Source organism: Dolichospermum sp. UHCC 0406, assembly GCF_009712025.1.
In the GTDB taxonomy this organism is placed as follows: Bacteria; Cyanobacteriota; Cyanobacteriia; order Cyanobacteriales; family Nostocaceae; genus Dolichospermum; species Dolichospermum lemmermannii.
This window is the reverse complement of sequence record NZ_VILA01000006.1, coordinates 107,510-164,320: the sequence shown is the minus strand read 5'-3', so window position 1 is coordinate 164,320 and position 56,811 is coordinate 107,510. Positions and strand designations below refer to the sequence as shown.

Annotated in this window: 66 protein-coding genes, 3 tRNA genes and 2 pseudogenes (2 of these 71 only partly in view); 35 read left to right on the top strand and 36 right to left on the bottom strand. The window is 37.5% G+C overall.

The window, feature by feature from the left end:
- On the top strand, positions 1-207 hold the end of the coding sequence (locus FJR09_RS06920) for a Uma2 family endonuclease (RefSeq protein WP_015081318.1). Its footprint begins 369 nt before the window's first position; the window shows 207 of its 576 coding nt (coding positions 370-576); its start codon lies off the left edge, out of view; the stop codon is at positions 205-207.
- Between the two features lie 105 nt (positions 208-312).
- Here FJR09_RS06920 and FJR09_RS06915 read toward each other — a convergent pair whose 3' ends face one another.
- The 10 genes from FJR09_RS06915 to FJR09_RS06870 form a co-directional block, all read right to left on the bottom strand.
- On the bottom strand, positions 313-906 hold the full coding sequence (locus FJR09_RS06915) for a peptidylprolyl isomerase (protein WP_371416433.1): 594 nt from the start codon (positions 904-906) through the stop codon (positions 313-315).
- 89 nt (positions 907-995) lie between these two features.
- Positions 996-1,574 carry a hypothetical protein gene (locus FJR09_RS06910; RefSeq protein ID WP_015081320.1) on the bottom strand — a complete coding sequence of 193 codons (579 nt, stop codon included), beginning with the start codon at positions 1,572-1,574 and terminating at the stop codon, positions 996-998.
- Between the two features lie 61 nt (positions 1,575-1,635).
- Positions 1,636-2,214: a Uma2 family endonuclease gene (locus tag FJR09_RS06905; RefSeq protein WP_015081321.1), complete on the bottom strand. Its 579-nt coding sequence runs from the start codon at positions 2,212-2,214 to the stop codon at positions 1,636-1,638.
- Positions 2,215-2,267: 53 nt separating this feature from the next.
- Positions 2,268-3,044 carry a hypothetical protein gene (locus FJR09_RS06900; protein WP_168653633.1) on the bottom strand — a complete coding sequence of 259 codons (777 nt, stop codon included), beginning with the start codon at positions 3,042-3,044 and terminating at the stop codon, positions 2,268-2,270.
- Positions 3,037-4,170 (bottom strand): AAA family ATPase, encoded by a 1,134-nt coding sequence (locus FJR09_RS06895; RefSeq protein WP_168653632.1) that lies wholly within the window; start codon positions 4,168-4,170, stop codon positions 3,037-3,039. The genes FJR09_RS06900 and FJR09_RS06895 overlap by 8 nt, the downstream gene beginning before the upstream one ends.
- Positions 4,171-4,319: 149 nt before the next feature.
- A complete protein-coding gene (locus FJR09_RS06890) occupies positions 4,320-4,952 on the bottom strand; it encodes a hypothetical protein (RefSeq protein WP_168653631.1) in 633 nt (210 codons plus the stop codon).
- Positions 4,953-5,232: 280 nt separating this feature from the next.
- Positions 5,233-5,508, bottom strand: coding sequence for a hypothetical protein (locus FJR09_RS06885; RefSeq protein WP_168653630.1), 276 nt, complete (start codon positions 5,506-5,508; stop codon positions 5,233-5,235).
- 59 nt (positions 5,509-5,567) lie between these two features.
- Positions 5,568-5,831, bottom strand: a complete 264-nt coding sequence (locus FJR09_RS06880) for a type II toxin-antitoxin system HicB family antitoxin (protein ID WP_148762499.1) — start codon at positions 5,829-5,831, stop codon at positions 5,568-5,570.
- Positions 5,821-6,072 carry a type II toxin-antitoxin system HicA family toxin gene (locus FJR09_RS06875; protein WP_168653629.1) on the bottom strand — a complete coding sequence of 84 codons (252 nt, stop codon included), beginning with the start codon at positions 6,070-6,072 and terminating at the stop codon, positions 5,821-5,823. Before FJR09_RS06875 ends, FJR09_RS06880 begins: the two co-directional genes overlap by 11 nt.
- Before the next feature lie 99 nt (positions 6,073-6,171).
- On the bottom strand, positions 6,172-7,473 hold the full coding sequence (locus FJR09_RS06870; RefSeq protein WP_168653628.1) for a site-specific integrase: 1,302 nt from the start codon (positions 7,471-7,473) through the stop codon (positions 6,172-6,174).
- Between the two features lie 159 nt (positions 7,474-7,632).
- On the opposite strand from FJR09_RS06870, the pseudogene FJR09_RS26115 reads away from it, so the two are divergent.
- The 15 genes and pseudogenes from FJR09_RS26115 to FJR09_RS06795 all read left to right on the top strand — a co-directional run.
- A pseudogene (locus FJR09_RS26115) lies at positions 7,633-7,785 on the top strand (nitrogenase molybdenum-iron protein alpha chain); the annotation flags it as partial.
- 162 nt (positions 7,786-7,947) lie between these two features.
- The gene (nifK, locus tag FJR09_RS06860) at positions 7,948-9,483 is read left to right on the top strand and encodes a nitrogenase molybdenum-iron protein subunit beta (RefSeq protein WP_015081327.1); all 1,536 of its coding nucleotides are present in this window, start codon (positions 7,948-7,950) and stop codon (positions 9,481-9,483) included.
- 575 nt (positions 9,484-10,058) lie between these two features.
- Positions 10,059-11,426: a nitrogenase iron-molybdenum cofactor biosynthesis protein NifE gene (gene nifE / locus FJR09_RS06855; protein WP_168653627.1), complete on the top strand. Its 1,368-nt coding sequence runs from the start codon at positions 10,059-10,061 to the stop codon at positions 11,424-11,426.
- A gap of 196 nt (positions 11,427-11,622) precedes the next feature.
- Positions 11,623-12,951, top strand: a complete 1,329-nt coding sequence (gene nifN, locus FJR09_RS06850; protein WP_168653650.1) for a nitrogenase iron-molybdenum cofactor biosynthesis protein NifN — start codon at positions 11,623-11,625, stop codon at positions 12,949-12,951.
- 156 nt (positions 12,952-13,107) lie between these two features.
- Positions 13,108-13,527 (top strand): nitrogen fixation protein NifX, encoded by a 420-nt coding sequence (gene nifX / locus FJR09_RS06845; RefSeq protein WP_015081330.1) that lies wholly within the window; start codon positions 13,108-13,110, stop codon positions 13,525-13,527.
- Positions 13,524-14,000, top strand: coding sequence for a NifX-associated nitrogen fixation protein (locus tag FJR09_RS06840; protein WP_015081331.1), 477 nt, complete (start codon positions 13,524-13,526; stop codon positions 13,998-14,000). Before nifX ends, FJR09_RS06840 begins: the two co-directional genes overlap by 4 nt.
- Positions 14,001-14,093: 93 nt before the next feature.
- Complete coding sequence (locus FJR09_RS06835; protein WP_015081332.1) at positions 14,094-14,294, top strand: CCE_0567 family metalloprotein; 201 nt, start codon at positions 14,094-14,096, stop codon at positions 14,292-14,294.
- The gene (nifW, locus tag FJR09_RS06830) at positions 14,291-14,608 is read left to right on the top strand and encodes a nitrogenase-stabilizing/protective protein NifW (RefSeq protein WP_015081333.1); all 318 of its coding nucleotides are present in this window, start codon (positions 14,291-14,293) and stop codon (positions 14,606-14,608) included. Before FJR09_RS06835 ends, nifW begins: the two co-directional genes overlap by 4 nt.
- Before the next feature lie 10 nt (positions 14,609-14,618).
- Complete coding sequence (locus tag FJR09_RS06825; protein ID WP_148762483.1) at positions 14,619-15,401, top strand: HesA/MoeB/ThiF family protein; 783 nt, start codon at positions 14,619-14,621, stop codon at positions 15,399-15,401.
- 62 nt (positions 15,402-15,463) lie between these two features.
- Positions 15,464-15,832, top strand: a complete 369-nt coding sequence (locus tag FJR09_RS06820) for an iron-sulfur cluster assembly accessory protein (RefSeq protein WP_015081335.1) — start codon at positions 15,464-15,466, stop codon at positions 15,830-15,832.
- Between the two features lie 105 nt (positions 15,833-15,937).
- Positions 15,938-16,237: a 2Fe-2S iron-sulfur cluster-binding protein gene (locus FJR09_RS06815; protein ID WP_015081336.1), complete on the top strand. Its 300-nt coding sequence runs from the start codon at positions 15,938-15,940 to the stop codon at positions 16,235-16,237.
- Positions 16,238-16,348: 111 nt separating this feature from the next.
- Complete coding sequence (locus tag FJR09_RS06810; protein WP_041458531.1) at positions 16,349-16,600, top strand: ferrous iron transport protein A; 252 nt, start codon at positions 16,349-16,351, stop codon at positions 16,598-16,600.
- A gap of 316 nt (positions 16,601-16,916) precedes the next feature.
- Positions 16,917-17,147: a DUF433 domain-containing protein gene (locus tag FJR09_RS06805; protein WP_015081338.1), complete on the top strand. Its 231-nt coding sequence runs from the start codon at positions 16,917-16,919 to the stop codon at positions 17,145-17,147.
- A 38-nt stretch (positions 17,148-17,185) separates the two neighbouring features.
- Entirely contained in the window at positions 17,186-17,455 is a 270-nt protein-coding gene (locus tag FJR09_RS06800) for a hypothetical protein (protein WP_168654047.1), read from the top strand.
- A complete protein-coding gene (locus tag FJR09_RS06795) occupies positions 17,445-17,816 on the top strand; it encodes a type II toxin-antitoxin system VapC family toxin (RefSeq protein ID WP_168654046.1) in 372 nt (123 codons plus the stop codon). The genes FJR09_RS06800 and FJR09_RS06795 overlap by 11 nt, the downstream gene beginning before the upstream one ends.
- 105 nt (positions 17,817-17,921) lie before the next feature.
- Here FJR09_RS06795 and FJR09_RS06790 read toward each other — a convergent pair whose 3' ends face one another.
- Both FJR09_RS06790 and FJR09_RS06785 read right to left on the bottom strand, forming a co-directional pair.
- Positions 17,922-18,329, bottom strand: a complete 408-nt coding sequence (locus tag FJR09_RS06790) for a hypothetical protein (protein WP_168652978.1) — start codon at positions 18,327-18,329, stop codon at positions 17,922-17,924.
- Between the two features lie 99 nt (positions 18,330-18,428).
- On the bottom strand, positions 18,429-19,769 hold the full coding sequence (locus tag FJR09_RS06785) for a glycoside hydrolase family protein (protein ID WP_168652979.1): 1,341 nt from the start codon (positions 19,767-19,769) through the stop codon (positions 18,429-18,431).
- A 264-nt stretch (positions 19,770-20,033) separates the two neighbouring features.
- Between FJR09_RS06785 and FJR09_RS06780 the strand changes: the two genes are divergently transcribed.
- From FJR09_RS06780 to FJR09_RS06770, 3 genes are all read left to right on the top strand, one after another.
- Positions 20,034-20,543 carry a hypothetical protein gene (locus tag FJR09_RS06780; RefSeq protein WP_015081342.1) on the top strand — a complete coding sequence of 170 codons (510 nt, stop codon included), beginning with the start codon at positions 20,034-20,036 and terminating at the stop codon, positions 20,541-20,543.
- 217 nt (positions 20,544-20,760) lie between these two features.
- Positions 20,761-22,950, top strand: a complete 2,190-nt coding sequence (locus FJR09_RS06775) for a transglycosylase SLT domain-containing protein (protein ID WP_168652980.1) — start codon at positions 20,761-20,763, stop codon at positions 22,948-22,950.
- 5 nt (positions 22,951-22,955) lie between these two features.
- Positions 22,956-23,540 carry a Uma2 family endonuclease gene (locus tag FJR09_RS06770; RefSeq protein WP_015081344.1) on the top strand — a complete coding sequence of 195 codons (585 nt, stop codon included), beginning with the start codon at positions 22,956-22,958 and terminating at the stop codon, positions 23,538-23,540.
- Positions 23,541-23,695: 155 nt separating this feature from the next.
- Here the strand turns inward: FJR09_RS06770 and FJR09_RS06765 are convergent, their stop codons facing one another.
- The 4 genes from FJR09_RS06765 to FJR09_RS06750 all read right to left on the bottom strand — a co-directional run bounded on the left by FJR09_RS06765 (position 23,696) and on the right by FJR09_RS06750 (position 27,669).
- Positions 23,696-24,475 carry an ion transporter gene (locus tag FJR09_RS06765; protein WP_168650787.1) on the bottom strand — a complete coding sequence of 260 codons (780 nt, stop codon included), beginning with the start codon at positions 24,473-24,475 and terminating at the stop codon, positions 23,696-23,698.
- 67 nt (positions 24,476-24,542) lie between these two features.
- The gene (locus FJR09_RS06760; RefSeq protein WP_371416395.1) at positions 24,543-25,007 is read right to left on the bottom strand and encodes a hypothetical protein; all 465 of its coding nucleotides are present in this window, start codon (positions 25,005-25,007) and stop codon (positions 24,543-24,545) included.
- 163 nt (positions 25,008-25,170) lie between these two features.
- A complete protein-coding gene (locus FJR09_RS06755; RefSeq protein WP_168650789.1) occupies positions 25,171-27,276 on the bottom strand; it encodes a pentapeptide repeat-containing protein in 2,106 nt (701 codons plus the stop codon).
- A 60-nt stretch (positions 27,277-27,336) separates the two neighbouring features.
- Complete coding sequence (locus tag FJR09_RS06750; protein ID WP_015081348.1) at positions 27,337-27,669, bottom strand: hypothetical protein; 333 nt, start codon at positions 27,667-27,669, stop codon at positions 27,337-27,339.
- A 954-nt stretch (positions 27,670-28,623) separates the two neighbouring features.
- Here FJR09_RS06750 and FJR09_RS06745 point away from each other — a divergent pair.
- Positions 28,624-30,171, top strand: coding sequence for a protein kinase (locus tag FJR09_RS06745; RefSeq protein ID WP_168650791.1), 1,548 nt, complete (start codon positions 28,624-28,626; stop codon positions 30,169-30,171).
- Between the two features lie 16 nt (positions 30,172-30,187).
- On the opposite strand, the gene FJR09_RS06740 is transcribed toward FJR09_RS06745, so the two are convergent.
- The 3 genes from FJR09_RS06740 to yidD all read right to left on the bottom strand — a co-directional run bounded on the left by FJR09_RS06740 (position 30,188) and on the right by yidD (position 32,050).
- Positions 30,188-30,272, bottom strand: a tRNA-Ser gene (locus FJR09_RS06740).
- 648 nt (positions 30,273-30,920) lie between these two features.
- Positions 30,921-31,616 carry a M15 family metallopeptidase gene (locus FJR09_RS06735; protein WP_168651294.1) on the bottom strand — a complete coding sequence of 232 codons (696 nt, stop codon included), beginning with the start codon at positions 31,614-31,616 and terminating at the stop codon, positions 30,921-30,923.
- Between the two features lie 188 nt (positions 31,617-31,804).
- Positions 31,805-32,050, bottom strand: coding sequence for a membrane protein insertion efficiency factor YidD (yidD, locus tag FJR09_RS06730; RefSeq protein WP_168652658.1), 246 nt, complete (start codon positions 32,048-32,050; stop codon positions 31,805-31,807).
- A gap of 51 nt (positions 32,051-32,101) precedes the next feature.
- Here yidD and FJR09_RS06725 point away from each other — a divergent pair, with 51 nt between their 5' ends.
- From FJR09_RS06725 to FJR09_RS06705, 5 genes are all read left to right on the top strand, one after another.
- The gene (locus FJR09_RS06725; protein ID WP_015081354.1) at positions 32,102-32,809 is read left to right on the top strand and encodes a diacylglycerol/polyprenol kinase family protein; all 708 of its coding nucleotides are present in this window, start codon (positions 32,102-32,104) and stop codon (positions 32,807-32,809) included.
- 334 nt (positions 32,810-33,143) lie between these two features.
- A complete protein-coding gene (locus FJR09_RS06720) occupies positions 33,144-33,515 on the top strand; it encodes a CTB family bacteriocin (protein WP_168652659.1) in 372 nt (123 codons plus the stop codon).
- Positions 33,516-34,020: 505 nt separating this feature from the next.
- Positions 34,021-35,529, top strand: coding sequence for an HlyD family efflux transporter periplasmic adaptor subunit (locus FJR09_RS06715; protein ID WP_168652660.1), 1,509 nt, complete (start codon positions 34,021-34,023; stop codon positions 35,527-35,529).
- Between the two features lie 123 nt (positions 35,530-35,652).
- Entirely contained in the window at positions 35,653-37,821 is a 2,169-nt protein-coding gene (locus FJR09_RS06710; protein WP_168652661.1) for a peptidase domain-containing ABC transporter, read from the top strand.
- Between the two features lie 248 nt (positions 37,822-38,069).
- Positions 38,070-38,357 carry a hypothetical protein gene (locus FJR09_RS06705; RefSeq protein WP_015081358.1) on the top strand — a complete coding sequence of 96 codons (288 nt, stop codon included), beginning with the start codon at positions 38,070-38,072 and terminating at the stop codon, positions 38,355-38,357.
- 408 nt (positions 38,358-38,765) lie between these two features.
- On the opposite strand, the gene FJR09_RS06700 is transcribed toward FJR09_RS06705, so the two are convergent.
- On the bottom strand, positions 38,766-38,933 hold the full coding sequence (locus FJR09_RS06700; RefSeq protein WP_158310552.1) for a hypothetical protein: 168 nt from the start codon (positions 38,931-38,933) through the stop codon (positions 38,766-38,768).
- 386 nt (positions 38,934-39,319) lie between these two features.
- Between FJR09_RS06700 and FJR09_RS06695 the strand changes: the two genes are divergently transcribed.
- The 5 genes from FJR09_RS06695 to FJR09_RS06675 all read left to right on the top strand — a co-directional run bounded on the left by FJR09_RS06695 (position 39,320) and on the right by FJR09_RS06675 (position 41,542).
- Entirely contained in the window at positions 39,320-39,583 is a 264-nt protein-coding gene (locus tag FJR09_RS06695) for a hypothetical protein (RefSeq protein WP_015081359.1), read from the top strand.
- A 337-nt stretch (positions 39,584-39,920) separates the two neighbouring features.
- Positions 39,921-40,106, top strand: a complete 186-nt coding sequence (locus FJR09_RS06690; RefSeq protein WP_041458128.1) for a hypothetical protein — start codon at positions 39,921-39,923, stop codon at positions 40,104-40,106.
- A gap of 306 nt (positions 40,107-40,412) precedes the next feature.
- Positions 40,413-40,622, top strand: a complete 210-nt coding sequence (locus FJR09_RS06685) for a hypothetical protein (protein WP_015081361.1) — start codon at positions 40,413-40,415, stop codon at positions 40,620-40,622.
- 361 nt (positions 40,623-40,983) lie between these two features.
- Entirely contained in the window at positions 40,984-41,142 is a 159-nt protein-coding gene (locus tag FJR09_RS06680; RefSeq protein ID WP_015081362.1) for a hypothetical protein, read from the top strand.
- Positions 41,143-41,368: 226 nt separating this feature from the next.
- Positions 41,369-41,542 carry a hypothetical protein gene (locus tag FJR09_RS06675; protein WP_015081363.1) on the top strand — a complete coding sequence of 58 codons (174 nt, stop codon included), beginning with the start codon at positions 41,369-41,371 and terminating at the stop codon, positions 41,540-41,542.
- Between the two features lie 141 nt (positions 41,543-41,683).
- On the opposite strand, the gene FJR09_RS06670 is transcribed toward FJR09_RS06675, so the two are convergent.
- Complete coding sequence (locus FJR09_RS06670) at positions 41,684-42,580, bottom strand: alpha/beta fold hydrolase (RefSeq protein WP_015081364.1); 897 nt, start codon at positions 42,578-42,580, stop codon at positions 41,684-41,686.
- Positions 42,581-42,600: 20 nt separating this feature from the next.
- On the opposite strand from FJR09_RS06670, the gene FJR09_RS06665 reads away from it, so the two are divergent.
- The 3 genes from FJR09_RS06665 (at position 42,601) to frr (ending at position 44,342) form a co-directional block, all read left to right on the top strand.
- The gene (locus FJR09_RS06665; protein ID WP_041458129.1) at positions 42,601-42,855 is read left to right on the top strand and encodes a redoxin domain-containing protein; all 255 of its coding nucleotides are present in this window, start codon (positions 42,601-42,603) and stop codon (positions 42,853-42,855) included.
- 223 nt (positions 42,856-43,078) lie between these two features.
- Positions 43,079-43,807, top strand: coding sequence for a UMP kinase (pyrH, locus tag FJR09_RS06660; protein ID WP_015081365.1), 729 nt, complete (start codon positions 43,079-43,081; stop codon positions 43,805-43,807).
- Entirely contained in the window at positions 43,794-44,342 is a 549-nt protein-coding gene (frr, locus tag FJR09_RS06655; protein ID WP_015081366.1) for a ribosome recycling factor, read from the top strand. The genes pyrH and frr overlap by 14 nt, the downstream gene beginning before the upstream one ends.
- Positions 44,343-44,602: 260 nt before the next feature.
- On the opposite strand, the gene FJR09_RS06650 is transcribed toward frr, so the two are convergent.
- From FJR09_RS06650 to FJR09_RS06585, 15 genes and pseudogenes are all read right to left on the bottom strand, one after another.
- Entirely contained in the window at positions 44,603-44,833 is a 231-nt protein-coding gene (locus tag FJR09_RS06650) for a type II toxin-antitoxin system HicB family antitoxin (protein ID WP_015081367.1), read from the bottom strand.
- A 188-nt stretch (positions 44,834-45,021) separates the two neighbouring features.
- A complete protein-coding gene (locus FJR09_RS06645) occupies positions 45,022-45,240 on the bottom strand; it encodes a hypothetical protein (protein ID WP_015081369.1) in 219 nt (72 codons plus the stop codon).
- Positions 45,241-45,246: 6 nt separating this feature from the next.
- Complete coding sequence (locus FJR09_RS06640; RefSeq protein WP_015081370.1) at positions 45,247-45,699, bottom strand: type II toxin-antitoxin system VapC family toxin; 453 nt, start codon at positions 45,697-45,699, stop codon at positions 45,247-45,249.
- Positions 45,699-45,971: a hypothetical protein gene (locus FJR09_RS06635; RefSeq protein ID WP_015081371.1), complete on the bottom strand. Its 273-nt coding sequence runs from the start codon at positions 45,969-45,971 to the stop codon at positions 45,699-45,701. The genes FJR09_RS06640 and FJR09_RS06635 overlap by 1 nt, the downstream gene beginning before the upstream one ends.
- 282 nt (positions 45,972-46,253) lie before the next feature.
- The gene (locus tag FJR09_RS25785) at positions 46,254-46,388 is read right to left on the bottom strand and encodes a hypothetical protein (protein ID WP_015081372.1); all 135 of its coding nucleotides are present in this window, start codon (positions 46,386-46,388) and stop codon (positions 46,254-46,256) included.
- A gap of 141 nt (positions 46,389-46,529) precedes the next feature.
- Positions 46,530-47,456 carry a Bpu10I family restriction endonuclease gene (locus FJR09_RS06630; RefSeq protein WP_015081373.1) on the bottom strand — a complete coding sequence of 309 codons (927 nt, stop codon included), beginning with the start codon at positions 47,454-47,456 and terminating at the stop codon, positions 46,530-46,532.
- 17 nt (positions 47,457-47,473) lie between these two features.
- Positions 47,474-48,757 carry a DNA methyltransferase gene (locus FJR09_RS06625; protein WP_148279079.1) on the bottom strand — a complete coding sequence of 428 codons (1,284 nt, stop codon included), beginning with the start codon at positions 48,755-48,757 and terminating at the stop codon, positions 47,474-47,476.
- Between the two features lie 151 nt (positions 48,758-48,908).
- Positions 48,909-49,259, bottom strand: coding sequence for a DUF1257 domain-containing protein (locus FJR09_RS06620; protein WP_015081375.1), 351 nt, complete (start codon positions 49,257-49,259; stop codon positions 48,909-48,911).
- A gap of 142 nt (positions 49,260-49,401) precedes the next feature.
- Complete coding sequence (locus FJR09_RS06615; RefSeq protein WP_015081376.1) at positions 49,402-50,913, bottom strand: AAA family ATPase; 1,512 nt, start codon at positions 50,911-50,913, stop codon at positions 49,402-49,404.
- Between the two features lie 90 nt (positions 50,914-51,003).
- Positions 51,004-51,351 (bottom strand): hypothetical protein, encoded by a 348-nt coding sequence (locus FJR09_RS06610; protein ID WP_015081377.1) that lies wholly within the window; start codon positions 51,349-51,351, stop codon positions 51,004-51,006.
- Positions 51,352-51,647: 296 nt separating this feature from the next.
- A pseudogene (locus FJR09_RS06605) lies at positions 51,648-52,299 on the bottom strand (transposase family protein).
- A gap of 1,101 nt (positions 52,300-53,400) precedes the next feature.
- Positions 53,401-53,472: transfer RNA gene (locus tag FJR09_RS06600), tRNA-Thr, on the bottom strand.
- An 83-nt stretch (positions 53,473-53,555) separates the two neighbouring features.
- Positions 53,556-53,638, bottom strand: a tRNA-Tyr gene (locus FJR09_RS06595).
- A gap of 165 nt (positions 53,639-53,803) precedes the next feature.
- Complete coding sequence (locus FJR09_RS06590; protein ID WP_168651042.1) at positions 53,804-54,580, bottom strand: DUF6816 family protein; 777 nt, start codon at positions 54,578-54,580, stop codon at positions 53,804-53,806.
- 76 nt (positions 54,581-54,656) lie between these two features.
- On the bottom strand, positions 54,657-55,064 hold the full coding sequence (locus FJR09_RS06585; RefSeq protein ID WP_148760854.1) for a ChuX/HutX family heme-like substrate-binding protein: 408 nt from the start codon (positions 55,062-55,064) through the stop codon (positions 54,657-54,659).
- A gap of 273 nt (positions 55,065-55,337) precedes the next feature.
- Here FJR09_RS06585 and FJR09_RS06580 point away from each other — a divergent pair, with 273 nt between their 5' ends.
- Entirely contained in the window at positions 55,338-56,384 is a 1,047-nt protein-coding gene (locus FJR09_RS06580) for an AAA family ATPase (RefSeq protein WP_168651043.1), read from the top strand.
- 7 nt (positions 56,385-56,391) lie between these two features.
- On the top strand, positions 56,392-56,811 hold the 5' portion of the coding sequence (locus FJR09_RS06575) for a hypothetical protein (RefSeq protein WP_015081381.1). The gene runs 513 nt beyond the window's last position; only the first 420 of its 933 coding nucleotides appear in the window; its start codon is at positions 56,392-56,394; its stop codon lies off the right edge, out of view.

The window sequence follows — 56,811 nt, the reverse complement described above, 5'->3', positions numbered from 1 at the left end:
ATTCTCAACTTGATCAAATTAGGTGCTGTGATGGGAATTTTAATTGATCCTGATGAGGAAACTGTTACAGTTTATCGTCATCAAGGTGAACCAACTATTTTAAATAATGGCGATATTTTAACTTTACCAGAACTTTTTCCCGGTTGGGAATTAGCCGTTTCTGAATTATGGCCTCCTATTTTTACTGAAGAAGAAACTCAAAGTTAGTTTGTTTGATCGGATTAGTTTTTCTGTGGAGTTCTTGCATGGGAAACAGGGGATTTTGCCTGAAGATAGCGGTGTGCGGAGAAACCTCCGCACTAATCCTTGAGTTTATTCGTTGATAGTCACTTTGATCATTTTAACAGGTGTTTTGGGGCGATCGCCTGATCCTGTGGGAGTAGTTTCAATGGCTTTTAATACATCCATCCCTTCAGTAACTCGACCGAAAACAGGATGCTTAGATTGACCAGGTGTAAACCAATCCAGATAGTGATTGTGGACAGTGTTGATGAAAAACTGGCAACTGCCACTATTAGGTCTTCCCGTATTAGCCATAGATAGAGTTCCTGGTTCGTTAGAAAGTTTCCCGTCTTCAGGATGCTCATCTTGAATACACCCATCAGGACCATTACCAGTTCCTGCACGAGGAGAGCTAGGATCTTTGCTGTAGGGACAACCAAACTGCACCATGAAATTTTTAATTACACGGTGGAAATGCAGACCATCATAAAACCCACTTTTGGCCAATTTGATGAAATTTCCCGCCGTTATGGGCATAACATCGGTGAATAGCTCAAGAGTAATCGTACCAAGGGAAGTTTCTAGAGTTGCGGTGGGATTTGCCATGAATATTGAATTACTAATCTTTGTAGTGGGTTGGTTTGTCGCTTCTAGTTTACCTAAAATATTGAAAATAATGTTCACCAAAATCCGCAATTAACCCAAATCCGCATTACCTACTGTCAAATCAACAACCTCCACTCGTATCAAGCTGAGGTTGTTTTTTCGGCATTCTAATCAGGAAAAGCTAAACCAGTTCTCGGATCTCTGATATATAATCCTAGTGTCAAACTCCGCATGACTTCATCCCAAATCGGTATTAATTGCTCTGCTTGATCTGCCCAATAATCAAAGGTAATTAAACATTGAATATTTGAACCCAAACCCACACAAGTCCGAGAAAAAGCTTCTCTGGGTTCAGTTTGAGTGTCAATAAATTTAATTTGACACCACATAATCCGGGCTGTTTGTCGCTTAACAGTAATTACTTCTCCTCTTTCAATCACATCACGGCTATCATCTTCCATGATTTTCTTCAAAGTGTGTTTAAGGGGAAACAGTGTCCAGTCATTCGGGGGTAAATGATTGTAAGATACCTCTAAACAACAATCATCATCAGGTGGTTTTTTGTCCATGAACTTGAAAGATTTTTCTTGTGGTTCAAATACCCAATTTTGGGGAACATTGAAGCGAACCGCACCCCTCCCAGCTACAAAAATTTTATAATCATCAGGTCCTTCCCAGCGATGATCTGGGCTTAATTCTAGGGTTTCTTTAATCCATTGAAGATTGCTTTTTTTCCGCTTTGTCATAATTTTAATAAGGGATTAAATTTTAGGTGACATTAATCTGATTTATTTGGGAAATGTGATTTTATGTTTCTGTTTCCAATCCTACACCATCATAAAGCATTTCTATGGGAAATTCAAATGCAATACTTGAGAAGGTGATTATGTCTCCTATTGTATATTGATAATAAAGCCATAATCTTCCTTCTCCTCGACAATAACGTTCAACGGAGATTTTTTCAGAATCAATCAAGATATATTCTTGTAAACTGGGTATTGTTAAATAATATCTAAATTTTTCCCCTCTATCTCTACCGCTTGTACCAGGAGAAAGAACTTCAATAATTAATTTAGGATTTTGGATAAATTTACGGGCATTGATGTCTTCAGGGTGACAACTGACAATAAGATCAGGATAGAAGTATGGGCTTTTAGGGGTAACTTGCACTTTCACATCTGACACATTGACTCGACAACCACTAGGACGAAGATGAGAATATAGAGGTCTGTAAAGATTTAGAGCAATATCATTATGGGGGATTGTACCACCAGTCATGGCAAAAACTTCACCGTTGATGTATTCATAGCGAATATCCTGGTCAAGTTCCCATGGGAGATATTCCTCAATGGTCATTTTTGCTGGTTGTTGGGGAATGGCTATCATATCATGATTTTTTCAAGTTTGTTTTGATTATAGCAACTGACAAAAAATAGTTCTTAATCAGACACAATAATTGCAGCTAATCGTTCCTCGACTTCACAGATATAATCTGTCAAACCTGTATGAACTCCTCTTTCTCGTAGATGTTTTAATTTTGTCTTTTCCCAACATAGCTTTTCCCGTTCCATATCGTTTCCTGTAAGTTGTTCAACTACTACTTTTACATTTCTGATTCGTTCAGGTTCTTTCTCTGAAGTAGCACGTAATCTGTGAGACTCTATGGAAGGATCAAAACTCAATTTATTTTTAATTTCTTCTATAATTTGTTTCTCTTGTTGATTAGATGGAATAAAGCCATTTAAAACCCATGCTTCACGTTTTGGATCAGCAGCACCAATGACAATTTCTAATTTCGGCGTTTTATTAATATGTTCTGAACGTGCTTGTTCAATTCCTTCTTTACGTTCCGGTTGATTATCTAAATCACGGATAAATAAAACAGCTTTAATCTGTCGTATTCTTTGCAGAAAACGTACCAAATTAAGAACTTTAATAGATGCTGCTCCATCAGCTTTTAAAGGCACACTCTTACTATGATGACCTATAAATCTAGAATGTTTATATTTTATTTGTGATTTTGCATCATCAATTATTTTTCTAATGTCTCTCCAACAAGAATGTTGTGTTCCTTCCTCTAACCCAGTCCACTGAAAATGATATTGAAGACTATCATCATCTAACCAATCGAATTTTTCTTGTAAAACTCGCTCGGCTAATTTAGTAGCTGTTCTGGCATCTGCACCACTTTCAACTATGACAATAAACTCAATCACAGACTTCTCCTTCTGTTACCCAATCTTCACCTTCAGCATCCCAAAATTCACCAGTTGTCAAGGTTTCCTTTGCCCATTCTACATCAGGATGTTCATCCAAACGTTTAGCAATTGTAAAACCTGATTTACTGTTATTTAATATGTGAACTTGAGAAGGAGCAAGTGCATCAATAATATAAGGGGAATGAGTAGAGAAAATAATTTGCAGGTTGGGATTTTCGGCAATGATTTCTTTAAAAACAGTCATTAACTCTCGTTGTGCTTGAGGATGAAGTCCCTGTTCCACATCATCTAATAAAACTAAATTAGGTTGATTAGGATTCATTAGTACAGTTAATAATCCTAAAGTTAACATTGTTCCTTCGCTAATTGCATGGGCTGGAATACGTTCACCTGTATTCATGTCTAGTACCACCTCTTGTCCTGTCATTTCCTGAGTTTCTTCATAGGAAATAGATTTACCATCTACTTCGATTAAACGTTTGCGAATGACTGGAACTTTTGCTCGTTTTATGCCAACTTTGCGGACATTTGGGACAATTCGACTCAGCTTTTCTTCTATTAATTGAAATTTATCTGGAGCTTCATCACGCAGAAAATCTAAGGTAGGTGCTAATCCTGATCCGTCAAATTCAACTCTTGGCGTAATTTCTTCACTGTAAGCTGCTTTGGCAAGGTTGCTGGCAATTAATTTTAGGTAAACAGTATGTCTTAAAGATTTGCGAATTGCATCTGGAGAATCACTTAAAGAACTTAACCATCCTTCTAAAGCATTTTCTTTCCCATTTATTTTCCATGATGCTGTGGGATGCCAATAATCATTATTTTCTTGTTTCCAATTATAGGCAGATTGCCAATTTTGGCGATTTTTGTAACCCCAAAAACCACTAGCAGTAACAGACATATTTCTTTCCCCCATTGTTGTGAGAAATTCAGGTGATTTATCATACTGAAAAATATTTTTAAATGGTGAAGCAGCAAGCCTACTTAGATTATGCAATGCTTGGAGGACTGTTGTTTTACCAGCACTGTTTTTTCCTACAATTCCATGTAATCGGGAATTATCAAAATTGAGTTCTGTTGATTTATGGCTTTTGAAATTATGAAGGATTAGTTTTTCTAGCATATTGTTGGTTTTATTTGTTCATCATCATTTGCTATTTGGAAAATTGCAATTACTATTTTGGCAAAAACATTATACTAAATAAAGCATTGAGGATATAAAGAATAATATATCTTACCAGGTAGTATATCATGATTTTCAACAAACCCTCTTTATTTGACTCTTTCCTCAAATTCACCTGGTATACGAAAGGTTTCCCAATCCTTCAAAGAATAAATATCAAATCGGAAAAAACGATCACCATAATCAGCATAGTATGCAATATAACCAAATTTTTTCCCTTGATATGTAGTGCGATGTCTACCATTTTCATAATAACGGTCTATAAATCGAGAATTAATAAAGTCTTGGCTAATTGCTTCACCCCAAATACGGCTAATAAGTTCATTAACTGCTTGATCTCGTCTTAAATTATATCCTTTTTTGCTCAGAGATTTTCCAATTGATGAGTTTTCGATAAAAACTGCTTCACTGTAATTCTTTTGTATAGTTTCAGAGACTTTTTCACCAACAATTATCTTGACATTATTACCTTGAAACTGAGTTATAGCTTCATAATGAACTAGGATAGAATTAATATAAAATGGCTTGAAAATCAACCCTTCTCCAAGGTGATTTCTGTTAATATGTTTGATTGATTTTTGAATGCTGTCCCCTGGCAAGGAAAAACAAGGCTTGGAAATAATTAAATTTAAATAAATGAGAATCAAAGCCACAAAAAGTCTTGATATTGTTATCAGTTTTAGATGTAATATATTAAGATTAACTGCAATCATAATTTGCATGATTAATTGTTTCTATCTAATGTTAGATTAACATAGTATAACACAGGACTAAGTTATCCTATTATACCTTAACAAAAATATACACTTAACCACCAATCAATATGAGGATTAGTCTGTAACTTGGGTTAAGCAACAATACAACCTAACATTATTTAAAAAAATAATCAATCACATCCTGTAAATCCTAAAATCCTGGATATCCTGATTCTGACAAATGATGTAATATATAAGTTACCTGAATTGTGTATATTAGGAGTATTTTGAATACAGGCATTTGTATCTAAGAGATAGGCGATTGAATTTTCTCCCGTTCTTCAAAATGAAGCTGTTCTGGACGTTCAATCATTTCACCTTCCCAACTACCTATAACTTCTGCCAAAAACCTACGAGAATATCCTAATTCTTCCGGCGTTTTGGTTGCAGATTGTAATGATTTTTCTGCAATACGTTGAAATACAATTACTATTTCTAATTCTTCATTGGCAAATTCATCAGGAAGTTCAATTTTGAGAATTTTATCATTACCAATGTGTGTTTTAATTTTCATACTTTCCATAGACTGATCTCCTGGTTGATTATGTTGTCAGCAGTTTGGATAAAATTTTTGATGGTTGTTCACGAATTAATTATAGAAATTAGTTTAGAAGGTAAAGGAATTTGTTTTTTACCACTACAATAAACAGTTTCTATCCATAACTCTCTAGCTTCATTAATATTTTCTATCGCTTCCTCTAAAGTTTCTCCCTGACTTATACAACCTGGTAAATCAGGAATAATTACTGTATATCCTCCATCATCTTCTGGATAAATAGACATCGGATATTTTAAAGAAAGATAATCGTCTAAAGATTGAAGCTCAAGTCGAGAATTAGTTTTCATCTTTCCAGTTTTCCAAATCTAGTAATCTAATCGTTTCTTCAATATACGTTCGTTTAACTTTTTTACCCCCTTTTTTGGGAATAATAATTACTTCTCCTTGATCATTTTCAAAAGCGTGATGACTTCCTCTTACTCTAGTTTCCTGATATCCAAAAGCTTCAAGAACATAACTAATCTCTTCAAATCTGGCTTCAGGAGGGCGAGAAAGAAGATATTTAATTAATTTACTTAATTTACCCATTGACTAATCATAGCATTTTTTTGGCTAGGTGGTTGAGATAATTATTCATTGACCAGTTATACCACACATCACAAAAATAATATTCTTGGTTAACCAAACTTAACTCCGTTTATAAACCATTTCCATTCTCAACTTCTCCACCTCAATCTTCAACCGTTCATTCTCCATTTTCAAACCGGTATTTTCATCCTTAATCAACTCTACCTCATTCCGTTTACTCAAAGCCTGATTAATTGCCAACTTCCGCATATCCAAAGAAAACCAACGTTGATAAGTTTTTGTATGAATCTGCACACTATGACCCAAATTATCTGCCGCAGCCTTAATAGGAACTCCCAAAATATGCGCTCGAATTGCCCAACCATGACGTAAATCATAGGGTTTAAAATCTAAACCAATTTTTCTAAACCACCAACTTACCCTTTGAATTAAAGCCGTGATTTCTGCATGATTATTTTGGTCTTTTTTACTAATTGCTAATGCCAACATTTGCAAATATTTAGGATTTCTTAAATCAAATTCATCAATCCATTCCTTATATAAAGGTAAAGCTTCCCTTTCACCAGTTTTACAATCTTTATCAACCCTCCAAGTTAAATCTGTATTCTCATCACTTAACCACCAATGAATATGAGGATTAACAAAAAGCTCACGGGGACGTAAACCAAAAACTGCCAACATTCCATAAGTCCACCGCCAAAGTTGCCAGCTATCTTTCACATCTTGATTAACTTGTTTACCTCGATTATTTAGATATTCATCAAACTTGTAAAATCCCGTAACTATGTCCTTATCTGTAGGTACATTCCGAGAATTACTTTCAGGAACTTTAGAATAATTAGTTAAATTAATCTCAACTTTAAAAAGTTGGCAAAATACAGAAATAGCCCTCACCGCATTATATTTAGCCCATTCCTTATCTATCTTATTAATCGCATTAATCAAAACTTCCCCAATTGCCAAATCATCAGCATTTGTATAACGCTTAATGCGAGAAAAATAATAGAAAAAAGTATGTTCACTTTTAGTAGTGCGTTTATGGGTTTTAAAATATTCATCCTCAAACTTTTCTAATAACTCACCAATAGTTATTAACTCTTGTTTAATTGCTTCATTTCCTAAATATTTATCATTCCAAACAAAACTTTTTCTAGCAATTAACTTACCTAACTCATAAGCTTCTTCTTCCGCAGTTTTCAAACCTAGTAAATTTGCCGGAATATTCAAACTGAGATTATATTGTTTTTTACTTCTTCCAGTTTTATCCTCATCTCCCGGCTTAATAGGTAAAGTTGCCCGTAATTGCAGACATCCATTGGATTCCCGAATTGTTACCCTAGCCTTTGCAGACTTCAACCGCAGATTTACCTGCCCCAATTCCCATAATAGCTCTTCTTTCATTCTTTGCGCCTTTGCTCCTCCGCGCCTTTGCGCGAAACTTAACTCTGAATCTTTCAGACTATATTTAGACTGAAAATAAATGAGTTAACTGCAAACATAGTTTATCCCTGACATTGCTCACTGCACACATAGCGAAGTTAAAAGCTATTAAACCAGCAATATAAATACTCCGGACCTTATCACGGTTACGACGGATTCGCAATCTTCGCTCGTGACATGGATTTAGCTCTGAACAGCCCAACCTGGGGATTAATCGGCGCTCCCTGGAACAAGAAAGCTCAAGCTAAGGCTAAAGCTAAGGCTGCCGTCTAGGGGACAAAAGATAGTCTGGGGTTTTACCCCAGGAGAGTTGGGAAGTCAAGATTCAAAATTAAAAATTTCATTGTTCTGGATTTTGCATTCTGAATTTTGAGGCCCATTCCCGACTCTCCACCGAACGCAAACATAATACACAGCAAGCTTGGAGATATAGAAATGCCTCAAGATCCCAATAAGATTCAGGACCACGTTGAGTTATTCCACCAACCAGAATACCAAGAACTGTTTGAAAACAAAAAACAGTTTGAAAACGGTCACACCCCTGAAGAAGTACAACGAGTTTCCGAATGGACAAAAAGCTGGGAATACCGGGAAAAGAACTTTGAACGGACAGCTTTAACCGTTAACCCAGCTAAGGGTTGTCAACCTTTAGGTGCTATGTTTGCGGCTGTGGGTTTTGAAGGTACTCTTCCCTTTGTTCAAGGTTCTCAAGGTTGTGTAGCTTACTTCCGTACCCACTTAACCCGTCACTACAAAGAACCATTTGCTGGTGTTTCTTCTTCCATGACAGAAGACGCTGCTGTGTTCGGTGGTTTGCAAAACATGATTGATGGTTTGGCTAACTCCTACAGCTTGTACAAGCCAAAAATGATCGCTGTTTGCACCACCTGTATGGCAGAAGTTATCGGTGATGACTTACAGTCATTTATCGGTAATGCTAAAGAAGCTGGTTCAGTTCCTCAAGATTTCCCCGTACCTTTTGCTCACACACCTAGCTTCGTTGGTTCTCACATCACTGGTTACGACAACATGATGAAGGGAATTCTTTCTACCTTAACCGTAGGTAAAAAGACAGCCAAGAGCAACGGTAAAATCAACTTCATTCCTGGTTTTGATACCTACGTGGAAAACAACCGCGAAATTAAGCGGATTGCTTCTTTAATGGGTATTGACTACACCTTGTTATCTGACAACAGTGATTATGTTGATTCACCTTGTGATGGTGAATACAATATGTATCCAGGTGGTACTAAGTTGGAAGATGCAGCAGATTCCATCAACGCTAAGGCTACTATTGCTCTTCAAGCTTACTCTACCACCAAGACCCGCGAATACATTGCTAAGGAATGGAATCAAGACGTTAGTGTTGCTCGTCCTTGGGGTATCAAGGGAACTGACGAGTTCTTGATGAAACTCAGCGAAATGACTGGTAAGGCTATTCCTGAAGAGTTAGAAATCGAACGTGGTCGTGCAGTTGACGCAATGACCGACTCCCATGCTTGGTTACATGGTAAGCGTTTCGCTATCTACGGTGATCCTGACTTAGTTTACAGCGTAGTTGGTTTCATGTTGGAAATGGGTGCTGAACCAGTACACATCTTGGTTCACAACACCAATGAAGTATTCGAGAAAGAATTGCAAGCATTGTTAGATTCTAGCGCCTTCGGTAAGTCCGCTAAAATCTGGGGTGGTAAAGACTTGTGGCACTTACGCTCCTTGTTATTCACCGAACCCGTAGACCTATTGATTGGTAACTCCTACGGTAAGTACCTGTGGCGCGATTGTGGTGTACCTTTGGTAAGAATCGGTTATCCTATCATGGACCGTCACCACTACCACCGTTATGCAACTGTTGGTTACAAAGGTATAATCAACTTGTTGAACTGGATCGTTAACACAGTCTTTGAAGAAATTGACCGCAGCACCAATGTTGCTGGTAAGACCGACATTTCCTACGACTTAATTCGTTAAGAATGTCTGTAGGGTGGGGTTTCCCCATCCTTAAAAATAGACAAAGGGGATTGGGATATAGGCAATTTACCTAACATCCTATCCCCTATCTCCAGTTCTTAATAATTAAACGCAGATAAACGCAGATAAACGCAGATGAATTAATTTTTTCTCTTTTCTCTTGCAAAACCAAATGTTATGAAAATCCCACCCCTAGAAAATACAGATAAATACATATCTTTTTTGAAAGTTTATCTGTGTAAATATTAAGTTAATCAGATTTTGCAGAAAATCTATAAATCAATCCAAACTAAGTATAAAAACTTGGTTATTTTCGGGGAATTAGAATTATTATATTTAATATATCCTGTGGTAATCCTAAATTATTTGTGAGATATTTCTCACTTATTCTCTATTACAGCAAGTTTCTATGATCTTTTCTGTAGAGACACAAACCCAGAAATAGATAATGCTGTAAATAGTTCCACAAATAATTTTTATTAATTTGCAATATTTTTCTCGAAGTCATCATCTTGATGATTAACTTTAAGCAAGATTTGTCATGGTTGTAAACTCCATCTAGCACAAGAATAAAAATGAAAGTCACCCAAAGCAAAATTAACGAACTTCTGAGTGAATCAGGATGCGAACATAATCAACAGAAACAGGGAGAAAAGAAAAATAAATCTTGTACCCAACAGGCTCAACCAGGTGCGGCTCAAGGTGGTTGTGCCTTTGATGGGGCGATGATTGCTTTAGTTCCTATTACCGATGCTGCTCACTTGGTACATGGTCCGATCGCTTGCGCTGGCAATTCCTGGGGAAGTCGTGGTAGTCTGTCTTCTGGACCAATGCTTTATAAAACAGGTTTTACTACCGATGTGGGTGAAAATGATGTAATTTTCGGTGGTGAGAAAAAGCTTTATCAGGCGATTTTAGAAGTTAATGAAAATTACAAACCTGCGGCAGTTTTTGTTTACGCCACCTGCGTTACAGCCTTAATTGGTGATGATATTGATGCAGTTTGTAAGGTAGCAGCCGAAAAAATTGGTACTCCGGTAATTCCTGTGATTGCTCCCGGATTTATTGGGAGTAAAAATTTAGGTAATCGCTTTGGTGGTGAATCTCTACTAGAATATGTAGTGGGAACTGCTGAACCTGAATATACTACCCCTTATGATATTAATTTAATAGGTGAATATAATATTGCTGGGGAAATGTGGGGGGTTTTACCTTTATTTGAAAAGTTAGGAATTCGGGTTTTATCGAAAATTACTGGTGATGCTCGTTATGAAGAAGTGCGTTATGCTCACCGGGCTAAATTAAATGTGATGATCTGCTCACGGGCGTTATTAAATATGGCGCGAAAAATGCAGGAACGTTACGGAATTCCCTACATTGAAGAGTCATTTTATGGAATTAAAGATATTAACCGTTGTCTGCGAACTGTAGCTGCTAAATTAGGTGATGCTAATTTGCAGGAACGCACAGAAAAACTCATTGCTGAAGAAACTGCGGCTTTGGATATTGCTCTTGCTCCCTATCGAGCCAAGTTGAAAGGAAAGCGCGTTGTTCTCTATACTGGTGGTGTGAAAAGTTGGTCAATTATTTCTGCTGCGAAGGATTTGGGAATTGAAGTTGTGGCGACTAGCACGCGCAAAAGTACAGAAGAAGATAAAGCGAAAATCAAAAATTTGTTGGGTAATGATGGCATTATGTTGGAGAAGGGGAACGCCTCCGAACTCCTGAAATTAATTGAAGAAACTAACGCAGATATGCTTATTGCTGGCGGTAGAAATCAATATACTGCTTTGAAAGCGAGAATTCCCTTTTTAGATATTAACCAAGAACGTCATCATCCTTATGCCGGTTATGTGGGCATGGTGGAAATGGCACGGGAGTTGACTGAGGCTTTATATAGCCCCGTTTGGGAGCAAATTCGGAAGCCAGCACCTTGGGAGTAATTTAGGTGACAGGTGATGGTAAGGGCGAAGCATTCGGAACATAATTTTCGAGAAAAACCGCTAATTTATCGCTCGAATGCTTGGGATGGTAAGGGCGAAGCATTCGGAACATAATTTTCGAGAAAAACCGCTAATTTATCGCTCGAATGCTTCGCCCCTACGACTTCTGACAAATTATTTTGAGATTATAGTTATTATGGCGATCGCAATTGTTCCAGAAAAGTCTCTGACTGTAAACCCCCTCAAACAAAGTCAGGCTTTAGGCGCTTCTTTGGCTTTTTTGGGGTTGAAGGGGACTATGCCTTTATTTCATGGTTCTCAGGGTTGTACGGCGTTTGCAAAAGTGGTTTTGGTTCGACATTTTCGGGAAGCAATTCCTCTTGCTACTACTGCAATGACGGAAGTTACTACGATTTTGGGTGGTGAGGAAAATGTGGAACAAGCTATTCTCACTTTGGTGGAAAAGGTACAACCGGAAATTATTGGTTTGTGTACTACGGGGTTAACAGAAACTAGAGGTGATGATATTGAAATGTTCTTGAAGGATATTCGAGAACGTCACCCTGAACTTAATCATTTAGCCATTATTTTTGCTCCCACTCCTGATTTTAAAGGTGCATTACAAGACGGTTTTGCAGTTGCAGTTGAAAGTATAGTTAAAGAAATTCCCAAAGCCGGGGGAATTAAACCAGAACAAATCACAATTTTAGCTGGTGCTGCTCTCACTCCTGGAGATGTCCAAGAAATTCGAGAAATGGTCACAGCTTTTGGTCTAGAACCAATATTTGTACCTGATTTGGGAGCTTCTTTAGATGGACATTTGGAAGATGGTTATACTGCTATAACTGCTAGTGGCACAACTCTCAAACAATTACGTTCCCTTGGTAGTTCGGCGTTTACCTTAGCATTAGGTGAAAGTATGTTGGGGGCGGCGAAAATTTTAGAGGAACGGTTTGGAACTAACTATCAAGTATTCAGAGATTTAACAGGATTAGAACCTGTAGATAAATTTCTGCAAAAGTTATCTTTATTAAGTGGAAATCCCATTCCTGAAAAATATCGCCGTCAACGTCGTCAATTGCAAGATGCAATGTTAGATACTCACTTTTATTTTAGTTCCAAACGAGTATCTTTAGCTTTAGAACCAGATTTGTTGTGGACAATGGTGGGATTTTTGCAATCAATGGGGGCGGAAATTCACAATGCTGTCACCACAACTCGTTCCCCATTACTTGAACTACTTCCTATCAATAATGTCACCATTGGTGATTTAGAGGATTTTGAAAACTTGGCGCAAGGTTCTGATTTATTGATTGGTAATTCTCATGTAAATACCATCTCTAAACGCCTTTCAATTCCGCTCTATCGTTTAGGTATTCCTATCTATGACCGATTAGGAAACGGGCTATTTACCAAAGTAGGCTATCGCGGTACTATCGAACTTCTTTTTGGCATGGGAAACCTATTCATAGAACAAGAAGAATCATCAATGATGCACCAATGGTCATCAGTAATCAACAAATAAAAACTGATCCCATTTCCTTCCAAAGATACGCCAAAAATTGTGATATTTTCTATCTCTGTGTCCTCTGTGCCTCTGTGGTTCGTTCATCTTAATTCAGAATAATTAGTATGACAACCGACCACCAACAACTGACAACTGACAACCAACAAAGGACAAATGAAAGTGAAAATTGCTTTTACGACAACTGACCGAATTCATGTTAATGCTCACTTTGGTTGGGCTAAAGAAATTGATGTTTATGAAATTTCCGACAACGGATATGAATTCATAGAAACCCTCAAATTTGAAGGTGATCTCAAAGAAGATGGTAATGAAGATAAAATTACCCCCAAACTACAAGCACTGAATGATTGCACAATTGTTTATGTTGTCGCTATTGGTGGTAGTGCAGCCGCTCGTTTAATTAAGAAGAGTGTAACCCCAGTTAAGGCTAAATCTGAAGAGGAAAAAATTGAAGATATTCTCAACAAATTAGTCAAAACTCTCAAGGGTAATCCTCCACCTTGGTTACGGAAAGCTTTAGGACAGAAAAAACTTAGTTTTGCTGAAGAACTTGAGAACGAAGCAACATTATGAGTACAAATAATCTAAATGGAACTGGTAACAATTCAGAGGGGGTTTTAACTCCTTTCCATAAATCATTAGTTCAACAAATCCGGGCGCAAGATAGTTATGGTTTTTACCGGAGTTGGACTGATGAATTAATCCTCAAACCCTATATTGTTACTAAACAAAAGAAACGGGAAATTTCCGTAGAAGGTGAAATTGATCCCGCCACTATTTCTCGCATCAATGCCTTTTTTCGGGCTATAGCATCCAGTATTGAAAAGGAAACCGGACTCCTTTCTAATGTGGTTGTGGAATTAGGACATGAGGGTTTTGGCTGGGCTTTAATATTTTCTGGACGCTTATTATTAACTGTAAAAACCTTACGTGATGCCCATCGTTTTGGTTTTGATTCCTTCGAGAAATTGGACGAAGAAGGCGCAAAGTTTGTTGAGAAAGGCATTGATTTAGCCAAGCGTTTTCCCGAAGTTGGAAATCTTTAATTAGAGACTCTCAAAGCCAAAGCAAAAATTCCCTCTATTTATTCCCTCTGTGTCCTCTGTGCCTCTGTGGTTCGTTTATCCAGATAATTAAATATGACCATAGAAGAAATCACGACCAAAATTAAAAAGCTAAATAGCAAAGCAGGTCAAATGAAAATGGATCTGCATGATTTAGCGGAAGGTTTGCCCACAGACTACCACAAACTAATGGATGTTGCTGCGGAAACTTACGAAATCTACTGTCAGTTAGATGGACTCAAGCAACAACTCAAAAAAATGGAGAATTCTAAATGAGTACCAATATTGATGAATTCAAGAAGTTAGTAGATGCAGAAGAATTTTTCATCTTCTTTAATCTGCCCTACGACCAAAAATTTGTAAATGTTAATCGTTTACATATTTTGAAAAAGTTTTCTCAGTTCATGAGTCAAATTGATGATACTTATCCTCAGATAAGTGACGAAGAAAGATTAGAGAAATATTGCACAGCCTTGCAACAAGCTTATCAGGTGTTTATAGAATCTACACCCCATGAACAAAAGCTGTTCAAGGTGTTTAATGATAAGCGAAAAAATGTTGTCACCCTGACAGAAATCACCTCAGATTAGGAGTTAAAAAGTGATCAACCTAACGCCTACCGAATTAGAACGCTATAGTCGCCAAATGATGCTTCCTAATTTTGGCGAATTAGCTCAAAAGCGCCTGAAATCAGCGACTGTTTTGGTGTCAGGTGTGGGTGGATTAGGCGGTACGGCGGCGCTTTACCTAGCAGTAGCGGGTGTTGGGCGGCTAATCCTAGTCCGGGGTGGAGATTTGCGGCTGGATGATATGAATCGTCAGGTTTTGATGACTGACGACTGGGTGGGTAAACCTAGAGTATTTAAAGCCCAAGAAACACTTAAAGCCATCAATCCCGATGTCCAAGTGGATGTAGTTCACGATTACATTACCGCCGAAAATGTGGATGAGTTGGTGCAGTCGGCGGATATGGCTTTGGATTGCGCTCATAATTTCACTGAACGCAATTTGTTAAATGCAGCCTGTGTCCGCTGGCGTAAGCCCATGGTAGAGGCGGCTATGGATGGAATGGAGGCTTACCTCACCACGATTATACCTGGTGTCACACCTTGTTTATCCTGTCTGTTTCCAGAAAAGCCTGATTGGGATCGGCGCGGTTTTTCTGTGCTGGGGGCGGTTTCTGGGACTTTGGCTTGTTTGACGGCTTTGGAAGCTGTGAAGCTGATTACTGGTTTTAGTCAACCGCTGTTGTCAGAGTTGCTGACCATTGATTTGAACCGAATGGAATTTGCTAAACGCCGTTCTCACCGCGATCGCAATTGTCCAGTTTGCGGTAATACAGCCCCTTGGAGATATTCCCAATCTCAAACTGCAACGGTATAAAGTACCTCTTTTTTCAAATCCACATTCCAAATCAGAATATTCGCTACAGAATAGGAAACAAAATGACTGTTACTTTAACAGAAAAGGCTGAATTTCGTCTGCGGGCATTTTTAAAAGGTTCTGCAACCGAAGACGCTAAAAAGGGTGTCCGCATCTCGGTTAAAGATGGTGGTTGCAGCGGCTACGAGTATGGCATCGAAATTACCAGTAAGCCCCAACCTGATGATGTCGTATCTCAACAAGGAAATGTGTTGATTTACGTTGATGCTAAAAGTGCGCCGTTATTAGCAGGTGTGGTAGTTGATTTTGTTGAGGGAGTAATGGACAGCGGTTTCAAGTTTTCCAATCCCAATGCAACTGATACCTGCGGTTGTGGCAAGTCTTTTAAAACAGATGATGGTACTCCCACTGGTGTACCTTGCGGCCAATAGTTCAAAGTTCAAAAAATAAGCCTTTCATTTTGAATTTTGAACTCAGCCGGGGAAACTTAACTAACTCAAAAACTCACTTCATTCACGTTTGAGGAGAATTAAAAAATGGCGACCTACCAAGTAAGATTGATCAGCAAAAAAGAAGACTTCGACACCACAATTGAATGTGACGAAGACACCACAATTCTAGATGCAGCAGACGAAGCTGGGATTGAATTACCTTTCTCCTGTCACTCCGGTGCTTGTTCTAGCTGTGTAGGTAAGGTTGTTGAAGGTGAAATCAATCAAGACGATCAATCCTTCCTAGATGATGAGCAAATTGGTAAAGGATTCGCTCTATTATGTGTTACCTATCCTCGTTCTAACTCTACAATCAAAACTCACCAAGAACCTTATCTTGCTTAATACAATATCTGTAGGGGTTTAGCAATGCTAAACCCTTTCATTTTCAACAATGATGGAGGATGTTTATCATCTTTCATCATTTCAATTTTCACCGTTTATTTTTATAATCCAATGTTTACCCCTTTTACTATTATGGGCTGTTCTTTAGAATTGATGAAAGCAGGCGATTGTGGGATAGTTACTATTTGTCAAAGTCAAGATGAGATAATTAGGAAAAAGCTGATATTAATGGGAATTAAAACAGGGAATACCATTACTGTAGAACAGCAATTTCCGACTTTTGTGATTAAATCTGGTGGTTTATCTATGACTATAGATCGGGAAATAGCACGGGCTATTTATGTGCGAGTGATTGAGGGGTGAAAGGATTGATTATTAACTTTTGTTTAAATTGTGATTTTTAGCACCAAAACTCTGTATAGTATTTAATGCAGAATTTAAATTTATAGACTTAAACCTAAGAGGGTGTTTGAAAAGTTATGGTTGATGTATCAAATATTTTTTACCCCACCCTAACCCTCCCCTTGTAAAGGGGAGGGAACTGGATTTTTATTGTTTCCCCCCAAAGCATAGGGGAAAGGGGGGTAGCAATGTGATGAAAATTACGGAATACCACTTTTCAAACATCCTCTAAAGCAAAAGATGTTAAAATACTATAAAGTTAGAGAGATTAAATAATATGAGCTATCAAGATATTATTACCATTGAGCCAGATAAGCGGGGTGGGAAACCTTGTATTCGCCGGATGAGAATCACAGTTTATGATGTTTTAGGTTGGTTAGCATCTGGTATGTCTTATGCAGAGATATTAGAAGATTTTCCAGAATTAACAGAAGACGATATTAGAGCTTGTCTAGAATTTGCTGCTGACCGTGAACATCGTTTAGTTGCTACGGTAGGTGCTGCTTGAAATTGCTTTTTGACCAAAATTTGAGATAAACGACAGCTATGAACCCTATTTTGCAACAAATTCAACACCATGCTGCCGCTCTACCGATATCATCGCAAGCGGAGTTACTGAATTATGCTGTTTACTTAGAACAAAAAGCACGAGAAAAAATGTCTATCACTTCAAACCAAGCAAGGCGCGAAGGTTTGGCGCAAGCATTGGCGCAGGCGGTAGCGTTAAATCCTTTTGCGGAAATTGCTGATCCAGTTGTTTGGCAGCGTGAACAACGCCAAGATCGCAATTTATTCGGGAGAGACGATGCTGATTGATAGCAATTTGATTATTTACGCCACTCAGCCGCCATATACACAGTTGCGTAGCTGGTTGGTGAATTATGCTACGCATTATTCTGCGATTAGTCGTTTGGAAACATTGGGCTACCATCGTTTAGGTGAGGCTGAAAAACAGGCCATCATGGCGATTTTAGATAACTTAGATATTTTGATGATCAATAAAGTTACGCTTGAAATTGCGGTTGCTTTGCGCCAACAGCGAAAAATGTCCGTAGGTGATGCCCTAATTGCTGCAACCTGTTTAGATTCTGATCTACCGTTAGCAACGGCAAATATAAAAGATTTTGAGTGGATAGAGGGTTTGGTGATCCACAATCCATTGGAGCTAGGGAGTTAGCATTTTATGGGTGATTTGATGGCGCAGGGGCGGGACATTTCGGGGTTGGGGCGTATGAGCCGTAAAAGAGCAAATTAATCGCGTGGATGTGATTTAGGAAATTATTTAATTTTTGACTTGTTGGAAAGTTTTATAATTTCTACAAACAACCTCTAAACAAATATCTCCTTCTAAACGAAAATAAATTAGCGATTGTAAATTAGTGTTAATTATTCCAGTTTGATTGACAAATGGATAGGATGTGGATAAAAATTTCTGGATATTATCTTCAATTTTCTTGAGTTCAACTTCTCCTACCCAAAAACAGATATCTTCATCATTTGCATTTACAGGTTGAGAAAAAACCAGGTGAATAATTTGGTAAAGTTCAATAGCTACATCATCGGCTTCAGGACCGAAAGTAAAGTCAAGACGTAATTCCAGGTTTTGAGGATTTAAAGAAATACCAACTAAGTCAGCACTTTTTAAATCTTCGAGAAATGTGGTGAGGTTTTGTGTAATTGTTGTTGTCATAGATTTACAATTATAAGAGCTTGTCTATTATTCCCATTTGACTCTTATATAAGTGCGTTGTCAGAAAGCACAACGCACTTATATCGTAGCGTGCCTTCTCTACAATCCCCAATCTACAACTAGCAAACGCGGATCAAACTCTCGCAATAAACGCACCAGTTCTTTTAAATCATTAATAGAATTTACACAGACGCAACCCGCACTACCAGGACTGTGTCCGTCTTTAATCCAGTTCCAATCAGCATGAAATCCAAATGCGTCACGGTCATCTGATTGCTTACCAACGAAGGGAACCCATACAGGACCAAGTCCGTTGTTTGAGTGTGGATGGGATGCGTTATAATTATCTTTACCTCCTGCCCAGTCAATATCGCCGATAATATAGCTACCTTGAGGAATTGGCTGTAGACTACCTGGAAAACTGTCAGGATCGCTAAATAGTAAGAAACGCTGCGCTCCTGGTGCGCCAGATACAACCGCTAGGGATTCAACCACACCTCGTGTGGGATGTACAAACTCCAATTTACACAATTTCAATCCTTCATACGCATCTTTACTGGTGCGTGTAAGGCGACAGTAAACGCCTCTATCCGGTGTAGGAGCAGGAACAAGTCCCCGCGCTCGTCTTAGAGCATTTTCGATCGCTCTTTTGGTTTCTTGTCCGACCTTACCATCAATTTTGCTTAAAGCCTCACGTCTTTGCAGCAGTTCAACAGCACTTTTGGTAATATCATTAAACTCATTTGGCTGCGAAGTCATCCGCAGGAATCCCAATCCTGCAAGAGCGCAATTGAGGATATAGCAATCATCTCCGACATCACCCTTGACAATTAATGCACTGGTAAATGGTAGAGGTACAGGAGCAGGGTGATAGGGACGTTCTTCTACTGATGAAGTAGTAGGGGTTGTAGTTGGGACTGAAGTGGAACTTGCAGAATTTCCCACCGAAGGATTTAACCCATCTCTTCGGAACAAAGCTTCTTCGTCATTACGACGATTGACTAATCCTGGCAAAACTGTTCTAGTACCATTGTCTGTACCATGTACCCAACGGTCAAATTCGCGGGCTGCACCTTCGTAATCTACGTCATTATTCAGTTTTCGTAATAGTGTTGACTCACCAAATGCTCCAATGCCAATGTTATAAACAAAGGAAACTAAGGCATCAAACATACCTTGTGTTAAAGCTGCTCGACAAAGCTGATCAACATCTTCTGCTGCTTGTTCAACTTCCATCTTCAACCAGCGTTCTGCTGTTGTTAGATTGATAACATCACCGGGCTGAATGGGTCTGTTCAAATCCAAGTGTTCTATAGAACCGAACCCAATCGTCCATATTCCAACTGGATCTTTATACGCTTCAATCAAACCATCAGGGCGCTTCTTGTGCAACCCCTCCCATTTTTTAATTAAACTAAAACACTCGTTACTTGGTTTCATGCGTTTAACTCTAGGCTAAAGTTCTTTTGAGATCATCTTCAAATTTTTTGATATACCCCCAGTAATGTTGAGGGTTCACAAAAAATAAGATGTGTTAAAAGGTACTAAGTTTCCTTTTGTTTTTCACCCACTTTACACCACACACTCAAACCTGAAAAGCGGAAAAAAGCGGATTGCAAAAAAAAATTACAAACAGACGGAAAAAGTCTGAAAAATACGGATAAAGTCTGCTATCATTACTTGTGTCGCGTTACATTTTTAGCCATGCAGGTTCACGAACTACTACAACTTGTGGATGAGGCTGTCTATCTCAATACAGGCAAACGTCTCAATGACTTGCAACGTGGAGTTATTGAGGGAACACTAAAGTATCAAAAGTATGCTGATATTGCCGAAAATTGTGGCTGTAGCGCGGGTCATGCAAAGGATGTAGGTTACGAACTTTTAAAAATGTTATCTGATATTTTTGATGAACCAGTTGATAAAAGTAATCTTAAATCAGTTCTAGAACGACAGGGAAATGTGAATATTTCTTTGGGTGATAATAGTAATAATTTATTTGTAAATGGCTGTGTAAATATTAGTTCTAAACAACCTAAAACTAAACCAGATAAAAGTCATGCTGGTAATTCTAAACTAAAGCAAAAAGATCAGAATAAAACTCAGATAGAAAAAATTGATAAATTACGGTATTTTGGCTTAAATGATGAGCAAATTGCAGAGGTATTAGAGTTACCTTTAGAGGTAATTAAACAAGTGGAATCAGATAATTGACCAATAGTAGTGTACATAAAATATTAACGCCATAATAACTGCTTGCCATTTCGACCCATTGCCACAAACTCGAAGAGAGATTATATTTATCCAAATAGGCGGAAAGTCCTGCATCATAGCCGTAAAAATTGGTCAGGGATGTTACCCTAATGATAAAGTTGCCAGAAGATTAATCGCCAACTTTCCCCGTGAGACACTAGGCAATCAGTGAGTATCAATGTTCAAAAAACTACAGAAAACACAAATTTATCTACTTGCGGGCGCTGGACTATGTGCCTTTTTAGCCGGGGCAATGGTGTCAGCCCCCCAAGTTGGCAAAACCGTGAGTCAATGGTTGAACTTGAGTCAGGGTAAGCCGGAAAAACTATCTGAGGCTACCAAAGTTAAGTCAGTTGTATTTTCTCTATTGTCTCAATCTGTACCAGAAAGATTAACAAAACTCACGGAAATTGCTCAAACAGGTAGTTCCCCAGATCGAGAACGCGCCCGTTATTTGCTCTCTTGTGATTACGTAGAAACTTCTCAAGGGAAAAAAGCCCTGAGTTTATTGACAGGACTGGAAAAAGATTATCCTGTATTAGCACCTTATATTTTACTTAAACAAGCCCAGGCTCATGATATTTTGGGCGAAGATAAGCAAGCTTCCGATTTGCGCCGCAGGGTGTTAAAGGAATATGGTAAAGAAGCAGCCGCAGTTAAAGCTATATATGCGATCGCTCAACCAAAATTGTCTGATCAAGCGATCGCTCAATTTCCCTCCCATCCCCTCACTTGGGAAATTATCCGCAAACGCTTAAAAGATAATCCTAATCAGCCTAAGTTACAATTAATCTTAGCTAAATACGCCGCTGACGAACCAGGAATTGTGGGTGTATTAAATCAGTTAATAAAACAGCCACAACTCAAACCCGCAGATTGGGAACTGATTGGTTCAGTCTATTGGGATAACAATGAATTTACCAAAGCTAAAAATGCTTATATTCAAGCACCAAAAACCGCTACCAACCTCTACCGCATCGCCAGAGGATTACAATTAAATAAAGAACAAGATCAAGCCATTGCAGTTTATAAACAACTACTACAAAAGTTTCCCACAGCCAAAGAAACAGCTATAGCCCTATTAAGATTGTCCGACATAGCTAAGGGTAAAGACTCTATTACCTATCTCGACCAAGTAATTAGTCAATTTCCTGATCAAGCACCTCAAGCATTAGTTAAAAAAGGGACTTTGCTGGATAGTCTCAAAGATAATCAATCAGCTAACACAACATGGAAATTATTAGTAGGTAAATATAGTAGCAGTGATGAAGCCGCTGAATTTCGCTGGAAAATTGCCCAAACTAAAGCTAAAAACAACGACTATCTAGGTGCGTGGCAATGGGCGCAACCAATTACTATTAATAACAAAACTAGTATTTTAGCCCCTAGAGCCGGATTTTGGGTAGGTAAATGGGCAACGACACTAGGCAAGCAACAGGAAGCTATTACTGCTTATAAGTCTGTAATTAGTGAATTTCCTTACTCTTATTATGCCTGGCGTTCTGCGAGTATTTTGGGTTTAAATGTGGGAGATTTTAACAATCTGCGCGTGATGAATCCGGCAATTATCCCCCCGCAACGTCCTGTTCCACCAGCGGGTTCTGAGACTTTTCATGAATTGTATTTGCTGGGGCAAGATCGTGATGCCTGGTTGCAATGGGAAACAGAATTTAAAAATAAAAATCAGCCTAGTGTCGCGGAACAATTTACCGAAGGATTGATGAAATTAACTAAAGGTGAATATCTCATTGGTATTGACAAAATTGCTAAATTAGAAGACCGAGAAACACCCGCTGAAAAAGCCGAATATGCAGCTTTAAGTCAACAAGCTATTTATTGGCAAGCCCGTTATCCCTTTCCTTATTTTAAAGAAATTGAAAAATGGTCTACTTCCCGGCAACTTAATCCCCTGTTAGTTACGGCTTTAATGCGCCAAGAATCTCGCTTTCAGGCGAAAGTTAAATCCCCCGTCGGTGCAACTGGTTTAATGCAAATTATGCCCAGTACAGGGGCATGGATAGCCCCACAAATCGGTTTAGATTTTAAAAAAATTAATCTAGAAAATCCCAGCGATAACATTATGTTGGGGACTTGGTATTTAGATTATACCCATCAACAGTACGGCAATAATTCCATGTTAGCGATCGCTAGTTATAATGCCGGACCTGGTAACGTTGCCAAATGGTTGCAAACCATCCCCAAACAAGATCCAGATGAGTTTGTGGAAGGAATTCCTTTTGATGAAACTAAAAATTATGTTCGGCAAGTTTTTGGTAATTACTGGAATTATCTGCGACTTTATAACCCAGAAGTTTCTGCTACAGTCAGTAAATACTCGGAAGCACACCCCAAATTACCACCCAATTGATATCTATGATTGCAACTCCCAGCTATAACTATCTTTCCCCCGTCGAATATCTCCAAGGGGAAGAAACCAGCCCTATTAAGCATGAATACAGAGACGGAGAAGTGTACGCAATGGCAGGGGCTAGTAATACTCATGTCATTATTACACTCAATATTGCTTCTCTGCTGAGAAATCATCTGCGTGGCCGTGGCTGTCAAGCTTACATTGCCGATACCAAGGCACATATTGAATCAATTAATACCTATTACTATCCTGATGTCATAGTCAGTTGCGACCAAAAAGATAAAGCCTTTAATAACTTTTTGCGTTATCCCTGTTTAATTATCGAAGTTTTATCTCCCACAACAGAAGCCTTTGATAGAGGTGATAAATTTGCTGACTATCGAAATTTAGAATCACTTCAGGAATATGTGTTGATAAGTCAAACGCGGGTAAATGTCGAAATTTTCCGGCGTAATTCCGAGGGACAGTGGGGATTTTACAGTTATGGACAAGGGGAAAATGTGCATTTAGCAAGTGTAGATTTTCACTGTCCGATAGAAGATGTCTATGAAGATGTGAATTTTGAATCTCCTACTGGAGAAAATTGACCTAACTCCTGACTCCTGCTGCTAAATTTCAACTTTCAGAGGGAACAGAAAAAACTCATGTTTAAAAACATGAGATGGAAATAATGACACTGTTTTTTTTGGGCTACCCATCTTTTAAAAAGAATACTTTCTATTCCCTATTCTCTAGCACCTATTTAAGGATCAATTATCAATTGTTTACCACACCTTTTACAAAATCCAGCATCTGTATCATGAAACGCTAAACCGCACCCTTGACAAACAGTTTCCACCTGATTTGCAGTTTTTACCAATCGTCTAATTAAGTCGCCAATTTGCCACGGAATCAGAGCCACTCCTGTTAAAATCATCAATACTGTTAGTAACCGACCTAATTCAGAAATGGGAATCACATCACCAAATCCCACCGTTGTCATTGTGACAACGGAGAAATAAAAGGCATCTAAAAAAGTATCAAAATTCTGAGGATTAACAGGATGTTCAACTTGATAAATGAAGCCAGAAAAAATAAAAACTATAGCAAATAAAGTAAATAATATTCTGGCAAAAATTACACTATCTTCATTACTAATACTACCAAATAAAAATTTTTTATCAATAAATCTCAGTAAACGGAGAATTCTCACCCAGCGGAATAACCGAATAAAACTAATATCTACCAATCCGATAAAAGATGGCAAAATTGAGATTAAATCAATAATTGCATAAAAACTCAGAATATATTTAATTCTATTTTTTGTACTCCATAAGCGGAGTAAATATTCCCCAGCAAAAATCATTAATATGCAATCATCTAATCCTCTTAACTGCCAGCGAGCTTCTTGAGAGAGATCATAGGTTTCCGCGACAAAAATTCCCGAAGATACTAAAACCAATAAAGCAATAGTTACACTAATTACCTTACCTACAGGAGTTTCTAGGTCTGTTAAGTAAAACTCTAATTTTTCTCGGTTCATCTCGGTTCAGCACCATCTTTTCAAGAACTCAAAAATTAAAAAATTATTACCAATGACAAATGACGAATTAAAACCTTAACCCAACTCCACCTTGTAAAGATAAAGCTGTACCACCAGTATTCCGGTAGGCATCAAAAGCAATAATAGCATTACCAAAAATCACAGTATTACTATTAGGAATAACATAATCAATGCCTGGTTGCAAAGCAAAGCTAATTTTATTACCTACAGGAGAAGCTATATCACCACTAGTTAAGACTAAACCAGCACCTAAATAAACATCAGTTTGCCAGTTGAGAGGGAGGTCATAGGAAACAGTCGGGACTATGGCTGTGCCTTTACCAATTAACGCTTGAGCGCGGAAAGAAATGGGTGTTTCTAGTAACTTGTAACGAAAAGCCAGGACTCCACCCAATTGCGTACCATCTGTCAATCCCACAGTTGGACCAATACCAACATAGCTACCATAAGCTACCTGAGCTTGTACTGGTTGAGAGTTTACAGCTAAACTCAAAACGGTTCCCATTCCCATTACCCCAAGCCAACACTGAAAATGCTTCATTACCCTACTCCTGACACAATCTGTATTTAATTAGCAATACCTTCGCCAAATTGAAAAAAGCCTTGATTCGTAGGTTGGGTTGAAGCATGAAACCCAACGCATTTGTTGGGTTGCGCCTCATCCCCTCATACCATTATGGACAACGAGAATGTAGTCCACCTTGAGTACAAATAAATGCCAGTTGTTGAGGATCTAAATTTTTAGCTTTAGTAAAATCTACTCCTTTGATTGAGGCATTTTGAGAACCAATATCAGGTGTTTCCACAAACTGATCTGCGGGATTTTGTTTACCGGCAAAGAGGATTGTACCTTGAAAATTTGCTCCGTCCACATTTGCTTTTCGTAAATCAGCCCGACTTAAATCAGCATTTTGCAAATTGGCGTTTTCTAAGTTAGCGGAACGCAAACTAACACCAGTCAGCCGAGTAGCAGTTAAGTTAGCATCGCTGAGATTAGCATAATCTAAATAGGCTTCAGATAAATCTGCACCTTGCCAATCAGTTTTGGTTAAATTTGCATAAGCTAATTGTGTCCCAATAGCAGAAACACGCACTAAACGAGCAGCATATAAATTTGCTTCTGTTAAATTAGCATTGCTTAAATCTGCATTTATCAAGCTGGCATTTTCTAAAATCGCATTTCGTAAATCTGTACCTACTAACTGGGTACTACTGAGATTAGCAGCAAATAAGCGGGTGTAGGATAAGTTGGCTTTGTTGAGATTAGCCCGACTTAAATCACTCCGACTCATGGAAACACGGCTCAAGTTAGTATTACTTAAATTAGCTGCCTTTAACTGGACGTTGTTTAAATCTGCAATCACATCATCGTAAGTATCCCAACGTCCATCTTCACCGACGCTGCGAAAACGGCTACCTTGGAAATTAGCTTGGTTAAGATTTGCCGATTTCAAGACAATTCCTGATAAATCAATGTTGTTTAATACCAGGTTAAATAAGGACTTTCCCCCAGATGCTTGAGAACCTAATTCAGCTTTACTCAAGTCAATATTGTTAATTTTGCCACTATAGACAGCCAGAATTTTATTAATTACCTGCTGAGTCAGAATTAACTGGTTTTGTCTAATGTCCGAATTAGGACTTTTACCCATAGATGCTAGTTCTTCCACGAGAAACTGATTCATCCGGTTTAATTCCGGGATAGCTTTAAAACCAGTATTAGTTAAAGCTTGTTGAATAGTATCCAGGGTTTTGGGGTCTGTTTCCTTGACTAATAAGTCAATTAATAATTTGATGGATTGTTTATCATCTATAGTCCCCAAGGCTAACACTGCTCTTTGTCGATCTTCATTAGTAACACCGCTGCTGGGATTTAGTGCTTTGATGAGTTCGATAAACTTTTGACTATTAGTTTGTTCGCTTCTCCGTTGGCTTTCTTGGGTTTGGATATAGATTTGTGTACCGACTAAAGTTGATAGTACAGCAATCATACTAGTCAGCCCTACCAAAAACAGACTGAGATAAGAATTATTTTTGGGGACTGGAGTGGAACTAGATTTTTGAGTTGCAGCACTATCTACATCAGCTTCGTTTATTGTTGACTGCTCCCCAGGATGACTAACCGTGCTGGTTGCATCTATTGTGTATGTTCCTGCTATTTGATCATGGAAAGAGCGGCGATGCTTTTGGACAGGCCAGCCCTTAGACTCTGCTAGGATCATTAACATCGTTAAAGATGTAAACAGAGCTAAGTTGGGGAAAATAAAGCTGTAACGCCAGAGTAGATAAGCGGCAGAAACTGGTACTGTCCAACGCCCTAATCCTTCTCTAACTATGATTGCACCTAAGCCTGGGGCTGTTCCGGCTTCGTTTACTACTCGCACTCTAAACCACCGTTTGGGAATGGTGCTGCCAGTTTTAGCTAATAAATATAATTGCCAAGCACCGAAGCTGGTGGGTAATAATAGGGCTAATGTCCATAAGATATTAGTCGGCCAAGCGACGTTGCGAATACCGTAACTGACAGGTAATGCGAGGGGTCTAGCGATCGCTTTTTCTGTGACTACGAGAACAGGGTTAAGAGGAACTCGCTGGATCTCACTCCGAGAATTTACATACACGCCCAAAGCATAAGGAACTAAACCACTGACAATAAAGAGGGTGATTTCCACCGTCCAAGCCACAAAACGCCTGGTTGATAATGGTGTAATTTTAGCTTTTTTCGGTTCTTTGGAGCGGCTAGACTGACTACTACTTTTGCCGATCATTGGATTAGCCATTGAATAATTACCTGTGATTTTTTTTACGCCACTATTGGCATGATTAAAATAGGCTATTGCTTATTTTGCCTTTCTATTAGCAATAAAAAATTTGTATCCAAGATACACTAACACTGCCAACATCGCTAGACTCATAACAGAAGCAACTAGAGCAAATACTGTTTGCACCATCCAAACAGTTAACAACATGACAATACCTGTGACTGCCAGCTTTTTAATTGTTGATAAACTATTAAACCAATTTCTGGATCTTTGTAAATACAAGTTCCATTGAGAAAACCCTGTCAGAGGTGTCTGTGCTTCTGGTTGCGGAGGATTAACACTAGCAGATTTAATTTCTGCTGCTAGATTTTGGAGACGACGCTGCAAATCTTCTTCTGGTTGAGAGTTCATAAATTTTTATTGATCATGATCAATGAATTTAACATCGGATTCTGTTTTAGCTAAAAAAAAGAAATATTCAGAAATTATGACTGGTACTCAGGGAAGATGGTAATAGGGCATTGATTTTAGAGGGAAAGTTAGGCAGATTTTTCTGATTTTGGGAAGTTAATTCCGGATATTTTACCGTTGAGTCGAGAACTTTTCTCGCCAAAACAAGCTCTTTAAATATCACCCCACTCCCAACCTCCACCTCGAAGAGCAAGGAGGGGGCTATGATGTAGTTTATTCAAGTGCATACCGCCATATCGCACAATATTTCATCAGAATCAAAAACCGTTGTCATAAGACCTCGCGGTAAGTGGGAAACGAGCGCGTCTTTAGACCTGAGAGGGAAACGGCACGAGGGATTTTAATCCCTGTGGTATGTTAGAATTAAATTGTGAGTAAGAACAAAAAACATCTACGTGTTGAAGCATCCTAGTACGGAGAAATTCCGGCTCATAAGAAACAACGGTTAGGTTTAAGTCCTAACGGCAGTATTGACTTGAAAGAGCGAGTAATGGCAGGTTGTGGAGCGTACCGCGTCTTGGCTTAGTGATGGATTCTAAAAACACTGAAAACCATAAAAGTAAGCGCAATTTCGACGCCTTGATTGGCAGTTGTTTTGAGCGTTTAGGCGGCGTTTGACGGTCGCAGCGAGATTAGATTGAGCTAAACTCTTAATTTAATTCTGTCAGTAGAATCTCAGTGGCTTGGCTCCCTGAGAGTGTCAAAATAGGTCAGGAGTGTGGATTAAATAAAGTGTAAAAGATAGGGTGTGTAAAGCTATGCGACCATGGCTACGCTAAAGCAAAGCCTAATGCACCATTTCCGATCAAATCAGAATTGCAGGTTATTAAATTTGCGTTCCTAAGAGTGCTATAACCCAGTTAATTATCTGCTCATTTAAGACTGAAAAACCCTATGTTAGCAGGCACAATTTTGCAGAATGGAAAATATACCATCCTCCAGGAAATAGGGCGGGGCGGATTTGGTGTTACCTTTAAAGCTATGCACCACTATTTAGGTCAAGAAGTGGTGATGAAAACTATCAATGAGAGGTTGCGACAACATCCCGATTTCCCTAAGTTCCAGCGCCAATTTCAAGATGAAGCTAAAAGATTAGCCGCTTGTGTTCATCCTCATATTGTCCGGGTAAGTGACTTTTTTGAGGAAGATAGTTTACCTTATATGGTGATGGAATACATTCGCGGAGACACCTTATGTGCAGCATTTGTTTTACCAGGAATACCCCTACCGGAAGCTACAGCCATTCATTATATCCGTCAAATAGGCGCGGCATTGCAGGTGGTACATAATAATGGTTTATTGCACCGAGATATTAAACCAGATAATATTATTTTGCGTCAAGGAACGCAGGAAGTAGTGCTAATTGATTTTGGCATTGCTAGAGAATTTAATAACGGAGCAAAACAGACACATACAGGTTTAGTCAGTGAAGGTTATGCACCCATTGAACAGTATCTAACCCAAGCACAACGAACAGCAGCTACAGATGTTTATGGTTTAGCAGCGACTTTATATGCACTGTTAACTGCACAAGTTCCTATACCTGCATTACTGCGAGATCGGGAAAAAATGCCCTCTCCCCGTGAATTACAACCTCATTTGAGTGGGGCTGTTAATCAAGCAGTTAGCCGAGGAATGGCTGTAGAACCTCAGTTTCGTCCGACAACAGTAGCAGAATGGCTGCAACTACTACCGGGAAATGGGCTAAATGTGACATCATCAACTTTAGCGACTCAAGCAGTACAGACTATTAATTTATCGGATTTAAAATCCAAAAATTTCCTCAAAAAAGCTACTCCCCGTCCTATTGCTACACCACCAAAAGTCGCAAATACAGGCAAAAAAGCAGGTGTATCGAAGGGAATTGTGAGCATTAGTATTGCCTTAATTGCCGCTACGGCAGGTTTTAGTATGACGCGGATATTATCAAAACCTAATTTACAATCATCACCTAAACCAGTTATTAAACAATCTACTTCCGAATCTATTCCACCCAAACCTGTCGTGGAAATATCACCATCATCTCCAAATCAAAAAATTCAAAATTCCTCTTTTAATGAATCTGTACCACTGAGAGTCAGGAGAAAACGCAAAAATACTCCTGTTTCCCCAGAACCAACCCCTACTAATAATAGTAGTGATGAAGAAAAAGCCCCTGAGAATAACAACTCTCAGCCCACTCCAACCCCGAATACTACAATTAATAAATCAACACCGGTTGTGACTTCTTCACCATCCTTAATGGATACCCTGCGTGACGCTAAAGAATCCCAGAAAGCTTCTCCACCTCCAGAAAATACTGCACCGGAATCTAATCCCGTAGTCACCCCACCCCAGGAATCTCAACCAGAAAATTCTTCGGCTGTAGTCGTCCCCACTGTAGAAATAAACCAAAATCAAGTGCCGGAAAGTCATCAGCAAAAGGAAGAAAAGCCGCAATAATCATTATTTGAATCAACGGAGAGGGGGGGATTCGAACCCCCGTTGAGTTTCCCCAAAACGCATTTCGAGTGCGTCACCATCAACCACTCGGACACCTCTCCAACATCAACTGTGAATTGACACTCCCCGCGTCTTTAGACGCGGGGATTCTATAGAGAGTTTCAGTCTATATCTCTCAGTTATCCCAGCTTCAGGCATTGCCTTAAATATTTGGGTTCTTGCCCTGATCCTGTTTGCCATTACTGGCAGAATCATCTCTGCTTGCGGTGAGCGAAGCCGAACTGACAAGCGTAACTTTCCGAGAGTCCCCCGGTAGGTTTTTAATGTCTTTGCTGACAATTTAATTGTCTCACGAATATGGATTAAAAGAATGCAGAATTTAGAATTTAGAATTTAGAATTACGTTTTGCAACGGGGATTTTACCCCGACGCAAAACCCGCTGCTTGTAGAAGCAGGGGACTTTAACCCCCAAAGGTAAGTTAAAATTTGAAATTATTTCAAATTTTTAAATTAATGTCAATGCAGGATAAAGGAAAGCCTCTAGCCTTCATCCCTTGTCTAAAGCACAGATGTAGCTGACTTAGTCAGCTACATCTTCAAGGGTTTTCGGCATTTCCCTTATAAAAACTTCACTAGTAGCATCAAAAATTATAACACAACCTATTGAAAATATCAAACTTTGCGTCTTTGCTCCTTTGTGCCTACCCTGCGGGATCTCTAAGAGAGATTGCGCGAAACATAAATTCATTTAACTTAATCGTCCATAACGGGCTGTCATCAGAGTTTCGGGATGAGATTGATTATATAACCAAGCCCACATTTGATCACCAAAAGAAAAATGCCACCATTCTCTAGGATTGCGTTGAAATCCAGCTTTTAACATTACATCCCGTAATAATTGCCGGTTAGCATTATAGCCTTGATGACTATGAATATAATATTCTGGATGCGATCGCTCGGACATCTCATCAATGGGTGAACCCATATCCACAATTGCCCCAACATCATTGACTAGAGTAATATCCACCGCAGCCCCCGTACTGTGGGGAGGAGGGGTGTTCATATCTAAACTGGGTACAGCCCAAATTTCATAAACCGCTGTCCATACATCTTCCCGTTGCTGGGGTAATAATTCCTTTTCCGTCAAACCCCGTTCTCGCAACGCTTCCCTAAAGCTGTAATCTACCATAAACTGCTGCACAGCCACAGGCCGATAAGCATCGAATATTTGAATAGACCAATGGGGATGTAGTAATTGTAAATGATTTTGCGCCTGAATTAAATTTTCAACAACACTTTGACGCAAGTAATAAGGTGAGTGTCCGCCATAATTAGCACCTAACTTTTGATAAGGGTGAGGAGATTCCACCGCAAACAATTCTAGAGGAATCTTAACTAAAGGTTCACCACATTCAATAATGGGGATTTGGTAATAAGGTCGCATTTTAATTGCTAATTTTTAACTCTTTTTTTAACGCTTGTGAAATTCTATGCTTTCAAACTCTGACTCTCTGAGACTCTGCGCCTGGAGCGTGTTAGCGAAGCGGGGGGGGAAGCCCGATAAAATCATATTCTGAATCAGAAATTCCCAAAAAACTATCCGTGTAATCCAGTAATCCCTTAAATCCGTGTTCACTCTTCATGCTGACAACAAGATTTTTCTTTCAGATCTGGAACAGGATCATAACCTCCTGGATGAAAAGGATGACAGCGTAAAATCCGCATAATAGCCATCCAGCTACCGCGAAATACCCCAAACTGTTCAATAGCTTGAATCGCATACAGAGAACAAGTAGGTTGAAAGCGACAAGTTGGGGGAAACAGGGGAGAAATAAAGAAGCGATAACCCTTAATTAGCCAAATCAATAATATTTTCATGTCCAAAGCTCATAAAGTAGAATTAAAGTTAAAAATACCTCTATTCCCTCATTGTTTAACACATTCCTCAGCTTAGAAAACCTTTCCCCATTGTCGCTGCAAATTGCCCCCGCTGCGGCTTGGGTAGGATTAATTATCTGCATTGCTTGGGTAGTTAGTCGTTTTACTGATAGCGAACCGGAAATCATTCGTAAAATCGTGCATATTGGCACAGGTAACGTAATTTTAATTGCTTGGTGGTTAGATATTCCCTCTTTTGTGGGAATTACTGCGGCAATTTTTGCGGGTATTATCACCTTGTTATCTTATCAATTCCCTATTCTTCCTGGTATTAATAGTGTCGGTCGTCAAAGTTTGGGAACATTTTTCTATGCTGTAAGTATAGGTGTTTTAGTGGGTATTTTTTGGTATTTACACCAACCCCAATATGCTGTTTTAGGAATTATGACTATGGCTTGGGGAGATGGATTAGCTGCTTTAATTGGGAAACGGTTTGGTAAACATAAATATGTGGTTTTTGGTTCTCAAAAAAGCTGGGAAGGTTCTTTAACAGTGACTTTAATTAGTTATTTTATTTGTGTAACTCTTTTACTGGTTACTCAAGGTAATATTTGGCAAACTTGGATGGTTTCCTTAATTGTCGCCGTAATCGCCACGATTTTAGAAGCCTTTTCTTTTTTAGGCATAGATAATTTAACAGTTCCTATCGGTAGTGCTACCTGTGCTTATCTGTTAAATCAGCTACTCTCTCATTACTGAATAATTCCTGATCTAGCAAAATAATTTTTCTGAAATTAGAGATATCTAAAAACATAGATATTTAATTTTCTGTTGAGTAGAAATCCGAATAAATTCATATATTCCGAGTTTTCTATAAAAACAACAAATATACATTGTGCAGATTTTATGTAAGCTAGGATTAATCTTTTAATAATACTATTCTAGTAATTAAAAACTATTTTGTCTCTACTTTTAGAGGTAAATTTGCAAACTTTATTTTCTACCCGTAGGTTTATGAATTCTTAGGCAACAATGCTTATAGTTGAGTTGTTAGGTGATGGAACGCCTAATTACGTAAGTGAGGCTAATAATTGTGTTAAATCAAATCAACGCATCCGATTTGCTTGTTGCTTTATCTGATCAACAACAAGAAATAGTGACTGGTGGGGCTGACTTTGAACTAGCTGCTAGTAACTATGCTAACAAGGGATCGCTCTTAATGGGAACAAGTGTTTCCGGTCCTCAAGGTAGCAGTGCTACTTCCGCAGGTAAGGCTAATACCATTCTAACTGCGGGACAAGATTTCTTAGGTTTAGGTGCAGACCTTCCTGCTGGTGTAGGGGCTTTAGGTCCAGCCGTATTACCAGGCAACGGTGGCGGCGGCGGTGCTGTACCTGCAATTGCCACCCCACTACCCCTACCTCCAGTTGCAAACGCAACTGGAACCGAAGCGATTCTTGCGTAAGTATGGGCTAGTAAGCCTATAAGTTTCCTTCCAAGCAGGACTCAACTAGTACCGCAGAGTGGAATTGAAAATAAACAACTGAAAATCAAAAAAGCAAATTACACCAGCTTTTTAAAGATTTTTAATGGTTAGTTATTTTCGCCGCTCTGCACTGCTAGTCAACAACTTTTTTAAACAACAAAGGGGGTTAGAGGAGATGACAATAACTTGCTCAACGTAAGTGAGGACTTTGAGAAAGTTTGATTCTTCTCCCCCATTTTCTTCACGCTTAATCCGCGTCGAAGATTTGAGAAAGATAATTCCCACAACTAGGGCATAACCATCTCTACCCCCTTCACTAAATTATAACCGATGATCAAATTAATTTTCACAATGTGAATAGAGAAATTTAATTGTTTTTATTGCTGTCAATTTATTACCTAAGATAGTTACTTCTCGGCTGCATGATAGTAGTAATTTCTATCTTAGGTGAGACTATTTTAGTCCTAATCAAAGGTGTAATCCCGTGAACTCCTTACAGAGTCAAAATAACAATTCTCCCTATAATTTAAATAACTCGACTACAGAGGATTTGCATATACTAGAAGCTAATGAGTTTCTCCCCCATATCGGTAAATGGATTCATATCGGTGGGGGGGTAATGATTAGTATGTTTGTAGTGGCTGTGAGTCTTAGTTCTGTCCTCTATTACAACATCACAGTTAAAGTCCCTGCAACTATCCGACCATTGGGAGAATTACGGTTAGTTGAATCTGGCATGACGGGAACTGTGAAAAGAATTGTCGTTAAAGAAGATCAGCTAGTAAATAAGGGAGAAATAATTGCTTATATTGATGACTCCCAACTGCAATCTCAAAAAAGACAACTGCAAAATACTATCCAGCAAAGTCAATTACAACTTATTCAAATTGATGCTCAAATTAATCAGGTCAATACTCAAATAATTTCTCAAACCAACTTAAATGAGCGAACAATTATAGCTGTACAAGCTGAATTGGCTGGAACTAAGCGCAACTATAACGATCAGCAAATTAAAGCTGGTGCGGAAATGACACAAGCTAAAATAGCGATAAATTTAGCAAATGAGCAACTAGCAAGATTACAAAAAGAAAGGGTATTAATAGCTACTGTAGAAGAAGCAGAAGCAGCATTAAAACTGGCTACTTTACAGCGCGATCGCTTACAGAGTATAGTTACATCAGGAGCAATATCTCGCAATTTAGTTGAAGAAAAAGAACAAGCTGTTAAATCGGCTCAAGCCAAATTGGAACAAGCTAAATCTAGCACTAAAAATCTCCAAGAAGAAAAAGAACAAGCTGTTAAATTAGCCCAAATAAACTTACAAAAAGCCAAAATTGCCGTTAATCCCAGTAATGCAAATGTGACAATTGCCTTAGAAAAAATTAGGCAGGAAAAAGCCAGAGGTGAAAGCAATTTAGCCGCTTTAAAAAAAGAACGAGAAACATTAATTCAGCAACGGTTAGAATTACAAAAACAACAGATTCGCACTCATCAAGAATTACAACAGTTAGACAATGAGTTAAATAAAAGTGTGATTCGTTCCCCAGCTAATGGCACACTCATGCAGCTCAAACTTCGCAATCCTGGACAGGTTGTCCAACTCAGTGAAGCTCTTGCTCAAATTGCTCCTGTGGATGCTCCTTTAATCATTAAAGCTCAAGTTTCTGCTAAAGATATTGACAAAGTAAAACCTGGTCAAATAGTACAAATGCAGGTTTCAGCTTGTCCCTATCCAGACTATGGAACTCTCAAGGGAACTGTAAAAACAATTGGAGCAGATGTTCTAGCAATTCCCCAAAATAATTCCATTATTAGCACACCCCAGGTAGCTACTTATCAAATAAATATTGAACCACAAAATCTATTTTTAGCAAAAGGAAATCATTTATGTGATCTCAAATCTGGTATGGAAGGACGCGCGGACATTATTTCTCGTCAAGAAACTATCATGCAATTTATTCTCAGAAAAAGTAAATTAATCACCAATTTATAAATAAGGATTGAGGTTTGGTTAAGTAATAGCACAACCCGACAAAAACAGCACAATAGAACAAAGACTTGCATAAAGTTGGGTTTCCTATCGTCAACTCAACCTACTAAACTTTTTTGGATAATTATGTTCAATATCTTTAAAAATCATCAAAATTATCAGTGTACTTTACAGTTAAGTGAAGAAGACTGTGGGGCAGCTTGTTTAGTTTCTATTACCAAGCACTATGGACGCTTTTTAAGCATGATTAAAAGCCGAGAAGCTGTGGGGACTGGACAATTAGGAACAACATTATTAGGTTTAAAACGAGGTTCAGAAAATCTCGGTTTCAATGCTAGAGCGGTCAAAGCTTCTCCAGAAATCATAGACAGAATTACAGAAATTACATTACCTGCAATTATCCATTGGCAAGGCTATCATTGGGTGGTTTTATATGGTAAAAAAGGCAAAAAATACGTTATTGCCGATCCGGCTGTGGGACTTCGTTATCTGACCAAAGAAGAATTAACCAATGCTTGGAATGGCGTAATGCTCTTATTAGAACCAGATCCAGACCGCTTTTTTGAACAACCCCAAGAACAATCAAAAGGTGGTATCACGCGGTTTTTTTACCGGATTTTACCATTTCGTGGTTTATTAACTCAGGTTTTAATGATTAATATTGTCCTGGGTTTACTAGCTTTAGGAACTCCTGTTTTAATTCAATTATTGACAGATGATGTTCTCGTGCGTGGAGATGTGCAATTACTCACTGTTGTAGTTTCCGCAGTCGTAGTTATGAGTTTATTTAGTGGAGGTTTACAAGTATTTCAAGCCTTAATGATTTCTCATTTTGGGCAAAGATTACAATTGGGTTTAGTCTTGGAATTTGGTCGTAAACTGCTGCAATTACCTTTAAATTATTATGAATCTCGTCGCAGTGGGGAAATTACTAGCCGACTGCGAGATATTGGCGAAATTAACCAATTAGTATCCCAGATTGTGATTGTTTTACCCAGCCAATTTTTTATTGCTGTGATTTCTTTTTGCTTAATGTTATTTTATAGCTGGCAATTAACAATAGCAGTTTTATTAATTGCTGCTTTTATGACTTTATCAACCTTACCTTTTTTACCAATTCTTCAGCAAAAAAACCGCAGTCTCTTGGTCTTAGGAGCAGAAAATCAAGGTGTTTTAGTCGAAACATTTAAGGGCGCACAGGTAATTAAAACTACAAATGCTGCTCCTCAATTTTGGGATGAATTTCAAAGTCGGTTTGGTCGTCTAGCAAATCTGGCTTTTAGTACGGTTCAAATAGCAATTATCAACGGGACTATTGCTAAAATTATATCTACAATTGGTGGTGTTATCTTGTTAGGATTGGGGAGTATGTTAGTAATTAAAGGCAATTTAAGCATTGGACAAATGTTAGCTTTTAATACTTTGCAAGTCAATGTTTTAGCTTTAATCAACTCATTAGTTGGCTTTGTTGATGAATATTTTCGTTCCCAAACAGCAGTTTCTCGATTATTAGAAGTTATTGATGCGACACCGGAAGTGGTGGGAGGAAGTCAAAAGCCAACTGCACAAATTTCTAGTGTGGCAGATATTAATTGCTCTCATCTTCAATTTCATCACGCAGGTAGAGTTGACTTGTTAGATGATTTTTCTCTTCAGCTTCCTGGAGGAAAAACTATTGCTTTAATTGGTAAATCTGGCTGTGGTAAAAGCACTTTAGCTAAATTATTAGCTGGTTTATATGTCCCAGATTCTGGTAATATTCGCATTGGTTTTTTTAATATCCAAGATATTGCTTTAGATTGTTACCGACAGCAAGTAGTTTATGTTCCCCAAGAACCTCATTTTTGGAGTCGGACAATTTTGGAAAACTTCCGTTTAGGTACACCTGATATTTCTTTTGAAGACATAGTTGAAGCTTGTGATATTGCTGATGCAGATGGTTTTATCAGTCAATTACCTAATAAATATCAAACCGTATTAGGGGAGTTTGGTGCAAATCTTTCTGGGGGACAAAGACAAAGATTAGCGATCGCTCGCGGAATTCTCACAAATCCACCTATACTTATTTTAGATGAAGCTACCGCCGGACTAGACCCCATGAGTGAAGCTCATGTTCTAGATCGTCTTTTGGAACATCGTACAGGTAAAACCACAATTTTAATTACCCATCGTCCTAGCGTCATTCATCGTGCTAATTGGATTGTTCTCATCGAAAAAGGTCAAGTACAAATTCAAGGGACTCCGCAGACATTCCTCTCAAAACCCGGAGAGCATTTACAGTTTTTAACTGTATAAATCAATATTGTCAAAGTTTTTATTTTCCTATTCCTTAGAGGATGTTTGAAAAGTGGTATTCCGTAATTTTCATCACATTGCTACCCCCCTTAGTCCCCCCTATGCTTTGGGGGGAAACAATAAAAATCCAGTTCCCTCCCCTTGTAAAGGGGAGGGTTAGGGTGGGGTAAAAAATATTTGATACATCAACCATAACTTTTCAAACACCCTCTTAGCCAAACTTAATTACTGATGTAAGGAGTAATAATATGCTGAAAAATACTCAATTATTTAGATATCTTTCCGATACAGAACAAGAATCTGTAGTTGGTGGGCAAATATTTCCCATGTTAGGTTTATTCAGTGAAGGTAAATTATTCTTCCAAAAAACCGATTTAGAAACTGAAGGAAAAAGTGATTTAAAACTTGCTTCAGGTGACTCTACCTCACAAACTAGCAAATATAAATTATCCCAAATTACTATGGCACTTTCTTTTACTTTTGGGTTAATAACTATTAGTTCTGGTGCTGATAAGTTAAGTAATTTATTTTCATAAAATAGCCAGATTTAAATTTAAATATTTTCTTGTAGGGACAGCTTTATTTTCTGCTCTACATTTTTTTATCTGAGTTAATAAATAACTTTTTTAAAATAAAATAAAGTATATAATTGTCTATTTTGAATTAAATAAATAAATAAATAAAATAAACAAACATAAATTAAAAGAGAGGAATTTATCTAAATATATATAACCTAAGAGCAATTCAAACTCTCAAAACCTGATAACTACAGGATCATTTATTTACGATAATAAATAGTTATAAAATAAGCATGAGTGATCATTAATTTTTAAATTGGTATTTTTGTTTATTTTTAATGATTAAAAAAGTCCAACTCCGCAGTGGGAATTAGACTATAAGTTGATTAACAAGGAACTGAAAACTCGATGAAAATCTATGGTTCATTAAGGTAGGCCAGTAACTCTTACATTGATAGTAGCTGGATAAGTTCTACCACCATAGCGAAACCTACCATTAGTCGTTATTGTTCCTACTTTACCTCCAGATATAAGTTGTTGTTCCTCTGTAGATAAATCAAAAAGTAAATCAGATTGAATCGTATTAACTGACATCACTCTACCTCATTTTTAACACTGATTTAATTAGCATTAGCTGGTTTACCAGCTAACAATTCAAATATAACTATCATGTATGAGAAAATCATGCTTCTAAAGTTAGAGAATATATCTATTTTGCATTGTCATTATAAATATATAATATTAACACTTAATACAGGAATAAGATTCACAAAAAACGCGTTTTTTTATGGAATTGACTATAATTTATTTCAGCCTAAAGTATGAGATAGTAATTCATACTTTTAGTTCTTTGATTTCTAACTTCAGGAGAAGTTAATTCTCTCACAATAGATTTATAAATAGAAGATAGGATTGCACACAGATAATACTTTCGTTTATTTAAGTGTGTAAAGTCTAACTATTTATTGAGGCTAACAATCATGTCAAATCAAGTCATTCAATCTGATTTAATTGTTGATTTATCTACAGAAGAACAGGAGATTTTAGCAGGAGGAAACTCTCAGCTATGCCCTGAAAAAGGCGGCAGTAGTCGAAATAAAGGCGGTAAAGATGGTGGGTTTTCCCCATCGGAAAAAAACGAAGATGACAAACCAAATAACGAAAATGATGGGGATGGATCGAAGTATAACTTTTTAATCAACCGTCCTATCTTTTATCGCCCCACTTATAATGTCAAACTCTAATTATTTATCTCTTGTTGCTGATTCCAGAATCCAGAAATAATTTTGAATTCTTAACAAGCGTAGAGTTCAAAAAACCGTCAAAATTATAGTCTAATTTTGCACCTGTTAAGGTATATCAATACCATAGGTGCATTTTATTTATGAATAAACATTATTTATAACAACGAGATTCTATCCTTATATGTATTTAAAAATTAATAGTCCAAAAGAAATAAAAATATCTTCTTTAAGATTCGCTTTATTTATAGCTAAGGGAGAATTAAAATTCTAGAAAACATAGTTATAAATAAAGCAATAGGTTTGCAAAACCTATGTTAAATAAATGAGGCTAATAATCATGTCTACTCAAATGACCACATCTAATTTACTTGTCGAATTATCCACCGAAGAACAGGAATTTTTATCTGGAGGAAGGAAAAGATGTTACAAGAAATGCTATTGGGTTTGTCCGAAATCTGACGATAGAGATAGAGATGGAGATGGAGGTCGTGGTGATAATGAAAATATGAGTGAGGAAGAATGATACAGCTAATCTCATCAACTCGGCAATTATTAAGTAGAGTTTAATAAATATATAGCTCCCTCAAAAATAATCAATTTTTGAGGGAGTTTCTTGTAACAGAGAAATATTAAATATTTATTTATAAATACTATGATAATTTTGATGTATTTATACTTTCAATCATTAAAAATTAATATATAAATCAAAAGATAGAAATTATGATTATTAATTTCCAACTAGGGAATCATTAAAAATATTCAGATAAAGCTTATAAAAGGATTAGGACTGAATCATATCGATCCTATTAAATAACGGAGGCTAATAATCATGTTTAATCAGAATACCAAATTTGAATTATTTGTAGAACTATCCGCAGAAGAACAACAACTTTTATCTGGGGGATGTTACCAATCACCTCCTCCTTCTTGTAAACCTAAAAAACAAAAATGTGGTTGTGACTCCCAAAAATATGATCAATATCCAGCTTCTGAAAGGGATGAGAGCTATCCTGAATCGAACTCTATGCCAAATTGTTAATACTCTTTTTTAGTGGGTAAAGTCTATAGACTGAGCTATTCTTAATAGTCTTAGTTTTCTAACCTTGTAGTTATAGGGTGAGGAGAAATTTTCAGATAACTTGCTTGATATCAAATATCAACAGTATCTTCTGCCAAAATTCGGGCGTAACTTTCTCCTCTCACCTTTTTTTACATGGCACTTTAGAATTGCCATAGCCTATCTATAGTTAGAAAATAAACTTATTTATGTGAACCAAAAGATATAAATTATAAACTGATATTTATAACTATAGAATCATTAAATTAGTGATAAATATCTTTATAAAAGAAGCATGGTTGTCCGAAGCCTAATAAAAAATTAATTGAGGTTAACAATTATTATGTCAAAGCAAAATATTCTATCTCAAAAGATTCCATCTGATTTAGTTGTAGAACTATCCATAGAAGAACAGCAACTTCTATCTGGTAGTGGTGGTCATAGACCTCGTAACTGGAGTCGGGGCTGGGTCTGGGGACGGAGACCCCGCCGTCACTGGTAATAAGTTAGCCTAATTTATTTAGATTTTAATACTCATATAGCTCATTCAAAAATAATCAGTTTTTGAGTGAGTTTTTTTAACAGACAAAAATTAAATATATATACGTCAAACAATGGAAATTCTAATTATTAGTTTATAACTATAGAATGATTACATTGATTGAAAATACCTTTATAAAATAAGCATGGGTGGATAGCACTCAATCAAACAATTGAGGTAAACAGTCATGCCAGGTCAAATTATCTCATCTAAGTTGTTGACAGAATTATCAGCAGAGGAACAGGAAGTTTTAGCTGGCGGATATCGCTGGTGTCGTCGTCCTTACAGACCCTACTACGGCTATGGCCGCCCCTATTATGGTTCTGGTGACGGCAGGGGCAGCCCCTACTATCGCTGCTAAACGAATGAAATCCCATTGTAAGATCAGCTAGTACAGTACAGCGTAAGTAAGATAACCATTAAAAGTCCCTAAAAAGCTTATACAATCTGCTTTTTAATTTTTAATTGTTAATTTTTAATTCCGCCCTGCGGTACTAGTTGCTTATTCTTGAAGGTTGGGGATAGATTGATATTGATCAATAATCCAATCCAGTAAAATAGGATTAACTAAATCAGGAGCTTCATCTTGAGGACAATGTCCCACACCTTCTAAAGGAATAAACTTTTGAACTTGGGGAAAATTGGCTAACTCTTGGCCTAAATCAATAGGTTCCCAAGGGTCAGCCGTTCCCCATAAAATAATTACTGGACAGGATAATCTAGGTAATAAGTCTTCCGGTAAAGGACCACTAGAATAAGCAGTGAACGCCAAAAATACAGCAGCAGCCCCAGGATCTTTTGCTGGTATCATCAAAATGTCAACTAACTCATCTGTCACCGTTTCCCCGTTAGCATAAGCCTGTAAAAGAATCTTTTTAACTGTTTGTGGTTGAGCTAGGCGATTGAAAAAGAAATCACCTATTGGTTTAATCGCCAAGAAATTTTGGAGAATTGGCGTACCAAATCGCTTTAGCCAAGGTAAATTTACGCGTTTACGATCATGTAATAACCGCAAAGAACAGTTAAGCAAAGCAGTTCCCAAAGCCATATCCGGGTTAATTACCGCCGCTTGCATAGCCACAATACAACCAATAGAATTACCTACTAAAAATGCAGGTTCACCCACCACTTCCCGACAAAAATCTGCTACTTGTTGTCCCCAAGTTTCTAGGGTATAACTAATTTTTTCCCCTGGTATGGGTTTAGCTGAACCACCAAAGCCAATTAAATCAATCGCATAAACTCGGCAATTTGCCGCTAAGGCTGGAATGTTTTTGCGCCAATGTAACCATGACGCACCAAAACCATGAATCAAGATCACAGCAGGTCCAGTAGTACCTTGAGTTTGGTAACAAATAGAGAAATCTTGCCAAGTCCAGGTTTTTGGAGAAGTTTTCATGGTAAATGCAATATTAATAAATGAAAGTTTTTGCCGAGCGTCATCACTTAAATTTCCCCTATATGTGGGACTCAACTCAAGATGTTACCCGCAGTTTTGGTGTAATTAGTCCACCTACAGCCTTTTCGATAGATAGCAATGAGATTATTCGCTATCAAGGGCAAATAGATGAACACACCCAAACAGCATCAGCGCAGGGAGTGGATTATTTAGGAAATGCGATTATACTCAAAACGGTTGGGACATGGACTTTTGTAAAATCAGGAAAAACCTAGATTGGTAAGGCTTTAGCATTGCTAAACCCCTACCCGCTTAAATCAAATAATTAAGCCGTGTTGAGTATACTTGTTTATTGCAAGATTAGCAAATACAGCCAGCCCAAACCGAACAAATGGGAACTTTATATAAATAACAGGCAACCTAAATAGAGACAGATAGTCACTGTACTGCTATCTTAAATTGGAGGCAATTGCAACTTTTTTGATAAAGCAGAACTTCATGGGAACGAATTACCGACGGGTTTTACTTAAACTGAGCGGTGAAGCCTTAATGGGCAACTTGGGCTACGGCATTGATCCAGAAGTGGTCGAGGGAATAGCCAAGGAAATAGGAGAGGTGATAGCCACTGGTGTCCAGGTGGCCATCGTTGTTGGTGGTGGCAATATTTTTCGAGGCATTAAAGCAGCATCAGCAGGTATGGATCGGGCAACCGCTGACTATATCGGCATGATTGCCACAGTCATGAACGCCATGACCCTGCAAGATTCCCTAGAACGGATGGGAATTCAGACAAGGGTACAAACCGCCATTGCTATGCAAGAACTAGCAGAACCATACATTCGCCGTCGTGCCATTCGTCACCTTGAAAAAGGACGGGTGGTAATTTTTGGGGCTGGTTCTGGTAATCCCTTTTTTACCACAGATACGACTGCGGCCTTACGAGCAGCAGAAATTGAAGCAGATGTGATTTTTAAAGCTACTAAAGTAGACGGCATTTACGATGCGGACCCCAAACTCCATCCTGAGGCCAAGCGTTTTATTACTCTTACTTACGCCCACGTTTTGGCTAAAGATTTGCGAGTCATGGATAGTACCGCAATTGCTCTATGTAAAGAAAATAATCTCCCTATTTTAGTATTTGACCTAACGGTGCGAGGTAACATCCACCGGGCAGTCATGGGAGAATCCATTGGTACTCTTGTGGGAGGTTCTTGTGAAATTAGCTGAAGCTGAGAGCATGATGCAAAAAACCGTTGAGTCCACTCAACGGGCTTTTAATACAATTCGTACTGGTCGCGCCAATGCGAGTTTATTGGATAAGGTACAAGTGGAGTATTACGGTACACCAACTTCCCTAAAAGCACTGACAAACATTAGCACACCAGATTCTTCAACCATCCTGATTCAGCCCTACGATAAGGGCAGCTTGAATATCATTGAAAAAGCTATCTCTCTGTCGGATGTGGGTTTAACTCCCAGTAACGACGGTAGTGTGATTCGGTTGAATATTCCCCCACTAACTAGCGATCGCCGGAAAGAATTTGTCAAACTTGCGGCTAAGTACGCAGAAGAAGGTCGTGTAGCAATTCGCAATATCCGTCGTGATGCTAACGATTCCATTCGCAAACAGGAAAAAAGTGCCGAAATCTCCGAAGATGAATCACGAGATCAACAAGACAAACTCCAAAAACTGACCAACAAGCATACAGAAAAAATCGACCACTTGCTTGTAGAAAAGGAAAAAGAGATCACCACCGTCTAAGAAAGGCAAGAGGTAAAAGGCAAAAGGCAAGAGGATTGTAATTTTTATTTCTCTTTGCCCCCGCTTTCCCTCTTCCTCTATTCTAGAAGTTAGAAGTCACCGAGTCAGGAGTTCGATAAATGTTTCAATTGTATGATTGGAATGACCAATAGTGAATGTTTTCATAATTTGTTATTATGGGGAATAACACTGAATTACAATTATTTACAGGCATTTTAACGGTTATAATGTCAAAATGCAAATATACTTTTTACACTGAACTAGGCAACTTGCAACGGTTTTGTAGGAAGCATTCTGGGTTCTGGTAATACTTGATTTTCTTGAGTAAGCATCTCAACAAAAGCCTCAATTACTTCCTGACCATTTCTAGCTGCTTCTTCGTAAGTTTTACCATGTGTATGAAACTGTTGCCAGGGAAATTCAGGTAAGTGAACTAAAAAAAGTTGATCCTCTTGTGACCATTGAATTACCATGCTGTAGTGATAAATCATTCTTCACCTTCCTTATTTTCTAGTTCTTCCAGCTTTTTCAGCACCCGCTGAATGTTTTTTTCTAAATATAACGGAGCATCATCTCCATCTTTTTCCGGTATATTTAAAATCATAGTCAACTTCCTTTTTTACTCTTAATTTTGGTGAGAATATTACCCAAATTAGAGTAATATTCTTTGTTTAATATTCTACAAATCTATGGCAACTATTCCTCTATTATTCATGTTCTTATCTTTTTGAAAAGATTCTAAAAAAGTATCATAATAGTTAGCACAAGCTGATGCAGGAAAAATTTCACCTCCATAGATTTTCTTTTGTGACAATCTTTTATTCCTACCAGCATCTAATAAGTTTATATCTAAATTAGATATAATGATCATGCTGTTGTCCTGAAGACGTGCATTCATAATTATTTATTGATTATCTCTCCAATTCTCCAAAGAAAAACCAATTACAGTTTGGATTCTGATAAAATCAGTATCAGCCGAAACTAACGTTAATTGATTACGAATTGCTATTGCTGTTATCCAAAGATCATTTTCATCAAAACCTAATTGAGTGATTTTAGTCGTTTGCCGTTTAGTTTTTTGCTTTGGTCCAAATTTGTTAATTAATCCTGCTTTTATTTGTCCATAAATTTTAGCAGTTACATCATCTACATAATAAATTCTAATATCTGCGATAAATTGCTCAATACGAGTTAAATTTTCTTCCTTATAACTAGAATTTTCTGCCATATAAGTTAGCTCACCTACTGTTATGATAGTAGTAGCTATATCGGTTTCTCCAACTTCCTGTATATAATCCAGAACCGTCTGATTTTTCAGAAAAATTAAACTACAATGATTAGTGTCTAAAAGATACATCACTCAAAAGGATTAATACGATTATTAATTTTCACTTTACCTCTAGTTTCAGAGACTAACTTCAGACATTCTTCCAAGTCGTCTCCTACCCACGTACCAGCATGACGTAAAATTGAACGTCCTGAAGCTGGCTTATAGTTAGTGTTTTCTGATAAACTTGTTTCTTGTTTATATTTAATAAATTCCACAAATTCATCAATAAATTTCAAATTTTCTGGTGAGATAGTTAATAAATTTTGTTCGATTTTTTGTCTTAATTCAAGAGAGTTCATAATTTTGACCTCCTAATTACAATTAATATTTTTTACTTTTATAAATACTGATTGTGATCCTATAGAATTTATAGCATAAATTCGGGTTTCTGAAAACTTTATTGCAAAAATTATTTGTCTGAATCAGGATATCCAGGATTTGAGGATTTACAGGATGTATTTCAGATTTACTACTTGACCAATTGTTTAATCTCCTGCTTTCTCTCCTGACGTTTATTCTCAATTTGAGTTAATATCTCATGTTTAGACTGGTCAAAATTCCTCAATTATTGCTGATTATTTTCAATTATCATTTAATTCCTCATTATAGAAATTTATAGCTTCATCAATAAAACAGGTGTAGAATTGTTGAGGATAATATGGTTCTATAAATGTTTCAATTGCATGATTGGAATGACCAATAGTGAATGTTTTCATAATTTGTTATTATGGGGAATAACATAAAATTAAATAACTATAATTAACTCGGTTGAGCATAATATACACACATTAATAAGCAACTTGGGTTATTATTAGGTGTTTTTTGCTACTTGGGTCGAAAATAAAAAAATCCTTCCTTCAAAAATAACCTACTTCTAAAACATTACTCTCATCTAAACCTTCATTTTTTAACAATTTACGAATATTATTGATAAGGTGCTTAAAAACTTCGACTCTAAATGGATTATTTTTCAAGTATTCGATGTAATAATCTCGATAATCGAGACGGCCTTCATAAGTAGCAAAATTTCCTCTAATATTAGAATTAAGCCTTTTGGCTTTTCTTAAAAGAATCACCTCATCAATATCCGTGGGAGCAGTGCTGATAGGGGACATATCTAACCATTCACATAAAAGAAAATATTTTGCTCCTGGAACTGCGGTTTTTACATCATGTGCAGTTGCACATCCTTCTTGAAACATTGTTTTATCAAGATTAGTCTTACACTCTACAGCAATATAGGACAGATTAGTAATTATACTTTTTTCTTGTGTAAAATCAGGAAAATGAGATGCTTTTAAATATAGTTTTCTAGTAATTGCAAAATCTTGGTTTTTACTTCTGACGCTTAAACCACCTCCTAAAGCTGGAAAAGTTAAACTGGACTCAAAATAAACAGATGAAAATGTCTTAATTGGTCCAATATCTACTGCTAAGTTTTCTATCTCTGGTACGATAACGGGGTTAATTAGATAAGGGAGAAATTCCTCAATTATAGTATTATCTAATTTTAATTGTCCTTTATTTCTATATAAAAAATCATTAGGGCTATCAAAAATAAAATCAACATCTATATAGTTTTTATAATCAATGAGCAACTTTACTAAAACATTTAACATTTCATCGGCTGTAAGTAACGATTTTACAGTTTTTGTTAAATTATTAAGCCATTGGTAATAAATATCAATTGTTTGAGCAACTCTAGGTTTATCATTAACTGGAAGTTTAGAATTATTAAGTAATGCGTTTAGTTTTTCTATATGAGGGTTAGGATACTTTTTCATGAGAATTTAAGTGCAATTTAATGGAAATTATCAATTTTTAATATAGGTGATTTATGAACCAATTTAGCACGTATTTTGGCATCAATTATTTCTTCATAAATATCTCCTTCTGCATTTGGTAAAACTGCTGTTAAAACCTCTGTTGCTACTTCAATCGCAAAATTATCATCTGCTATTTCATAATTGTTGATGGGTAATAAATGTAAAATATCTTCAAAAATTATTTCTCCAAATTTATTTTGAAATTTTCTTTCTTGCAGTAAATCAAGTTCAAACCCAGCACCACCAATAGCCAAAGCCGCAACTAATTTACTATTTTCAAATCTCACACCACGTACACTAGATTCTCTCCCAATAACAATAATTACTCTACCATGTTTACTAATTAACCTACGAATTTCTTTAAGAACATCCAACATATCTAGAGCGTATTGAACAACAGTTAAAAACCTATTTTGACGATGTTTTCTATTTGCACCTATTTCTGATTTAGCTATTTTCAATAAATCCCATCCTAACATCTCCATTACTATACGATTATTTTGATGGTAGTTAAATACATTAATATAAGGAGGAGATGTGATCACAATATCTACACTATTATCTGTCAAAGGAATATAGCGTGCATCCTGATGAATTACCTGGCATAGCTGTGGAGAATAAGGAAGAGATTTGATAATATTTATATGTTTTTTTAATGACTTTTTAAAATCAAGTAAATTTCTTGGTTGTCTTTGCTGGCTATAGTTAATAATGGCATTAATCAGTAAATTGTATAATAGTTCTTCACTACCAGCTTGTTGTAATATTTGAAAAATAAATTTTTCTTCTAGTTCATGCTGCTGTAAATGTTTTTGTTCTTCAGCAAAACAGTAAAAAAATAAATCTCCTGTAAAAGGTAATAAGTTTTCATCAACAATTTTTTCTGCTAACTTAATCAACCTTTCCCGTTCAAGAGTTTTGAGATTTACAAAATGAGCAGTTTTAGCCATTTCTATAGCAGCAGGATTTATATCAGTGCCATAACAAGATAAACCTTGACGTGCTGCTTCAAATAAAGTTGTTCCACTACCTGCAAATGGATCTAAAACTACACTATCAGGATAACTGTAAACCTTTAAAAATAACTCTACTAACTCTGGTGAAAACTGACCTCTCCAGGGTAAAATACTTGTTCTAGTTTTATTTTTTAAGTCCAGTTTTTCTTGGGAAATATATTTTTTATCATAGGAAATCATATTAATTCTATTAAAAATATCAACTATTGAACTTATGGCTGTTGACAATTTTTTATCCTCCAATCTTTTGCAAAAATGTTTTTGATGCAGTATATAGTATACTACACCCTGACCGAACTCTTTACCCTCTGGCGCGAAACTCCATAAAAAAAGCGGGCTAACCGCTTATTAGAAGGTTAACCCGTTTCACTTTGGGAACGCGCTAGAGAAATTGTTACTGCAATACCAACTTAACGTTAGCGTTTTGCAGACCGCGCTGTTTTACTTCAGCCAAAGTCTTGTTAACGGCATATTTTTGATTGATAGAGTTGATCAACTCGGTCTGGTTGTGCTTCTTAGCAACACCCCATAAGTCAGCAATGAGGTCAAAAGAACCGTCACTGTTACGAGACCAACCTAGATCGTACTCGCCTTCCAATACAGCAACGATGTCGGAACGGAGACGCTGACCATTATAACCACGAACATCAGCTTCAGTCTTGACGCTGATACCTAAGTCGCGCAAAGAAGACTTGAGAATTTCGGCATCGGTGATCTTGGTACGCAGAGTGCTAAAGTGAGACATTTGGGTTTCCTCCAATAAGAAGATTGATGAGAAAAACGACAACGGTTCTTTTTCAGCGAAGCCGCATTAATTGGGAACGGCTTTTTTCTATCTGTTAGCCTTGTGACTAACCTTTCCCCCCTGACATTTCAGAGGAAAGCTTTTAAAACTCCATGCGCTGATATTCAGCAACAGAGGAGGCTGCGGGTCTAGCACGCTGTCTGGCCCAGTCTCTTAAAGCTGTGACCTGTTCTTGCATCGTTCGTGACAGCGGCAAAGTAGACTTCAATGCAGCAATAATATCTAATTGGGTGAACTCCCGATCTTGGGCGAAGGCTTCATACATAGCCGCCACTATCGCTTGTTCAATTTCTGCCCCGGAGAAGCCATCGGACATTTTTGCTAGTTGTTCTAGGTCAAATCTAGCAATTTCCTCCCGACGTTTGGTCAGGTGAATACCGAAGATATCCTGACGTTCTTCCGGTGTGGGCAGATCCACAAAGAATATTTCATCAAAGCGACCTTTCCTTAAAAACTCTCCAGGTAGGCGTTCTACGCGGTTAGCAGTCGCCATTACGAAAACTGGAGATTTCTTTTCCTGCATCCAGGTGAGGAAAGAGCCGAAAATTCTGTTTGATGTCCCCCCATCAGAATCGCCAGAACCACCGCTACCCGCAAAGGATTTATCCAATTCGTCAATAAACAGAATCGTGGGGGAAATTGATTCTGCTGTTTTCAGGGCGTTCCGCAGGTTGGCTTCACTTCGACCCACCATTGAGCCGTCGTAGACCCGCCCCATATCTAATCTCAGAATTGGTAAACCCCATAAACGGGAGGTAGTTTTGGCAATGAGTGACTTACCACAACCAGGAACACCGAGAATTAACATTCCTTTTGGTTGGGGCAACCCATACTCTCTCGCTCTTTCTGTAAAGGCGTTGGAGCGTTGGGTGAGCCAGGTTTTTAATTCTTCCAAGCCACCCACAGCATCAATGGTTTCATCTTCTTCGATGTACTCCAAGATACCGTTGCGGCGGATGAGTTGCTTTTTCTCGGATAAGACAATATCAACTTCATTTTCCGTTAATTGCCCAGTTGTTACCTGTGCTTTGCGGTAGACTTTCTCAGCTTCATCTTTAGTTAGACCTAAAGCGGCTCTGAGTAGCTTTTCTCGCGCCTCGGTTGTCAGCCGTCGTCCACGATTTTGCTCTTGATGGGCGGTTAAAACTTTATTTAACTCAGCCATGTCAGGCAATTGAAAATCTAAAACAACAACTTCTTTTTCTAGTTCGATAGGAACTTGTTGCACAGGGGACATTAAGATAATGTTCTTTTGCGTTCCTTTGAAACTAGCGATCGCGTCCCGGAGCGATCTGGTTGTTGCCGGCGCATCAATAAAGGGATGTAAATCTTTAAGAATAAATATACTGGGTTCTTTTTGCCGAATAATCCAATCAATGGCTGCTTCGGGAGAGACAGTATTGTGTTGAGTGGTATTTCGGGGTTGACCGTACTCGACGATACCGTGAGTTACTGTCCAAATATATACTCGTCTTTGGGGTTTTAAATCTTGGGAGACTTTAAAAATTGACTGCTCTGCCCGCTCTTCCTCGGAGGTCACAAGGTAGATTAAAGGGTATTGAGCTTGAATTAAAATATTGAGCTCTTCTTTCATACTATCGACCTACTTGAGACCTTATAGAGACAGTACCGATCAGCGATCGCATGGCGTTAAGCCAGACTATTAATCATCATTAATTCCTATCTAACAAGGAACTAATTCTTCCTCACCCTTGGGATGGGTTTCTTCTTTTTCTCTACCATCAATGGATAGATGGTCTTGTCCAATGATTCCTGGTTGGTTGCCCAAGTTCACGAGTTCACCATCACGCAGTACGAGTGAAGTTTCACAGGTGGGACAGGAATAAATCCGGTGAGTTCGCCCATGAGCAGACGCTTCTATTTCTTCTACTAATTCTGAGTTGGTCAGGTAGAAACTGAGCGCCCGTTCTGCGAGGTCTGACATGGGTTCTGAGTCAACAGCAGAACGAATTTTAAGTCTTCTGTGCAGTTCCGGTGATAAATATAACGTAACCTTTTGCTTAGTTTGCATACAACTTTCTAGTGGTCTTACCCGGGTATGTATACCACCTTATCGGCTCTTTTCTCAGTTGTCAAGATGGTAAAGCGTTTTAACCGCAATTTTGTTACATTTCGTAATATAGCTAGGTTGACTACGTTTTTCTGTCTGATAGCGTAGCGTGGCGCAAGCCATATCAGGATGTCCAGGATTTAGGGATTTTCAGGATTTTTGTGGGGATTTGGATTTTGTCTGGATATATTTCACAAAGCGGTATGTACTCTTTGTGATAATCTGGTGAAAATATTAGACCTCTTGCAAAATTACTTTTATGTTATAGTTGGGGGTTGGCATTTTGGAACTGCTAAATTTAACTCATAGTTATAAATTGCTGCTAGTAAATTACAACGCAGACCATAACGACGACGGCGATTACGATATCTATCACCAAAAATCTTCAAAATTTTCAGGCGGCGATTGACGTGTTCAATGCCAATTCTTGCCTTTGCTAAAACACGATTATAGTCTTTTTCTCAAGTGGAAAGTTCCCTCTTTTTAGGCTTTTTCTTGGGAGTGTAACTGTTGCTATGATAGTGGTTAATTCCTTGATAACCACTATCGTGTAAACCTTGTATTTCTGGATGAAAATGAACCCCACTAGCTTTGAATAAGGCAAAATCATGACAGCGCCCCTTACCAAAAAAAGTACAAATAATTTCTCCTGTTTCTTGATTAATAATCAATTGGCTTTTAAGGGTGTGACGTTTTTTCTTTCCTAAAAAAAATTCCTGTTGTTTTCTTTTTGGACGTTCAATAGGTGTTTCAGTTACATCCATTACCACTACTTCAGGTTGGCTCAAACCACCTGATAGTTTGAAATTCTTTGAGAGTTTTAACCATTTTCTTAAAAGTCTTTCTTCTCACTCCAAAGCGACGCTTAAATGCTCTTGGTTTTAGTTGTTGGATGGATTTATAGTTCATTTTTTCATCACCTCAGATTCTGATAATGACAGAATTTGATTTTATCTTTTTTTGGTGATGTTTTTTATGTCAGACGTTCCGCGATTACAACTATCGCTACAAATACCCCAGGTATCAATCTTTTTAGTTATCTCACCCCATTAAGATTAAAAAAATCAACCATCATAACACAAAATCAATTCTGCAAGAGGTCTAATGAATAGTAATCTCAAAACTGGATTTTTGTTATTCGTCTTAATTCGACAAATATTTTTCAGACGATAACTAGTTTCAATGCCAAATCTTTTTCGATAATCTTGATAGATATAATTTAAATTTGTTTTGACCTTATGAGCAACATAAACAAAGTATTGAACTCCATGCTTTTTATGCTTTCCCTTTCTATATTTACAGACAATCCATAAATCAAATGTGACGAAATCATCTTTGTCTCTTGTAATGGTATACAGCACTTCCCGGTGTTATGAGGTACATATCTAGCGGGCAAGACTTGTACTGAGCTTGTCGATAGCGCAGCGTGGCGTTAGCCATAGTATGCCCGCACTACAAGAGTTTCATGATTCAACTTTGTACCTCATAAGAGCGGAAACCGCTGTAACTTGTCACCAATGTCGCAGGTTAGTGTTTATTGTGGAGCTAATTTATACAACTCTTATGTTTGTACTATCTTTATAGTAATGCTTATACTGTTCATATTAGATAGCTACCAAACTCCATTAGCAATGAGTTCTATCACGCACGCCGCTACTGTTGCTGTACAACGCAATTTAAAACAACTGTTTCCTAATTTGATTAAACGTAATTCAAAAACACCTATCTGTAAATACCTCTAAAACAGCCAATATCACCTTTGCATGACTGTCTGTACCTGAAACTCAAAAGAGAGGCATTACAGGTCAATATAGCGTGAGTAGTTAGCTGATGGCATGATGAAACTACAGAATAAGGTATTTATATAAGGCTATCTTATAGATAAATGTTACTTAATAAGTATTCCTGTTATGCAACTACTATGCAAGTTCCCATCTGTAATGAGATACTGGTAGAGTACAGCCAACTTATGCAAGCTACCAGAAGTATTGAATTCCCGTCATTTTAAAAAGCCCGTGACGAGGATTGAACTCGTGACCTCACCCTTACCAAGGGTGTGCTCTACCACTGAGCCACACGGGCGAAATAGAAGCTAAAAATAAGATTTAAAATGCTGTACATTTGTTTATAGCACAGCATTTATAATTCTTAATTTCTGTAGGATATGGGCCGAGCTGGATTTGAACCAGCGTAGGCGTAAACCAACGGATTTACAGTCCGTCTCCATTAACCACTCGGACATCGACCCGTTTGTGTCCCACGCTTAACTATAATAGCAGTAGTCTCTGGGTTTGGCAAGGGGTTGGAGAAAATATTTTTGGATAAAGTCTGAATCCTTTACTCCAAAGTAGTTTCCGAGATTTACGCGATTAGTTCTCCATTTTTTTGTAGAGAGTACAAGCGGGTTAGAAGTTCAGCTTGGGGGAAAAAATTCTAGCCGATACCGATATAAAGCCACTGGTCGAGAACCTGCGGTAAAATAATCAGGATCTTGGGGGGAAAGGTAGACAGCAGTTACTTGATCTGCGGTAATGGCTGGAGATGGTGTAGAAAGCTTTTGATAGGCTGTGGTTGATTCTACAGTATTCAAATATGGACGATAACTGCCTTTAAATAATTGTTGGAAAACTTCTGTGGTGATGAATTGATTATCTGCTGTTGTTTCTGTGGCGCGATCGCTGATAATAGAAATTAATTGCCGTTCACCCCGCAAAAATGTAATTTGACGATTGGGAGATTGAGGATCTACTTTGGATGATAAAACAGCCTCATTCCCTAAATAAGCTCTGGATAGGTTTAAACTATTAAATTCTCTATCTGCAACTAATATTGATGCTTGCTTTTGGAAGTTAGCAAAAATTTTTAACCCCGAATTAGTTGGTTTAACTTTTATGAATTTAACTAAAAAACTAATTGGTTGATTTAATTGACTACGATTACCTTCAAAGCCTGGTGTCACTATATCCGGTGCTAAAGGTGCGGCTAAATCTACTAATGTGCTGGTAACTTTCCAAGTCCCAGACATCCATTCTGGGTAAACTAAATCTCCTTTGGCTGGTTTGACTGATGTTAATTTTTCCCATTGGGGGAATTTGGCTAAATTTTCTGCTAATTCTCCAGCTTGGGCTTGATTATTTCCTAAGAACAAAAAAAGCATTAAGCAAAAGCTAATAATTATTTTTATCACCATATTCAACAATTAATAATATTCATTTAGTTTAGATCCCCAACTTCTTTGAGAAGTCGGGAATCTAGGGATTTCAAAATTATAAGGTTTCTAGGGCTAAAGGTTGCCAAATTTCCCCATACTTTTCTTTTAAAGTTTGCCAAGCTTCTACTTGTCCTAGTTCGTATTCTCCAGGTTTACCCCATTGCAGAAAGAGGCTTAATGCAGGTTTTTCTTCTGCATCTAAAAACCGAATTGCATAGGTTGTAAAATTCCCTCTTTTAGCTTCACCTGTTTCAAATTTCACTTGTTGAATCATATCCATATTCAAATGAAATTCAAAGCCTTCGGTGTGCATATTCGCATATTTACCTTTTGGTAATTCGGCGTAATATAGCTTTTCTATTTTTCCTCTAGCTTCTAAAACAGCGGCACTACTGGTGACAATTAGGCGCAAAGTTCCCAAGGTTTCACAAGCTTCTAAAAATTCTTTCAATGTTGTTGTCATCATTTATGTTGAATATGAATTAGTTGACGTGATGGAAAATGAATAAATAACTTCTGGCTATAAAAGTTTATAACATGATTGGACTCAAATTGCTATCATGAATAAATATGATAAGTAGGTCGGCGTTAAAAAATCAATCTATGTAACGAAATATAAATTAACGAATACCTTATAAATAGGGTGTTTCACGGTTTTTACAAAACTAAACATATATCGATTTTATTGGGCCGACTTACTTATGGTAAATTGTTCTCTTGAACATGAGATTTATTTATGAAAATTCAAAGCCTTAAACTCAAACATTTTAAGAAATTTCGAGATCAGGAATTAGATTTTACTGATCCAGAGACAGGTTTAGCACAAGATTTAATTGTTCTCATTGGGATGAATGGGGCTGGAAAAACCAGTATATTACAGGCGATAGCGGCAATACTAGGTACAGCCACAGGAAGATTGAAAAAACCTGCTGATTTAGATTGGCCAGGGTTTAACTATGACTTGCTGGGTAGAAATTGGCGGGGATTTCCATCTCATGTGACTATAAATATACAATTTTCTAAATCAGAACTACAAGCTGTAGGCGAATTTCAACAAAAATTACAAGAAATGGGTCGTGATTTACTTCCTCCTGCCCAAAAGCATCTTGTTACTTTAAAATGGCAAGGAGACGATGTAAAAGCAGATAGCGCGGCTGAATTATTTCAATTTAAAGGACGACAATACGCTAAACAATTATTTCGTTCTGAAGGGTTTCCAGTTTTTGAAAAAGTGGGTACGGTTTTTTGGTACACAGAACAGAGAACTGCAACTAGTTTAACTCCTGAAGATCCAGAAAACAAATTAGAAATTACAGAGGATATTTTACGTGATCGCCTAGCAAAGTGGCAAATGGTTCATCAAAAGAATAATAAAAATTTTCGACCAGGACAAAAAGATTTATACGCAGAAATGGAAAGAATTTATCAAGCAGTTTTTCCAGGGCGTGTATTTCAAGGTGTGGAAATACGAGATAATATTGATGAAATTTTTAGTGAACCTTGGTTTTATCTCTATGATGGTAAAAACTACTATGAAATTTCTGAAATGTCTGGGGGAGAACGTGCTATTTTTCCTATGCTTATAGATTTTATGAGTTGGAATATTCACAATTCAGTTATTTTAATTGATGAAATTGAATTACATTTACATCCACCGATGCAACAGGCATTATTGAGAGCTTTACCGAAATTAGGTAAAAATAATCAGTTTATTATTACAACCCATTCTGATTATGTAGCTCAATTAGTACCTGAGTCATCTATTATCAGAATTGAGGAGTAATTGCATTGTGGGAGTAGTTAATAATAAAGTTATTTTCTGTGAAGGTACGCTCGACAAAGACCTTATTAATCAGCTATTAGGAAATTTATCAAATCAGATCACTATTGTTCCTACTGGTGGAAAGTTTAATTTTTCAAATTTTGTTCCAGGTTATTTATATCAAAATACAAATATTGAAAATAATAAAAATAAGCATGAGAAAAAGGAAAATACCCAAAATTACCTAATTTTTAGGGATCGTGATTTTGATATTGAACCTACTTCAGAAATTAAATTACTACAAATAGATAAACTAAGAAATCGAGCTTTTCTTTCTCATCGTACCTGTATTGAAAATTATTTACTTAATCCTGAACTTATTCATGAATATTGGTCAACACAATATGCAAATAATTTAGAAAATCCTATTTCTAATAATAAGTGGGGT

Bases quoted from the DNA above. Each gene is read 5' to 3' on its own strand.
- FJR09_RS06780 (WP_015081342.1), top strand. From the start codon at position 20,034: ATGCAGGTTCACGAACTACTACAACTTGTGGATGAGGCTGTCTATCTC.
- FJR09_RS06585 (WP_148760854.1), bottom strand. From the start codon at position 55,064: ATGACAACAACATTGAAAGAATTTTTAGAAGCTTGTGAAACCTTGGGA.
- FJR09_RS06665 (WP_041458129.1), top strand. From the start codon at position 42,601: ATGAAAGTTTTTGCCGAGCGTCATCACTTAAATTTCCCCTATATGTGG.
- FJR09_RS06765 (WP_168650787.1), bottom strand. From the start codon at position 24,475: ATGAACCGAGAAAAATTAGAGTTTTACTTAACAGACCTAGAAACTCCT.
- FJR09_RS06650 (WP_015081367.1), bottom strand. From the start codon at position 44,833: ATGATTTATCACTACAGCATGGTAATTCAATGGTCACAAGAGGATCAA.
- FJR09_RS06620 (WP_015081375.1), bottom strand. From the start codon at position 49,259: ATGTCTCACTTTAGCACTCTGCGTACCAAGATCACCGATGCCGAAATT.
- FJR09_RS06875 (WP_168653629.1), bottom strand. From the start codon at position 6,072: ATGGGTAAATTAAGTAAATTAATTAAATATCTTCTTTCTCGCCCTCCT.
- FJR09_RS06755 (WP_168650789.1), bottom strand. From the start codon at position 27,276: ATGGCTAATCCAATGATCGGCAAAAGTAGTAGTCAGTCTAGCCGCTCC.
- FJR09_RS06675 (WP_015081363.1), top strand. From the start codon at position 41,369: ATGCCAGGTCAAATTATCTCATCTAAGTTGTTGACAGAATTATCAGCA.
- FJR09_RS06685 (WP_015081361.1), top strand. From the start codon at position 40,413: ATGTTTAATCAGAATACCAAATTTGAATTATTTGTAGAACTATCCGCA.
- FJR09_RS06690 (WP_041458128.1), top strand. From the start codon at position 39,921: ATGTCTACTCAAATGACCACATCTAATTTACTTGTCGAATTATCCACC.
- FJR09_RS06885 (WP_168653630.1), bottom strand. From the start codon at position 5,508: ATGGAAAGTATGAAAATTAAAACACACATTGGTAATGATAAAATTCTC.
- FJR09_RS06645 (WP_015081369.1), bottom strand. From the start codon at position 45,240: ATGAATGCACGTCTTCAGGACAACAGCATGATCATTATATCTAATTTA.
- pyrH (WP_015081365.1), top strand. From the start codon at position 43,079: ATGGGAACGAATTACCGACGGGTTTTACTTAAACTGAGCGGTGAAGCC.
- FJR09_RS06800 (WP_168654047.1), top strand. From the start codon at position 17,186: ATGAACCCTATTTTGCAACAAATTCAACACCATGCTGCCGCTCTACCG.
- FJR09_RS06785 (WP_168652979.1), bottom strand. From the start codon at position 19,769: ATGAAACCAAGTAACGAGTGTTTTAGTTTAATTAAAAAATGGGAGGGG.
- FJR09_RS06630 (WP_015081373.1), bottom strand. From the start codon at position 47,456: ATGAAAAAGTATCCTAACCCTCATATAGAAAAACTAAACGCATTACTT.
- FJR09_RS06610 (WP_015081377.1), bottom strand. From the start codon at position 51,351: ATGCAAACTAAGCAAAAGGTTACGTTATATTTATCACCGGAACTGCAC.
- FJR09_RS06810 (WP_041458531.1), top strand. From the start codon at position 16,349: ATGTTTACCCCTTTTACTATTATGGGCTGTTCTTTAGAATTGATGAAA.
- FJR09_RS06805 (WP_015081338.1), top strand. From the start codon at position 16,917: ATGAGCTATCAAGATATTATTACCATTGAGCCAGATAAGCGGGGTGGG.
- FJR09_RS06705 (WP_015081358.1), top strand. From the start codon at position 38,070: ATGCTGAAAAATACTCAATTATTTAGATATCTTTCCGATACAGAACAA.
- nifK (WP_015081327.1), top strand. From the start codon at position 7,948: ATGCCTCAAGATCCCAATAAGATTCAGGACCACGTTGAGTTATTCCAC.
- FJR09_RS06835 (WP_015081332.1), top strand. From the start codon at position 14,094: ATGACCATAGAAGAAATCACGACCAAAATTAAAAAGCTAAATAGCAAA.
- FJR09_RS06680 (WP_015081362.1), top strand. From the start codon at position 40,984: ATGTCAAAGCAAAATATTCTATCTCAAAAGATTCCATCTGATTTAGTT.
- FJR09_RS06880 (WP_148762499.1), bottom strand. From the start codon at position 5,831: ATGAAAACTAATTCTCGACTTGAGCTTCAATCTTTAGACGATTATCTT.
- FJR09_RS06820 (WP_015081335.1), top strand. From the start codon at position 15,464: ATGACTGTTACTTTAACAGAAAAGGCTGAATTTCGTCTGCGGGCATTT.
- FJR09_RS06590 (WP_168651042.1), bottom strand. From the start codon at position 54,580: ATGGTGATAAAAATAATTATTAGCTTTTGCTTAATGCTTTTTTTGTTC.
- FJR09_RS06695 (WP_015081359.1), top strand. From the start codon at position 39,320: ATGTCAAATCAAGTCATTCAATCTGATTTAATTGTTGATTTATCTACA.
- FJR09_RS06895 (WP_168653632.1), bottom strand. From the start codon at position 4,170: ATGCTAGAAAAACTAATCCTTCATAATTTCAAAAGCCATAAATCAACA.
- FJR09_RS25785 (WP_015081372.1), bottom strand. From the start codon at position 46,388: ATGAAAACATTCACTATTGGTCATTCCAATCATGCAATTGAAACATTT.
- FJR09_RS06840 (WP_015081331.1), top strand. From the start codon at position 13,524: ATGAGTACAAATAATCTAAATGGAACTGGTAACAATTCAGAGGGGGTT.
- FJR09_RS06795 (WP_168654046.1), top strand. From the start codon at position 17,445: ATGCTGATTGATAGCAATTTGATTATTTACGCCACTCAGCCGCCATAT.
- FJR09_RS06775 (WP_168652980.1), top strand. From the start codon at position 20,761: ATGTTCAAAAAACTACAGAAAACACAAATTTATCTACTTGCGGGCGCT.
- FJR09_RS06640 (WP_015081370.1), bottom strand. From the start codon at position 45,699: ATGTATCTTTTAGACACTAATCATTGTAGTTTAATTTTTCTGAAAAAT.
- FJR09_RS06670 (WP_015081364.1), bottom strand. From the start codon at position 42,580: ATGAAAACTTCTCCAAAAACCTGGACTTGGCAAGATTTCTCTATTTGT.
- FJR09_RS06905 (WP_015081321.1), bottom strand. From the start codon at position 2,214: ATGATAGCCATTCCCCAACAACCAGCAAAAATGACCATTGAGGAATAT.
- FJR09_RS06710 (WP_168652661.1), top strand. From the start codon at position 35,653: ATGTTCAATATCTTTAAAAATCATCAAAATTATCAGTGTACTTTACAG.
- FJR09_RS06580 (WP_168651043.1), top strand. From the start codon at position 55,338: ATGAAAATTCAAAGCCTTAAACTCAAACATTTTAAGAAATTTCGAGAT.
- FJR09_RS06745 (WP_168650791.1), top strand. From the start codon at position 28,624: ATGTTAGCAGGCACAATTTTGCAGAATGGAAAATATACCATCCTCCAG.
- FJR09_RS06910 (WP_015081320.1), bottom strand. From the start codon at position 1,574: ATGACAAAGCGGAAAAAAAGCAATCTTCAATGGATTAAAGAAACCCTA.
- FJR09_RS06750 (WP_015081348.1), bottom strand. From the start codon at position 27,669: ATGAACTCTCAACCAGAAGAAGATTTGCAGCGTCGTCTCCAAAATCTA.
- FJR09_RS06815 (WP_015081336.1), top strand. From the start codon at position 15,938: ATGGCGACCTACCAAGTAAGATTGATCAGCAAAAAAGAAGACTTCGAC.
- FJR09_RS06870 (WP_168653628.1), bottom strand. From the start codon at position 7,473: ATGAAAGAAGAGCTATTATGGGAATTGGGGCAGGTAAATCTGCGGTTG.
- yidD (WP_168652658.1), bottom strand. From the start codon at position 32,050: ATGAAAATATTATTGATTTGGCTAATTAAGGGTTATCGCTTCTTTATT.
- FJR09_RS06890 (WP_168653631.1), bottom strand. From the start codon at position 4,952: ATGCAAATTATGATTGCAGTTAATCTTAATATATTACATCTAAAACTG.
- nifN (WP_168653650.1), top strand. From the start codon at position 11,623: ATGGCGATCGCAATTGTTCCAGAAAAGTCTCTGACTGTAAACCCCCTC.
- nifW (WP_015081333.1), top strand. From the start codon at position 14,291: ATGAGTACCAATATTGATGAATTCAAGAAGTTAGTAGATGCAGAAGAA.
- FJR09_RS06635 (WP_015081371.1), bottom strand. From the start codon at position 45,971: ATGAACTCTCTTGAATTAAGACAAAAAATCGAACAAAATTTATTAACT.
- nifE (WP_168653627.1), top strand. From the start codon at position 10,059: ATGAAAGTCACCCAAAGCAAAATTAACGAACTTCTGAGTGAATCAGGA.
- nifX (WP_015081330.1), top strand. From the start codon at position 13,108: ATGAAAGTGAAAATTGCTTTTACGACAACTGACCGAATTCATGTTAAT.
- FJR09_RS06770 (WP_015081344.1), top strand. From the start codon at position 22,956: ATGATTGCAACTCCCAGCTATAACTATCTTTCCCCCGTCGAATATCTC.
- FJR09_RS06700 (WP_158310552.1), bottom strand. From the start codon at position 38,933: ATGTCAGTTAATACGATTCAATCTGATTTACTTTTTGATTTATCTACA.
- FJR09_RS06790 (WP_168652978.1), bottom strand. From the start codon at position 18,329: ATGACAACAACAATTACACAAAACCTCACCACATTTCTCGAAGATTTA.
- FJR09_RS06760 (WP_371416395.1), bottom strand. From the start codon at position 25,007: ATGGGAATGGGAACCGTTTTGAGTTTAGCTGTAAACTCTCAACCAGTA.
- FJR09_RS06735 (WP_168651294.1), bottom strand. From the start codon at position 31,616: ATGCGACCTTATTACCAAATCCCCATTATTGAATGTGGTGAACCTTTA.
- FJR09_RS06615 (WP_015081376.1), bottom strand. From the start codon at position 50,913: ATGAAAGAAGAGCTCAATATTTTAATTCAAGCTCAATACCCTTTAATC.